Source organism: Pedobacter sp. MR2016-24 (assembly GCF_026239655.1).
Classification (GTDB): Bacteria; Bacteroidota; Bacteroidia; order Sphingobacteriales; family Sphingobacteriaceae; genus Pedobacter.
Genome location: NZ_JAPIVO010000005.1, coordinates 173,014 through 230,684, shown reverse-complemented (window position 1 = coordinate 230,684; position 57,671 = coordinate 173,014). Strand labels below are relative to the sequence as shown.

At 40.5% G+C, this 57,671-nt stretch carries 43 protein-coding genes and 1 riboswitch (2 of these 44 only partly in view); of the genes, 24 read left to right on the top strand and 19 right to left on the bottom strand.

All coding sequences use genetic code 11. The annotated features are described in order from the left end of the window. From OQX62_RS15010 to rpiA, 3 genes are all read right to left on the bottom strand, one after another. A protein-coding gene (locus OQX62_RS15010) for a DUF885 domain-containing protein (protein ID WP_265832387.1) crosses the window boundary here: on the bottom strand, positions 1–166 show its 5' portion. 1,622 nt of this gene lie to the left of the window's left edge; the window shows 166 of its 1,788 coding nt (coding positions 1–166); it begins with the start codon at positions 164–166; the stop codon falls past the left edge of the window. Between the two features lie 4 nt (positions 167–170). Then, positions 171–1,949 carry a DUF885 domain-containing protein gene (locus tag OQX62_RS15005; protein WP_265832385.1) on the bottom strand — a complete coding sequence of 593 codons (1,779 nt, stop codon included), beginning with the start codon at positions 1,947–1,949 and terminating at the stop codon, positions 171–173. Positions 1,950–2,023: 74 nt separating this feature from the next. Beyond that, positions 2,024–2,716 (bottom strand): ribose 5-phosphate isomerase A, encoded by a 693-nt coding sequence (rpiA, locus tag OQX62_RS15000; protein WP_265832384.1) that lies wholly within the window; start codon positions 2,714–2,716, stop codon positions 2,024–2,026. Positions 2,717–2,796: 80 nt separating this feature from the next. Between rpiA and OQX62_RS14995 the strand changes: the two genes are divergently transcribed. The 4 genes from OQX62_RS14995 (at position 2,797) to OQX62_RS14980 (ending at position 8,186) form a co-directional block, all read left to right on the top strand. Continuing rightward, on the top strand, positions 2,797–3,816 hold the full coding sequence (locus OQX62_RS14995; RefSeq protein WP_265832383.1) for a Gfo/Idh/MocA family oxidoreductase: 1,020 nt from the start codon (positions 2,797–2,799) through the stop codon (positions 3,814–3,816). 148 nt (positions 3,817–3,964) lie between these two features. Beyond that, a complete protein-coding gene (locus OQX62_RS14990; RefSeq protein ID WP_265832382.1) occupies positions 3,965–4,879 on the top strand; it encodes a hypothetical protein in 915 nt (304 codons plus the stop codon). Continuing rightward, on the top strand, positions 4,809–7,124 hold the full coding sequence (locus OQX62_RS14985) for a hypothetical protein (RefSeq protein ID WP_265832381.1): 2,316 nt from the start codon (positions 4,809–4,811) through the stop codon (positions 7,122–7,124). Before OQX62_RS14990 ends, OQX62_RS14985 begins: the two co-directional genes overlap by 71 nt. Positions 7,125–7,352: 228 nt before the next feature. Next, positions 7,353–8,186 carry a DUF4349 domain-containing protein gene (locus tag OQX62_RS14980; protein ID WP_265832380.1) on the top strand — a complete coding sequence of 278 codons (834 nt, stop codon included), beginning with the start codon at positions 7,353–7,355 and terminating at the stop codon, positions 8,184–8,186. Here the strand turns inward: OQX62_RS14980 and OQX62_RS14975 are convergent. Beyond that, positions 8,179–8,754 (bottom strand): pentapeptide repeat-containing protein, encoded by a 576-nt coding sequence (locus OQX62_RS14975; protein ID WP_265832379.1) that lies wholly within the window; start codon positions 8,752–8,754, stop codon positions 8,179–8,181. The two genes, OQX62_RS14980 and OQX62_RS14975, sit on opposite strands and share 8 nt — an antisense overlap. A gap of 170 nt (positions 8,755–8,924) precedes the next feature. Here OQX62_RS14975 and OQX62_RS14970 point away from each other — a divergent pair, with 170 nt between their 5' ends. Together OQX62_RS14970 and OQX62_RS14965 are read left to right on the top strand one after the other, a co-directional pair. After that, positions 8,925–9,362 (top strand): hypothetical protein, encoded by a 438-nt coding sequence (locus OQX62_RS14970; protein ID WP_265832378.1) that lies wholly within the window; start codon positions 8,925–8,927, stop codon positions 9,360–9,362. Between the two features lie 36 nt (positions 9,363–9,398). Continuing rightward, positions 9,399–10,079 carry a pseudouridine synthase gene (locus OQX62_RS14965; protein WP_265832377.1) on the top strand — a complete coding sequence of 227 codons (681 nt, stop codon included), beginning with the start codon at positions 9,399–9,401 and terminating at the stop codon, positions 10,077–10,079. 11 nt (positions 10,080–10,090) lie between these two features. On the opposite strand, the gene OQX62_RS14960 is transcribed toward OQX62_RS14965, so the two are convergent. From OQX62_RS14960 to OQX62_RS14945, 4 genes are all read right to left on the bottom strand, one after another. Then, a complete protein-coding gene (locus OQX62_RS14960; RefSeq protein ID WP_265832376.1) occupies positions 10,091–11,359 on the bottom strand; it encodes a hypothetical protein in 1,269 nt (422 codons plus the stop codon). Between the two features lie 5 nt (positions 11,360–11,364). Continuing rightward, complete coding sequence (locus tag OQX62_RS14955) at positions 11,365–13,416, bottom strand: hypothetical protein (protein WP_265832375.1); 2,052 nt, start codon at positions 13,414–13,416, stop codon at positions 11,365–11,367. Between the two features lie 57 nt (positions 13,417–13,473). Next, complete coding sequence (locus OQX62_RS14950; protein WP_265832373.1) at positions 13,474–14,151, bottom strand: hypothetical protein; 678 nt, start codon at positions 14,149–14,151, stop codon at positions 13,474–13,476. A 140-nt stretch (positions 14,152–14,291) separates the two neighbouring features. Then, positions 14,292–14,627 (bottom strand): hypothetical protein, encoded by a 336-nt coding sequence (locus OQX62_RS14945; protein WP_265832372.1) that lies wholly within the window; start codon positions 14,625–14,627, stop codon positions 14,292–14,294. 297 nt (positions 14,628–14,924) lie between these two features. Here OQX62_RS14945 and OQX62_RS14940 point away from each other — a divergent pair, with 297 nt between their 5' ends. Genes OQX62_RS14940 through OQX62_RS14925 form a run of 4 tightly spaced genes read left to right on the top strand, consistent with a single transcriptional unit; the run spans position 14,925 to position 21,649 of the window. Beyond that, complete coding sequence (locus tag OQX62_RS14940) at positions 14,925–17,621, top strand: TonB-dependent receptor (protein WP_265832371.1); 2,697 nt, start codon at positions 14,925–14,927, stop codon at positions 17,619–17,621. A 5-nt stretch (positions 17,622–17,626) separates the two neighbouring features. Then, positions 17,627–18,961 (top strand): DUF4876 domain-containing protein, encoded by a 1,335-nt coding sequence (locus OQX62_RS14935; RefSeq protein ID WP_265832370.1) that lies wholly within the window; start codon positions 17,627–17,629, stop codon positions 18,959–18,961. A 3-nt stretch (positions 18,962–18,964) separates the two neighbouring features. Continuing rightward, positions 18,965–20,503 carry a DUF6850 family outer membrane beta-barrel protein gene (locus OQX62_RS14930; RefSeq protein ID WP_265832369.1) on the top strand — a complete coding sequence of 513 codons (1,539 nt, stop codon included), beginning with the start codon at positions 18,965–18,967 and terminating at the stop codon, positions 20,501–20,503. Between the two features lie 6 nt (positions 20,504–20,509). Next, the gene (locus OQX62_RS14925; RefSeq protein WP_265832368.1) at positions 20,510–21,649 is read left to right on the top strand and encodes a cytochrome-c peroxidase; all 1,140 of its coding nucleotides are present in this window, start codon (positions 20,510–20,512) and stop codon (positions 21,647–21,649) included. Positions 21,650–21,656: 7 nt separating this feature from the next. Here OQX62_RS14925 and OQX62_RS14920 read toward each other — a convergent pair whose 3' ends face one another. The 4 genes from OQX62_RS14920 to OQX62_RS14905 form a co-directional block, all read right to left on the bottom strand. Further along, complete coding sequence (locus tag OQX62_RS14920) at positions 21,657–23,264, bottom strand: TPM domain-containing protein (protein ID WP_265832367.1); 1,608 nt, start codon at positions 23,262–23,264, stop codon at positions 21,657–21,659. Positions 23,265–23,393: 129 nt separating this feature from the next. Further along, positions 23,394–24,017: a gluconate 2-dehydrogenase subunit 3 family protein gene (locus OQX62_RS14915; protein ID WP_265832365.1), complete on the bottom strand. Its 624-nt coding sequence runs from the start codon at positions 24,015–24,017 to the stop codon at positions 23,394–23,396. A gap of 12 nt (positions 24,018–24,029) precedes the next feature. Next, positions 24,030–25,769 carry a GMC family oxidoreductase gene (locus OQX62_RS14910; RefSeq protein ID WP_265832364.1) on the bottom strand — a complete coding sequence of 580 codons (1,740 nt, stop codon included), beginning with the start codon at positions 25,767–25,769 and terminating at the stop codon, positions 24,030–24,032. An 88-nt stretch (positions 25,770–25,857) separates the two neighbouring features. Then, positions 25,858–26,709 carry a dienelactone hydrolase family protein gene (locus OQX62_RS14905; protein WP_265832363.1) on the bottom strand — a complete coding sequence of 284 codons (852 nt, stop codon included), beginning with the start codon at positions 26,707–26,709 and terminating at the stop codon, positions 25,858–25,860. 219 nt (positions 26,710–26,928) lie between these two features. Between OQX62_RS14905 and OQX62_RS14900 the strand changes: the two genes are divergently transcribed. Further along, positions 26,929–27,981: a histidine kinase dimerization/phospho-acceptor domain-containing protein gene (locus OQX62_RS14900; protein WP_265832362.1), complete on the top strand. Its 1,053-nt coding sequence runs from the start codon at positions 26,929–26,931 to the stop codon at positions 27,979–27,981. Positions 27,982–28,020: 39 nt separating this feature from the next. On the opposite strand, the gene OQX62_RS14895 is transcribed toward OQX62_RS14900, so the two are convergent. Then, the gene (locus tag OQX62_RS14895) at positions 28,021–28,806 is read right to left on the bottom strand and encodes a methyltransferase domain-containing protein (RefSeq protein ID WP_265832360.1); all 786 of its coding nucleotides are present in this window, start codon (positions 28,804–28,806) and stop codon (positions 28,021–28,023) included. 111 nt (positions 28,807–28,917) lie between these two features. Between OQX62_RS14895 and OQX62_RS14890 the strand changes: the two genes are divergently transcribed. The 3 genes from OQX62_RS14890 to dnaA all read left to right on the top strand — a co-directional run bounded on the left by OQX62_RS14890 (position 28,918) and on the right by dnaA (position 31,891). Continuing rightward, a complete protein-coding gene (locus OQX62_RS14890; protein WP_265832359.1) occupies positions 28,918–29,838 on the top strand; it encodes a hypothetical protein in 921 nt (306 codons plus the stop codon). A gap of 19 nt (positions 29,839–29,857) precedes the next feature. Next, positions 29,858–30,199 (top strand): hypothetical protein, encoded by a 342-nt coding sequence (locus tag OQX62_RS14885; protein ID WP_265832358.1) that lies wholly within the window; start codon positions 29,858–29,860, stop codon positions 30,197–30,199. A 261-nt stretch (positions 30,200–30,460) separates the two neighbouring features. Beyond that, positions 30,461–31,891: a chromosomal replication initiator protein DnaA gene (dnaA, locus tag OQX62_RS14880; protein ID WP_265832357.1), complete on the top strand. Its 1,431-nt coding sequence runs from the start codon at positions 30,461–30,463 to the stop codon at positions 31,889–31,891. 143 nt (positions 31,892–32,034) lie between these two features. Here the strand turns inward: dnaA and OQX62_RS14875 are convergent, their stop codons facing one another. Together OQX62_RS14875 and OQX62_RS14870 are read right to left on the bottom strand one after the other, a co-directional pair. Continuing rightward, a complete protein-coding gene (locus tag OQX62_RS14875) occupies positions 32,035–32,226 on the bottom strand; it encodes a cold-shock protein (RefSeq protein WP_265832356.1) in 192 nt (63 codons plus the stop codon). 119 nt (positions 32,227–32,345) lie between these two features. Continuing rightward, a complete protein-coding gene (locus OQX62_RS14870) occupies positions 32,346–33,650 on the bottom strand; it encodes a DUF6266 family protein (RefSeq protein WP_265832354.1) in 1,305 nt (434 codons plus the stop codon). A 431-nt stretch (positions 33,651–34,081) separates the two neighbouring features. On the opposite strand from OQX62_RS14870, the gene OQX62_RS14865 reads away from it, so the two are divergent. Continuing rightward, positions 34,082–34,957 (top strand): ROK family protein, encoded by an 876-nt coding sequence (locus OQX62_RS14865; protein ID WP_265832352.1) that lies wholly within the window; start codon positions 34,082–34,084, stop codon positions 34,955–34,957. A 65-nt stretch (positions 34,958–35,022) separates the two neighbouring features. Next, the gene (locus tag OQX62_RS14860) at positions 35,023–35,244 is read left to right on the top strand and encodes a hypothetical protein (RefSeq protein WP_265832351.1); all 222 of its coding nucleotides are present in this window, start codon (positions 35,023–35,025) and stop codon (positions 35,242–35,244) included. Between the two features lies 1 nt (position 35,245). On the opposite strand, the gene gpmA is transcribed toward OQX62_RS14860, so the two are convergent. Beyond that, positions 35,246–35,935 (bottom strand): 2,3-diphosphoglycerate-dependent phosphoglycerate mutase, encoded by a 690-nt coding sequence (gpmA, locus tag OQX62_RS14855; RefSeq protein WP_265832350.1) that lies wholly within the window; start codon positions 35,933–35,935, stop codon positions 35,246–35,248. Positions 35,936–36,001: 66 nt separating this feature from the next. Further along, positions 36,002–36,196, top strand: a riboswitch (cobalamin riboswitch). Positions 36,197–36,309: 113 nt separating this feature from the next. On the opposite strand from gpmA, the gene OQX62_RS14850 reads away from it, so the two are divergent. Beyond that, positions 36,310–37,431, top strand: a complete 1,122-nt coding sequence (locus tag OQX62_RS14850; protein WP_265832348.1) for a YncE family protein — start codon at positions 36,310–36,312, stop codon at positions 37,429–37,431. 74 nt (positions 37,432–37,505) lie between these two features. On the opposite strand, the gene OQX62_RS14845 is transcribed toward OQX62_RS14850, so the two are convergent. After that, complete coding sequence (locus OQX62_RS14845) at positions 37,506–38,192, bottom strand: SIR2 family NAD-dependent protein deacylase (protein ID WP_265832347.1); 687 nt, start codon at positions 38,190–38,192, stop codon at positions 37,506–37,508. A 663-nt stretch (positions 38,193–38,855) separates the two neighbouring features. Here OQX62_RS14845 and OQX62_RS14840 point away from each other — a divergent pair. Further along, the gene (locus OQX62_RS14840) at positions 38,856–40,355 is read left to right on the top strand and encodes an acyl-CoA dehydrogenase family protein (RefSeq protein WP_265832346.1); all 1,500 of its coding nucleotides are present in this window, start codon (positions 38,856–38,858) and stop codon (positions 40,353–40,355) included. Positions 40,356–40,437: 82 nt separating this feature from the next. Here OQX62_RS14840 and OQX62_RS14835 read toward each other — a convergent pair whose 3' ends face one another. Together OQX62_RS14835 and OQX62_RS14830 are read right to left on the bottom strand one after the other, a co-directional pair. Further along, on the bottom strand, positions 40,438–41,973 hold the full coding sequence (locus tag OQX62_RS14835; protein WP_265832345.1) for a RagB/SusD family nutrient uptake outer membrane protein: 1,536 nt from the start codon (positions 41,971–41,973) through the stop codon (positions 40,438–40,440). 22 nt (positions 41,974–41,995) lie between these two features. Continuing rightward, positions 41,996–45,199 carry a SusC/RagA family TonB-linked outer membrane protein gene (locus OQX62_RS14830; protein WP_265832344.1) on the bottom strand — a complete coding sequence of 1,068 codons (3,204 nt, stop codon included), beginning with the start codon at positions 45,197–45,199 and terminating at the stop codon, positions 41,996–41,998. A gap of 355 nt (positions 45,200–45,554) precedes the next feature. Here OQX62_RS14830 and OQX62_RS14825 point away from each other — a divergent pair, with 355 nt between their 5' ends. From OQX62_RS14825 to OQX62_RS14800, 6 genes are all read left to right on the top strand, one after another. Continuing rightward, the gene (locus tag OQX62_RS14825; RefSeq protein WP_265832343.1) at positions 45,555–46,682 is read left to right on the top strand and encodes an ROK family protein; all 1,128 of its coding nucleotides are present in this window, start codon (positions 45,555–45,557) and stop codon (positions 46,680–46,682) included. 67 nt (positions 46,683–46,749) lie between these two features. Further along, complete coding sequence (locus OQX62_RS14820; protein ID WP_265832342.1) at positions 46,750–50,010, top strand: SusC/RagA family TonB-linked outer membrane protein; 3,261 nt, start codon at positions 46,750–46,752, stop codon at positions 50,008–50,010. An 18-nt stretch (positions 50,011–50,028) separates the two neighbouring features. Continuing rightward, complete coding sequence (locus OQX62_RS14815; RefSeq protein WP_265832341.1) at positions 50,029–51,606, top strand: SusD/RagB family nutrient-binding outer membrane lipoprotein; 1,578 nt, start codon at positions 50,029–50,031, stop codon at positions 51,604–51,606. 316 nt (positions 51,607–51,922) lie between these two features. Next, on the top strand, positions 51,923–55,261 hold the full coding sequence (locus tag OQX62_RS14810; protein ID WP_265832340.1) for a SusC/RagA family TonB-linked outer membrane protein: 3,339 nt from the start codon (positions 51,923–51,925) through the stop codon (positions 55,259–55,261). 21 nt (positions 55,262–55,282) lie between these two features. After that, a complete protein-coding gene (locus OQX62_RS14805) occupies positions 55,283–56,752 on the top strand; it encodes a SusD/RagB family nutrient-binding outer membrane lipoprotein (RefSeq protein ID WP_265832338.1) in 1,470 nt (489 codons plus the stop codon). Between the two features lie 8 nt (positions 56,753–56,760). After that, positions 56,761–57,671 carry the start of a phosphocholine-specific phospholipase C gene (locus tag OQX62_RS14800; RefSeq protein ID WP_265832337.1) on the top strand. 1,573 nt of this gene lie beyond the right edge of the window, so 911 of the gene's 2,484 nt are visible here — the first part of the coding sequence; it begins with the start codon at positions 56,761–56,763; its stop codon lies off the right edge, out of view.

Genomic DNA, 57,671 nt, shown 5'->3' with positions numbered 1-57,671 from the left:
AATATTTAATATCCAGATCTATCAGCTGTTGTGTATACTTGTCAGACTTACTTACCCATGCCGGGGAATTTTCTGCTGTCTTTATCTGTGCTTTTATATTACCTGCCGATAAGAAGAATACAGCAATGGTGGCCAGGTTTAGTAGTGGGTGTTTGTTAGTTCTCATATTTCTATTTTATATGCTCAGCCCAGGTGTTCATTTTATTTTCGAAGACACCCAGTGGCAATGATCCGTCTTTCAGTACCTGTTCATGGAAGTCCGAAAGCTTAAATCTGGTACCCAATTCTTTTTCATACCGGGTTCTTAACTCGCGGATTTTCATTGCACCGGTTTTATAGCCCAGTGCCTGCGCAGGGATAGCCATATAACGTTCAATTTCTGCCGTTGCGCCTTCCTCTGTAATGGCTTCATTGTCCATCATATATTTGATAGCCTCTGCTCTGCTCATGTTTTTTGTATGGATTGCAACATCAACTACCAGCCTAACTGCCCTGTGCATTTCGTCACCCAGTGCCCCCATATGCTGATAAGGGTCTGCGTACAAGCCTAGTTCCTTACCTAAGGATTCGCAATAAAGCGCCCATCCTTCTACATAAGCGTTGTGTATGCCAAATCTGCGGAACTTCGGCAAGCTGGTGTTTTCCTGTGTTAGTGAGATCTGGTAATGGTGACCAGGGATTGCTTCATGCAGGAACAATGATTCCATGCCTGAGGTCGTGTTGAATTTTTTAGCATCAAGTATCGGCACATAAAATATACCCGGTCTTTTTCCGTCTGCCGAACCCTGATTGTACTCTGCACTGGCGGATGCGGCCCTGAAGGCTTCAGTCTGTCTGATTTCAAAAGGTGTTTTAGGAACATTTTTAAACATTGACTTTAACTGTGGTTCCATCCGTTGGTGTATATTTTCAAAAGCATCAAGTACCTCTTTGGCCGTTTGGTAAGGCATAAACTTCGGATCAGTTTTCATGTAGTCAAAAAAAGCTTTCAGGTCTCCTTTAAAGCCTGCCTGATTTTTAATACTGTCCATTTGTCCCTTGATACGGGCAACTTCCTGTAAACCTGTCTGGTAAATTTCTTCCGGTTTTTTCAGGGTAGTAGTTTGTTGTTTGACCAGATAAGCATAAATCTCCGTTCCACCTGGTAAGGAGGAAATGCCATCAGTTAGTCTCGCTTCAGGCAGGTAATCATTTTTAAGGAAGTCTCCCAATCTTTTGTAAGCAGGAACAAGCTGTGTAAGAATTGCTTTTTTGTAGGCTTCGGTAAACCTGCTTCTGTCAGCAGCAGTGAAATCTTTCGGCATACGCGTGATAGGGCCGTAGAAAATACTTTTTGCAGGATCGGTTACCACCATACTATACATCTGAGGGTAGGTTTTTACCACCAGGGATTTTGGAAATACCATGCCGGCCTGCATCCCTTTTTTGAAATTACCAATGGCAGTATCTGCCCATACAGTAAATGCAGAGATACGTTTTAACCAGTCTTCATAGTCTTTCACTGTCTTAAATGGCTGGGCACCAGTTCCGGAACCCAGCTGACCTATGGTTAGCGGCAGTGAGAACATCTGGTTAAATGGGAAATATTCTAAATGAAACTTAAGCCCTTCCAGGCTTATTTCTGCCTGGTCCTTTAAGACATCGTAAGAAAGCTGGTCATTTACGTCCAGGCCGCTACGGTCGTAGTGTTTAAGGCTATCCAGGTATTTGGTATAATAAGCTTTCACCTCATGCTGAAAAGCAGCAGAACCGTCATTAGGCAAAAGATCATTATATCTGGTATCGCCTGCATAAGTTGCACCTATAGGAAAGAGCTTCAGCCCCTCTTCGTAATAGGCGTCACATAACTTGTCGAAATGCTGATCCTTCTTTTGTCCGGTTTGATGATCTTTTTGTTTACAAGCGGTAACTGCACCTGTAAGTATTAAGGCGTAAATTAATTGTTTCATTAGTTGGGTTTAGGTAATTAAATCTAATGAAACCTGCTTAAGAATACAAATAACAATTGAAATTGTTATTCAATTCAGCTTCTTTGTGGCTCCATCATAGTAATACCTTGTTTACCTGCGATAACCGCTTTAGTCGCCAGTCCATAAAACAAAGAATGTTCTACAATACCGGGTATCATTTTAATGCTCACATTTAATTCTGCCAATGGGGGTAAAACAGGGAATTTTATATCCGCCAGCAAATTTCCATTATCCGAAATCAATGCCCCGTCTTTTTCACTGCTCATCCTCAGCGTAACATTACTCTCCGGATACAGAAAGGCAATTTTGCTGAGTACCAGCGGCAATGCTTCCGGAAGTATTTCTATCACCAATGGATAAGTATGGTCCAGTGCTGCTACTGATTTCCCATCATCACCAATCAGGATAAATTCTGTAGCCATACTGGCAAGAACCTTTTCACTGGTATGGATGCCGCCGCCACTTTTAAGCGCATTCAGCGCTTTGTCGAACTGGTCACAACCATCAAAATAGATATCCAGATTTTCCGTAAATGCTGAGGACTGTATTTTTAAGCCTTTTTTATACAGGTAATTACGTGTTTTAAATGAAGAAGAGACAAAGGTCAGCGTTTTCGCCCGTCCGGGATTACTGCAGAGCAGGTCTGTCAGGTGGAAGATGGTCGTTCCGGCTCCAAGACCAATCGTCTGATTTTCTTTTATAAATTCTACTGCAGCTAAAGCTGCTTCCATTTTATAATCACGCATCTGAATAAATTTAGGATAGTAAATTTCGTAAAAATAACGGGTATTGCTATAAAAGACAGCCGCATTTTATAGCTTTACATATGCAAAAACCTATAAATACTGGAATATTATCCTTCGGAATGTCCGGGAAACTTTTTCATTCACCGTTTTTAGACGCACATCCCGGATTCAATCTGATGGCAGTTGCAGAGCGGTCTGAAAAGAAAGCCCACCTTCGTTTTCCTGATATTATCAGTTACAACTCAGTAGAAGAATTAATGGAAAATTCTGATTTAGAACTGGTTGTTGTCAATACGCCTAACTATACACACTTCGAGTTTGCACTGAAAGCACTGCGTGCGGGTAAAAATGTATTGATAGAAAAACCTTTCGCGGTGACCAGCGAAGAGGCAGAAATTTTGTTCGCGGAAGCTGCAGCAGCAGGTCTTTATATTTTACCTTATCAAAACCGCCGTTATGATAGCGATTTTTTATCCGTAAAGGAAGTGCTGGCTTCGGGAAAACTAGGGAGGATGGTAGAAGCACATTTGCGTTATGACAGGTACCGTTATGGCATAGGACCCAAAGTAGCCAAAGAAACACCCATGCCTGGAAGCGGATTGTTATTTGATCTGGGACCGCATATGCTGGATATGGTTTTGGAGCTTTTCGGTAATCCACTGGAATGGACCAAAACGCTTGGACATTATCGCCCTGGTACACAAGTAGATGATTATGCACATATTCATTTAAAATACCCTGGTCACGTACAGGTATTTATCACCATCAGCATGCTGGTTGCCGATGTACAGCCTGCATTTATTCTTAACGGTACACGGGGATCATATGTTAAAGAGCGTTCAGATATACAGGAGCAGCAATTGCTTGCAGACATGCATCCGAACCATCCGTCATTTGGAATTGAAGCTCCGGGGAAGGAGGGGCTGTTGACACAGATCGCGGAAAATGGCGATAAAACGCAAGTATCGATTCCAACCGTAAAGTCGACTTATCTGAACTTATTTGAAGCCGTATACCAGACCATCAGGAATGGGGCACCCTATCCGGTAAGCCAGGATCAGATTCTTCAGCAGATCATTATTCTTACGCATGACAGTTGAGAATAATGGATTAATACATAATGGTAGTACGGTTAACAGGATTGATGTTGTATTGATTTTTTGCTGTGTCCTGATCTTTTTTTGCTCAGGTTGTAAAAAGAAACAGTCTTCTGCAAATACTGCATTTTATTATTGGAAAACGTCTTTTTTGTTAGATCAGAAAGCCGCAGACCTGCTGCAGCAAACCGCACAGAACAAAGTGTATCTTCGATTTTTCGATGTAGTATGGAATGAGGAAAAAAATGAAGTCATTCCCAATGCACAGGTTGATATCAGGCAGGACGCTGGCCGGTTAAATATCACTCCGGTGGTATATATCACCAATAAAACTTTCCAGCATATCAATGTAGCGGGAATTGATAGCTTAACTAAAAATGTGAATCAGCTGATCAACCGCATTGCGGCAAAAAACAATATCCGGTATACGCAGGTGCAAATCGATTGCGACTGGTCGGTGACTACCAGGGACAAATACTTTTCCTTTCTTAAATCTTTTAAATCATTGAATAAAAGGCAGCTGGAGGCAACTATCCGTCTGCATCAGGTTAAATATCCCGAGCGTACAGGGGTGCCGCCGGTGGACAAAGGGTTGCTGATGTTTTATAACATGGGTAAAATCTCTGCCAATAGTAAACAGCCGAATTCTATTTATAATTTTGCTGATGCAGAAAAATATATTTCTTCATTACCTTATTACAAATTACCTTTGGACGTTGCGCTGCCGTTTTTTTCATGGGCTATCCATATCCGTAACGGAAAAATATTAAGGGTGAATAACAGCATTGGAAAAGTACAGCTGCTCAACAAAAACTATTTTGTGAATACCAGCGAAGAGGTATACCGGGCTGTTAAGAGCTTTTATCTGTCTGGCGTTTATGTGAAGGAGAATGATGTTTTCAAGCTGGAGGAAATTACGACAGATAATTTGAATGAAGCAGCAGCGCAGGTAAGTAAACACCTGGCAAAATTAAAGACTAGAAATATTATTTATTATGAATTATCATCAATCAGTGCTTCAGCTATTGAAGCAAAAGATATCAGGGAAGTTTCTGCTCATTTTTAGTGCGTTAACCATCACCGTAGCCGGCATCGTATGGGCATGTGGCGGGGGCGACTATTATGATGATGAAAATTCCAGTTTCACACCCGAGGCATTTGTCGACCCGCAGTATTCTCCCTTTTTTTATGAGAGTTCTACCACTTATTATGGGAGTGAGTTTAATGATAATGGCAATACCAGGTTTAATAAACAAGTTGTGGATGACTGGTATGCCTATCTCGATAAAAAAGTAGGCAGACAGATATTGGATACTTTACTGATTAAATCCAGTCAGGGTTTTACAGATTCAGTATACCGTAATTTTAAAGGAAAATTAAAAGACCTGCCTGCGGGCATGCCTGACCTGAGCAAAAGCAATGCAGATGAGAAGCAGTTAGACTTATTTTTGTCCTATTTAACTTTGGCGAAAGCCTGTGAAAGTTATGCAGTAAATCAGGAATACAACTATTGGGATGAAAAGCCAAAACCAAAAGCTGTTGCTGCTGAATTGGGAAATATGCTGACTACAGCTTATGCACAAACCAAAGACGTATTCGTAAAGCAGCGTTTATGGTTCCAGCTGGTGCGTTATTATTACTATCAGCAGAAACAGGAATCCTCAGCCTACACTGCTCCCAAACTAACTCTACCTGACTTTTTTGCGCAGGAAGAAGCGCAGTTTCCGAAAAACATCATGTACTACCGTACGATGGGTTATCTTGCAGGATATTATTACCAGCACGGCGAATTTGCCAGGGCAAACTATTTATATAGCCTGTGTTATAACTATTCTTTTGAGATGAAGATTCCGAGTAAATGGAGCTTTAGACCGCAGAATGAGTCGGACTGGACTGGTACATTGAAACTGGCACAAAATGGCGAGGAGAAAATCACCCTATGGCATTTGCTGGGGATCAGTCAGGATCCTGTCAGGGCGATCAGAGAAATTTACGCAATCAATCCTAAATCTGATAAGCTTGATCTTTTGTTAAGCAGGCTCATTAACAGTAAAGAGCAAAGTATTTCTCCCGTTTACTCAAACGAAGAAAGTAAAAACAAAACAATAGATCTGAAAACAGAAATTTCGCTGGTGGCGAATATTGCTAAAGAAAATAAAACCCGCCAGCCTTTTTACTGGAATTTAGCTGCCGGTTATCTAAATGCTTTGTCGCACCAATATGTTACTGCAAAAACATTTTACAACGTGGCCAGAAAGCAACTGCCGAAAGACAATAAGCTCATTTTGGCGCAGTACAAAATTCTGGACTGGACATTGTATTTGCAGTATTTGAAGAAGATTGACGCCGCAGCCGAGGCAAAAATGGCTGAGCCCTTGACCTGGCTATACCGATTAAGTCAGGGTAAAGACGCTATACCCGATCTTCGTTTTCATCGTGCATTAGATCAGAGTCTGCAACTGATTGCTGCGCTGTACAAAAAACAGGGTGATCTGGTAAAATCCAACTGTTTTGAGCAGCATCCTGCATTTTATCTTAGCAATACCAGAATTGAAGCCATGAAAACCCTGTTGGCGAAACCTAAGAAGTCGCCTTTTGAGATAGCCATGCTGAATTACTGTAATGTGAAGATCGAAAACCTTTATTATTTGCAAGCTACACAACTGGTCTACCAGGAGAAACTTGATCAGGCACTAGTCATGATGAAAAAAGCAGAAGGTATCAATGCAACGCTATTATTAGGTAACCCCTTCAATATCCGCATTAATGACTGTCACGACTGTGATCATGCTGCTCCGGGTAAAACACGCTATACCGCTCAAAGTTTTCTGGAGACCATGATTAATATCAAAGCACAGCTCACTGCAGGGAAAGATGTATCCAGAAATGCGGCGCTGCTGGCAAATGCCTATTATAATATTACCCATTATGGAAATGCGCGTTACTTTTACCAATCAGATATTACTGGTAGTATTACTGATATGGTCCAGGGAATAGATGAGCCGTTCAGGCATGTTTACACAGATAACCATATCGCTGAGAAATATTATCTGCTGGCCCGCACGAATGCTAAAACCAAAGAGCTGAAAGCCAAATTTACCTTTATGGCCAGTAAGTGCGACCATAACAATGAGTACAACAGGATGATGGAATCGGAAGAGAACAGAAACTCCTGGTACTTTCAACTGGATAAGATTCCTACAGGGAAATACTTTGCCGAACTGATGAGCCAGTACAGTCAGACGAATTACTACAGGGAAGTTTTAAATGAATGCGGATATTTCAGTACTTATGTAAGTAAGAGACGTTAGTCAGCTAAATTTATATGCCCTGTAACCCTATTCAAGAGGGTTACAGGGCTTTTTTTTTGTAATATTTCTGTTAATTGAAAGTTGAAGGGTTACCAAAGTACCAAAATGGTATTAAGGTTAAAAGCGTTAATATTTATCCTGATGAAATGATGATCAGCTGGAAAATTAAAAATTTAACCAGGAAGTCCTTTTTTGGCTTCTGAACCTTTACGACTCAAATATAACCTTATGAAAAAGTATTTAATTTACTGCGTAATCGCAGTAGTGGCTTTGGGCTGCAGTAATGAAAAAAGATCACATGAGTCCATGGATGAAATGGAGACACTCAAAACAGCAGATACGACGCTGACAGAAAAAATCATTAAGACGGCAGACATGCGCTTCAGGGTAAAAAATGTGCAGTCAACCAAAGAACAGTTAAGTCAGGTAGTCACTGCAACGGGTGGTTTTGTAGCCGAATTCTCCATAGAAAGTGAAGTCCAGAATAATGAGAAGGTGAAATATTCAGCGGATTCCCTGCTGGAATTGACCTCTTACCGTACCGGTGGTTTTATGATCGCTAAAGTTCCTTCAGAAAAACTGGATGAGTTTACCAACAAGGTAGCAAAGATGGCCGTATTCATTGATACACAATCTTTAAAAATGGATGATGTGGGTAGTACCTACCTGTCTAATCAGCTAAAGAACAACAATAAAGCTGAGGCAGTGGAGCAGCTGGGTGACCTTCCTGCTAAAAAGAGCAGTACTGTACAGGCAAAGCTAGATTTGAAAAATCAGTATGTAGACAGTAAAATTGAAAACCTGAATATCATGGGAAGGGTAAAATACAGTACGATCACACTTAATTTTTACCAGGGAAATACGGTGACTAAAATGCTGGTATCAAACGATAACTTATCTGATTTCAGACCTGATTTTTTTAAGCGCTTCGGTCTCGGCTTTCAAAACGGGTGGGATATATTCAAAGAATTTATATTGATTCTGACCAATTTATGGATGCTGTTATTACTGATTGCTGCAGGTTATTTTGTCTACAGGCAATACAGAACCAAAGTTAGCTAACAATTTTAATCTGATACTTTGTCAATAAACCAGCTATACCCAGTGCTGAGAAGCTCGCTTTTTTGATGATGTTCAACTCCGGATCAATGGAATAATTATAAGCATTGATCAGGTTGGCTGAGCTGAGGTCTGTCTGACTGAATACGGCACCCAACAGATCCGTCTGATCAAATACCGAGCCTGCTAAATTGGCCTGGGTAAAGCTTACATCTTTAAGTGAGGTTTTGGCAAACTTAGTTTTCAGCATCTTTTTGCCCATAAAAGAAGCGTAATCTAAAATGCAGGAATCGAAATGGACCGTAAACAGAAAGTCATGGCACTCGCTAAAATTCACCCCCAGTATTTTGCAACTTTTGAATTCCGCATTACTTAAGGTAGTACCGTTGAATTTCATCATTGATAAATTACAGTCTTCAAAAATGCAGTCCACAAATTTATTATAAGAAAAATCGCTGTTGGAAAAGTCACACTTGATAAATGTACAGCCATGAAACTCTCTGCCTTTGATTGTTTTTTCTGCATAAACTACCTTTTCAAAAGTTTTGTTATCATGTACTGACAGTTCCATTTATTTGTGTTTTGTTTTTTGTAAAGATAGAATAAACAAAAGAACTATATCACCATACAGGTAAAAACACCTGCTTTTTACATTAGGTTTAAACCCTCTGTCATTCCTCACCCTTATCTTGTTTCTTTGAGTTATCAATCCTTTTTTCAAAGATTCAGATAAATAAAATAATGATGCACACTTCAAATCAGCCAAAAACCTTTTCAGAAGAGGAGATCATAGAACTCATGCGTTTACGCATGCATCCGCTGACCGGAACAGGGTGTGAAGAAAGCCATTATCCGCAACAGGATAACGCTTCCTTACCCATTAATCAGCGTACAGAATTCTTTAGTATACCCGAGAGAATATCCTTTAAACAGCACGTGCAACCTATCCTGGAAAGACTTTGTGAAATGGAATGCATCGATGAAAGGTATTTAAACCATAACATATTGAAAAAAATGGCTACTGTTCCACATCAGAAAGATGCCCACTCATACCCCCATACGATGTTGAGGAAAAATGTTTACAATACTGTTCTGCTATCTGGTTACCAATTGCCTCCCTTTTTTACCTACGTACTCTGCAACTGGGCTAAGGGTGATTTCATGAATGACTACTGTTAAATAATAGAATTAAGCTATCTTCGCGGAAAAAAGATAATGCTTGAAATTGTATACCAGGATGATCATCTAATAGCGATCAATAAACCACATGGTTTATTAGTGCACCGTTCTTCCATTGCCACCGATGCGAAAGAATTTGCACTGCAGCTCTTAAGAGATCAGATTGGCAAATATGTGAGTCCGGTGCACAGGCTGGATCGTAAAACGGGCGGTCTGCTTCTTTTTGCATTCAATAAAGACGCGGAAATAGCCATGCATCAGCAATTTCAAAATGCAGAAGTCAAAAAGAAATACCTTGCCATCCTAAGAGGTCATGCTCCTGATAGCCAGGAAATAGATTATCCGCTGGCAAAGGAAAATGGAAATATGCAGGAAGCCTTTACCGCATTTGTTACGCTCAAAAGAGCAGAGCTAAATATCCCGCTGGGACAACATCCAACATCAAGATATTCATTAGTTGAAGCTACACCTACAACAGGCAGGATGCATCAGCTACGGCGGCATTTCGCACATATATTTTATCCAATTATAGGCGATCGTAAACATGGCTGCAATAAACAGAACCGTTTTTTTAAAGAACAGTGGGAGATGACCACAATGTTATTACATGCTTCGGAACTGGAATTTACTCACCCGGTAACGAATGAACCCATTCATTTGAAAGCATCATTGAATGATGAATTTAACCGTGTAATGGAATTGATGAACTGGTTATAGCGCTTAGCTGATTAGTTTAATTTGAGTTCCAGGTCAAACTGCCCCGTTGAAGCGTCCTGTTTTTTTGCCCTGGCTTTCAGGTATTGAAATGGATTGATATAGCTATTCATTATAGGAAATTGATTGATTTTCCTGATCTGATTGAATGCTATATTTGCGGAGAAAAAATATGGTGTGTTAAGGATTGACGGGGATTTTCTTGCTGTTTTTGCGGTGCTAAACAGTAATGTCGATTCGTCATTTCCAGTATATACATTATATAGCGGGAATAACTCTTTGTTGAGTACGTTATGCTGCAGGATATCATTTTTATGCAGATAGTGAACCATGGGAGTCGCTTTTCCTTTAAAAAGAACGCTAACGTCCGGCACGTTTACCTTTTTGGTTTTGAGCACTTGAACCTTCTCAAAGTCTTCATTAAACTCATAAGTAACTTCCTGATTTTCCTGAGTTGTATAATTTCCTACTTCCAGTGCTGCGTAGCCGCCATAATTCTTTGCTATCGAATCAAGAGGTAATGTAAAGGTATTTAGCGCTAAGTTTTTCTGGTGAAAAAACTGTTTCAGATCAGCATTCAACCAGATCTTTAGAGCAGGTTTGCTGATCAGGTTCCTATTTTCCAAAGATTGATCAGGTACACCCAGACCGGCAATAGGAAAGAATCCTGTCATCACCAGAAGATTATCCTTAATACTACCTGCACCGTTGTACTTTTCATAACTATAAGAGAAGTGTGCTGTGGTGTTTTTTAGTTGCTGAATCTTTGGATCTGAATTTTTTAGCGTATTTCTACCTTCCAGGATATCATTTAAGATGACCGTCACATTCTCCTTCAGCACGCTATAAGAGAAAGCAATATTTTTTGCATTATACAGTACCGTCAATCTGCCATCTTTGCTTCGCCCCGATAGCTCTCCCTCAGGGTTCCGGCCTGTAAATGATACGTCCATTACTTTACTGAGGTAGTTTCTCAGTTCAGTGGTATCTTTTACCGGGAGGGAGCAGAAAAAAGTGAGTGGTGACTTTGTGCGCAAATTGTAGACAAACACATTGGCAGGAACAGCCAGTCCGCGGGGAGCATTACTTTTGTCCTGCTTATTGCTATAACCCATTTCGAAAAGTAAACCATCTACATTAACTTTCAGCAGGAGTGAGGCTTCTTTATGAATATGGACTTTAAAGGAATCATGTTTTCTGAATTGCAGGTAAACGTAACCCGCTATCAGCAGCAATACGATTATTGCTGCTGATATAAAAAGAGTTTTTTTCGTGCGGGTCATCTTGTTTATTGTTGGTCAGCTTTTTTTGTATCTAAATTTTCCAGCAATGACATAATGTATTTTAAGGCATTTTTCTGATTTGCAGGAATTTCCATGCTTACTTCTCCGGCAAAAGTATTCCCTTTCGCTGGTAAGGATTTTAGATATATGTCTCCCAATTCACTTAAAGTTTTATTGGTTTTATCCATCTTTTCCTTACTTGCCAGCGCATCAACGGGGATTTTTCCAGCCAGCTTTTTCGCGCTGAAATAACTTGCATAATTGTTTCCGCCAATGATCTTTTTATGTATGGAAGAAATTTTCGCAGTATAACGATTGTTGACGATCTGCTCCATTTCTGCTGCATCCGAACCAAAAAATATGATCCCATCTTTAATCGCAAAAAACACTGTCATCGGACTTTTAGGCATTTTCAGCTCAAAATATTTTTCATGACCGATGACTACATTTTTCTTAATTCCATAAGTAATCAGTTTATCAAATAACCGCGTATCTTCGCTAGAGGTCATGAACAGGAAGTCAGGTAAAGTTTCCTGTTTGGTCTTAGTTACTTCCTTTGTTTCAAAATTATCTTCATCATACTCATTAGCGGTATAAGTAACTTCTTTTTGCGATAAACCATTGAATACAAAGATTGCATCACCTTTCAGTACCTTACTAACCGCTTCTTCATCAAGTAACAATGAAAAGAGGTCAGTCGCCATGTTGATTTCATCATTTAATACGATACCATACATTTTCGAAACCAGCTTAGGATATTCCTCCAGGTAAGCCTTGCTATCCATCGCATAAGCCATGTATCCTATCATTTTATCCTCATTGATATAATTTAAAAACTTCTTGTTTAACTTTCTTTTATTCAGTTTATTAAACACGGTCGCCATTTCATTACTAACCGTTAATGCTGTGCTTAAACGGATAGATTTATCCTCCAGATATAACTTTGCATTGGCGCTACCATAACCTTTCAGAAAATTGACTCCTTTGAAAATGCTTTGAGGCACATAAGTATTCATTAAATCTTCTGCACCGGAAATCCATACGGTCATTTCAGCTTTGTTATCTACACTTTTCACAAAATCTTTGTTGTCGAGAATCGAACTGTCAGGCTGTTTGCTGAAAGAAGCAGTTGCCATGGCATAAGCCCATTTTCCGGCTAAAGCATTTTTGATTTTGTCATCATGTTTATATAAACTTGAATCGGGAGTATAGTTATCATACCCACTATCCGTAGCAACCATCGTACTGTCTACTGCGTAATCCTCTTCAGGAACCACAACTACGGCCTTTTTTTTAGGCTTTTTTCCACTGCGTTTTTTTATGGATTTCTTCTTTTTGTATTTAGTCTTGGATTTTACGGCACTTTTTTTTGGTTTTGGCTGGTCTATGACAATCTGTGGAGCAGAATCTGCCTCGACAACCACAATATCTGCTGCATCAGCTGGTGCTCCATAAGCAACGGTATCAACATCAGTAACCACAACACTACTATCTGCAACGGCATCAGCATAACTTGGAGCCGAAAAATCAGGTGCGAGTAGTCCCAGACGTTCCCTTACCTCAGGACGGGAGAAATATTTGCTATTCCCAGTTGCCAGTACAAACAGCACCATTTTCTCATTCCATAAGGTAATGCCCGTGCTATCCTTGCTGTAATGTGAGCGCAGTTCACCATTCTGTTCAAATTTTTTACCATGCAGCTTATACACTTCATCAATTTGTGCAGCACTTTTCACAGGTGCCAAAAGGCAGTTATAGGTAACACTGTCATTGCTTTGATTATAGTAATAATAGGTAGCATTCGGATCCAGGCCAAATTGATCCAATGAGTTCATTCCTCCCTTATTTTTATTAGAAAGTTTATCAATTAGCGCTACACCCATAAAAGTCCTGTTGAACTCTTCAACAGACATGAGCTGTGTAAGCTGCTCGCCTTTTACAGTTACGACGGCAAGTGCATTGGATGGAATTCTGCGCGCCAGGTCCTGCGCTTCTGTTTGGATCGTTGCAACTGACAATAAAATAGATGCTGCGGCACACTTAATAGTATAGTTCATTAGATATCAGATAAGATTGTTAAGTAGATTAGCTTTTTATTTATGATTGATATAGTCTTATTTTGAAAGTATTATTTTATTTGAAATATTGGTTTTACCATTGATCAGCCCTAAAATACCTGTATTGAGCATTACTGCACGTTTTGTCTTCGAGGTTTTAGCCAGCGGATTGCTCATGCTGACCACAGGGCGGTCAAACCGGTAAATACTAGTATACGTAGCCTCTTTAAAGACGTTTTTAACCTCCGGCTTTAACTTGTTATATTGTAATACAGCCTGTGTAGTATGTGCATAATTACGTTGAAATATATTGCTTGTCGTGTTATAGGTATAGGAGGAGTTGCTCACTGCATTCACCTTGAGCTTTTTTAAAACGCGTTGGTTGATATTGTTGATATTGGAGATATTCTGGAAGGAAAAACTGACCGTTGCAATGTAGTTAACAAAATCGACCCTCTTTGTGACGTTACCAATGCCTGGTGAATTCTTCAGATAGACTACAACTTCATCCATTTCCTGCTGGATTTTTTGCTTTGTAGGAACCTTATAACCATTAATACTATCCAGTAACATAATAGAAGCAACTTTCGCTTTGCTGGAACTGAGGTTGACTGTAAGCGTCACTGTTCCTGAACCATTACTGGTTACATTAATCTCCTCTATGACCTGGAAACATGAAGAGAAACAGCATAAAATGGCGGGCATCAGAATAAAGAGGAACTTTTTATAGTGCATGTAGTATATAAGATTAAAGATTATTTACCATGGTCAGATCAAATTGCAGAGCCTTAACAAAACAGTAACAGTGAGACCGATAACGATTGTCAGGTACAGTTTATTTAACGGGTTTAATGATTTAAAATTCATACAGATGATTAATGTGAGTACGCTTGTCCCATACCCGACAATAGTTCTAAACCAGCTAAAATGACAACACTTAAGCTAAACAGTACGTAGAATAAAAAGCGAGATGACCGGTATTCTTTCCCTTTATAAGTAAATGCATATCCACCAATAAATAATGTAATTACGGGACAAAAATACACAAGGTAAGCAATAATGAAGTTTTTGTCCTTCGCCATCAGCGATAATAGAAGAGTTAGCACCACAATTATTGTAATCAGAATGCCCGTTAACAAACTTTGTGAAAGCGTTAACTTAAAAAACCTGATTTCCTGCTGGCGATCGGTAACATCCTGATTTAGATCCATTAGTAAAAGCGTGAACTGTCTGTTGTTTAGTTGAATTCCTATGCCAACGGAAATGTTACATTCTCGAAAGGCGGAATTCTTTTATCAAATATATTACATAATAACGATTTAGCATTGAAAATGTTTTGAAACTTTAGTTCATTGTTAATTTTTTGATAAATAAATGGGGTCAGCGTATTGAGTATTGATAAAACATGAAATAAGTGGGAAAAAATTCATTAAATGGATTTAGTCTAAATAGTTTGGATACTTAGTGTATAATATACATCTTTGCGTTTTAACAAGAATCGTTCTAAATTGAGATTACCATTACTATTTGTATTGTTACTACCTGTGTGTCTATCCTCTTTCGCTCAAACTTCTGAAGTTAGAGGAAGGGTAGTAGATGCAAATCTTAAACCTGTGGAATTTGCCACAGTATTACTACAAAATCTAAACCGCTCTACATTTACAGATAGCGCCGGGTATTTTTTCTTTCGCTTAGCCCGTCAATATGCTTCACCTGAAATTAATCTGAAGATCGCGGTTATTGGAAAGAAAACTATCGAAAAAACCGTTCAGGTATCAGACGCTGTGTCAGTATTTATTTTAGAAGATGAAAGTCTCACACTCGCTGAGGTAGAGATTAATCAGGTCAGGAAAAAGCAGCAATCAAACTCATCTATCGTTTTTGACAGACCCGCGCTGGATCAGATTCAGGCATTCAGTCTGGCGGATGTACTGAATAACCTGCCGGGAAAAAAGACGCTGGCACCCAACCTGCAATCTCCACAAACCATTACATTAAGAACTGAGGCCACAGGTTTACAGGCAATGAATAACTCCTTTGGTACAGCAATTATTGTAGATGATATCCAGCTGTCGAACAATGCAAATATGCAGAACAGGAGTGTGGGTAAGTTTGGTGTTTCAGGATCAGAAATAGGTAGCCAGAAATACGGCACTTTTGATACTCCATTTTCCGGTCTGGATATCAGGGATATTCCAGTAGATAATATTGAGAGTATAGAAGTTATTACCGGTGTGGCCAGTGCTAAATATGGTGATCTTACTTCAGGTGCGGTAATCATTAATCGCCAGGCCGGAAAATCTCCTTATCAGTTTTCAACCAGGATCAATGGTGCATCTACCAATCTTTCTTTATCCAAAGGTTATATCCTGGGCAAAAAATGGGGAGCATTGAACATGAGTGTAAATTACCTGAGTAGTCTTGATGATCCGAGCGACCTGACTAAGAAATATACCAGAGTAAACAGTAATGCGATGTGGACAAGCTATTTATTCAAAAATTTTAAAAACACGCTATCTGTAGACTATTCATCCAGGTTTGATGACGTGCGGCTTGATCCGGATGATGATCTGCTACTCAAATCATTTGCTAAATCGAGGAGCTACAGTATTAGCAACCGGAGTTCGTTAAATCTGAAAGGAAATATCGCCAAAAGACTGGACATGAGCGTAGGTTACAGCAATGCCTACAGTGAAACCTATTCTCAGCGACGATTCAATAGTTCACCTCTCGCTATCGCAGATAAAGATACCACTAATGCTATTTATGAAGGTTATTTGATACCCGGTCAGTACACTTCAGTTGAGCACATTAAAGGCAATCCTGTCAATATCAATGGAAATATAAGTTTAGCCAATGAAGTATATACAGGAAAAGTATTGCATCAACTGAGCATAGGCGCAAACATATATTATGCTCGGAATCATGGTCAGGGTATCATTGTCGACCCTACGGTACCCCGATGGGCAAATCGTAACTACCAAAACGAGCGACCTTACTCTTATGAAAGTCTGCCCGACATCTTCAATTATGGTCTCTATCTGCAGGATAATTTCAAGCTCAAAATCTTGCATAAAGACTTAACCTTCAATCCAGGGTTGCGTTATGACGTTCAAAACGGACAGGCGAATTTACAGCCCCGCTTGAATATGTCTTACACGGTCAATAATAAAATAGAACTGAATGCAGCTTATGGTATATCCACTAAAGGGCCATCACTTGCTCACCGTTATCCCTCTCCTGTCTATGTAGATATTCCAATCAAAAGTGTTAGCAATGGCAGCGTGAATGAAAGTCTTGCTCTTTTCTATACAGACAGAATTTTGCCAGACAATGGCTATCTCAAATCCAGTCAGTCCAATCAATTGGAGCTGGGAATTCGTATCTCAGAGAAATACTTTAGCACCTCATTCTTCGGTTATTATAAAAAGGACAAAGATGGTTTTAGCACTAAAGAAAATTTTAAGGTTTACACTTTACCTGAATATACTATTACTACCTTGACAGGTGGTAAACCAATTGCCACACCGAATGGCAACTATTTTACCCGCATAGCCACAGTAAACACAGTGGGAAATAGTACCAATTCTGATAATTACGGACTGGAATGGTCAATTTCTTCTAAAAAAATCAAAGCGATTGAAACCAGCATCACGCTGAACAACTCCATCAATTATAGCTATTTCAAATTGAGTGAGGAATCTATGCGTCAGACTAATCAAGCGATGATCGATGCAGGAAAAAAAGCCTGGATTGCCATTTATGCACCAACGGAGTTGGTCAATTGGAACCTGATGTCTAAAGTCAGTACAGCCACACATATTCCTCAATTAGGTTTTGTGATTAATCTATTGGCAGATATCAGCTGGATGACCAGGCAGAAAACAAATCAGGCTACTAACAGGCCCATTGCCTGGATGGACAAAGATTTGAATCGCTATGAAATTCCCGTATTCGATCCGCAGAATGAAGATTATGGCCATCTGGAAGATAAAAGTAATTCAGATAGTGAGGTATCAATCCCATTTCCTGTAGCCAATCTTTCTATAAGGATAGCCAAAGAGATCAGGAAAAAGATCCGGCTTTCCATCAATGCCAATAATTTTCTGAATGTAAAAACAAGGTATTACAACACTGCAACCCAATCCGTTCAAACTCTTTCTGTACCTACAAGTGTAGGCGCAGAACTATCAATTAAATTTTAAATACAATGAACAAATCCTTACTCTTATTCAGCGCAATGCTGATGTTATGTTTTTCTTCCTGCAAAAAAGAGGCAGTCGAAGAAGCGCAACCTATTGCCCAATCATTTCAGTTAAGTTTTGCTAATGAAAATTCGGGACTTGGCCTTGCATTGACCAATACAGAAGTTACGCTAACTAATAAAACTACTGGAAACATCATCAAAGCAAAGGCCGACGCCAATGGGATGGTTAATTTTTCCAGCATACTACCAGGTAATTATGCAGTAGTGGCCAGCTTGCTTGTCAGTGCTGCAGATTACTCAACTGCTACAGGAGCCTATTCAGCTACTGATGTGTCATTCAATGGAAGTATTGAAACTAATATCAATAGTGCTACGGGATCTTTAGCTATAACGCTGACTGCTGGAAGGCTGGGCGATTGGGTGATCAAACAAATCTACTATGGTGGATCGAATGTGAGTACAGGAGCTATTTTCCGTGACCAGTTCATTGAGTTGTATAATAATTCAAATACGGTGTTGTATGCAGATAGCCTTTATCTTGCACAGGTGCATGGAAAAAATACCAGGGTATCTAGCATAGATATCAGCAAGCCTGCATTTTTACCGAATGGCCAGTTTAACTGGGCCAATGCTATTGGAATGGCAGAGAGTAGTCCAAATACTAATTATGTATATGCTAAAACCATGTATATGATAAAAGGAACAGGTAAGCAATATCCGGTTCAACCCGGTGCAAGTATAATTATTGCGCAAACTGCACAGAATCACAAAACACCATATATTGGTGCCGATGGTGTAGGTGTTTCTGTTAAAGATCCAAGTCTGACAGTAGATTTGAGTAAGGCAGACTTTGAAGCTTATTATGGTGATCTTCCTGGTGTTAATCCGCTTCCTTCTGATGCGGACAATCCTAATGTACCGAATTTGCAGGTTTTACGTTCTGATGGTCGCGATATGATTTTAAACAGTAACGGTTATGAAGCAATTGTAATTTTTAAAACATCAGCTAACATCAGTCAATGGAAAAGCTATCCTGATCCGGAAAAAACTGTACTCACCAATACTACGGACCTGTTCACACAAATTCCGGTAGCTGTACTGATTGATGGGGTTGATATCACACATTCAGTAGTGACCAGCAGAGCTGCAAAACGCCTGCCTGACGCCATTGATGCCGGCTTTACTTTTACCGCTGGTGGATCATACTCATCGCAATCTGTTATCCGTAAAACCAGCAAAACTGCCGGAACAAGAAGGATATTGAAAGACACCAATAATTCTTCACAGGATTTTGATTACCTCACTATGGCAGATGCAACAAAATCAGCCTTTAAATAAAAGATGAAGTATCTCACTACACTATTTTACTGCTTTATATTACCTGTAGCATCCCTCGCACAAAAAGGGGATGCTGCAGATAGTTTGGTTGTATACCGTCAGTCTGCCGCTTCAATTACGATGCTGCGGAAAGATGCCACACAGCTGAGAGCCAGTCACATCGATACCTATGGTTATGCTGGTCTTACTTATCGATATGGAACAGGAAGCTTCAGACTGCCTCAAGTGGCACAAACCAGTACTGCAGTGACATTTAATTCAGAAGGAATAGTTGCACTTGGCCGTTTCAAATTGTTGGGTTATTTTTCGTTTGAGCGTGCCCAGGACGATAGCTTAACTTATAACCTCAGAGGTATTCAGAATTCCGATCAGCCGAGTTATATTTTTGCATCTAAAGCTGGAAACTATGGCAGGCAAATCTATACCGGAGGTGGTATCATCTCTTATGAACTGCTCAAAGACAAGTTTTATTTATCGTCTGGTATGGACTATTTCTACAATTCTTCAGCTGGAACGGTGGATCCCCGGCTATCCAGCCAGACACATAAAATCATTTTTAATCCTGAAATCACTTATAAACTCCACCAGCATTATTTTGGTCTGGGAATTACAGCAGGTTATAGTGAGGAAAAAAACACGGTTTCTTTTAAAAATGATAATTATGTCGGTTCAACTTTATATCCTGACAGAATAGCCTATCTGAATTTCGGTTACGGTTACAGTCCTATTCGGATCGATAAAGCGATTTTCCTCAACAGTCGTTTCAGCGGCTTGAATATGAACTATGCCGGTAGGTTTGCTGACTGGAATTTTTCAGCAAAATTCAGTTATCAGTTAGCAAATGATAAGTTACGGAATGACTATGAAACAAGTATTGGTGCAGGTATGCTACAAGAGGTTCAAATTGTAACAAAAAAGCTCCACTTTTTAGCTGCACAATCCACAGCTAGACACGATCAGCAATTGACTTTGTCTTTCTCAAAGGATAATGGAGATGACAGAATTATTGAATCCAATAGCAGGAACTGGACCTTCAGGCGTCAGGATGCCCAAATGACTTACAGTTATTTACATAAAAGTAGCCGTCGTGCTCAAACGGAATGGATTGCAGAACTGTTTGAGCAGCATGTATACAAACGTGATGCATCAGACGATGTAGACTTTAGTTACAAATATATCTCTCCTCAGCTGGGATTAAACCAATACTGGCATAGCACCAATAAAGACCTGATTACTGCTGGCCTTTCACTATCCGGACAATTTCCCTTAAATACTGCATTGAACATCAGAGGAATTCAGACGGATTTATTTACGACAGGAGTGATCTACCCAAATGAGCAATACTGGTCTTCTACTTCTGGCCGGGCTGCCTTCCATTTCAATTATGTTACTTCATCCATCTTCAAAGATTTTCGGACGGGAGTCAATTTTAATACCAGTTATCAAAACAAACTCAGCAATAATAATGATCGGCTCGCTACCGGTTTTTATCCTGAAAAAGGTTATTTTACCTTGAGTATGGGTATAAATTTATATTTTTAATACATCATGAAATACGTTATCCCTGCTTTATTCTCTGTACTTGCATTTTTGCTTTTTGTATCCTTCCGTTCCTATGAATTTAAAAATGGAGATGATATTCCTGTAGATTCTTTGCGGAAGCTATATGCTCAAGCACCCGCCTTATGGCCTAAAGCAACAATAGATTCTGGAGTAGTATATACAGAGTTGGGTGTATTACCGGAATCACCGGTAAACCTGAAAGATTCGGTACAACGGAGTAAAGCCATTCTTGGAAGATTCCTTTTCTTCGATCCGAGGTTATCGGCGTCTAATCAGATCAGCTGTTCCAGCTGCCATGCACCAGATTTGAACTATACAGATGGGAGAGAAGTCTCTATCGGTCATGACCACGCAGCAAATTCAAGGAATGCACCAACCTTACAAAATGTCTGGTTCCTGAAGAAATTATTCTGGGACGGTCGCGCGGCAAGTTTAGAAGAACAGGCTGGTGGACCAATGAGTTCAAAAATAGAAATGCATCAGGATATAAAAGTATTACCGGAAAAACTACAAATAGTGAAAGGATATCATCCGCTATTTGCTGCAGCTTTTGGTGATGAGAAAGTAACCAATCAACGTATCTTCGAGAGCCTTGCTATTTTTCAGCGTACATTAGTGAGCAGAAAAGCGGCATTCGACCGTTTCCTGGAAGGTAATAAAAATGCATTATCAGATCTGCAGGTTCTGGGATTACATTTGTTTCGCACAAAGGCAAGATGTATGAACTGTCACAATGGTCCGTTACTAACCGATAATGAATTCCATAATCTGGGCCTCACTTATTATGGCAGGAAATATGAAGATTTAGGCAGGTACAACGTAACGCATCAGATAGAAGATATAGGTAAATTTAAAACTCCGGGTTTGAGGGACGTAATGCGTACGGCACCATGGTTTCATAATGGCCTGTTCGGTAGCATAGAAGGGGTTATGAATATGTACAATGCAGGCATGCCCACACCTAAACGCAGACCTGAGCAGATGGACGACCCTAAGTTTCCTGTTAAGGATAAACTACTGAAGGGACTTCAACTCACACCCGCTGAGAAAGCTGCGGTCATTGCCTTTATGGAATCAATCAGTACATTGCCCTGGAAAGACAGATCACCCGTTCTTCCGCAATAAGCTCAATTTACCAGCTGCTGCCTGAACCACCACCACCAGAACTTCCACCGCTGCTGCTGGAGGAAGAAGATGAACTACTGCTTGAAGATGAGGATGAACTACTGCCAGAAGAAGAACCTGACCCACCGGAACTTCTGGCTATTTTTGGGATCACAAAACTCCGCTTCTGTTCATAATTGCAGTTTTTACAGGAAGTAGTGTCAATCCCGGCACCTTCAGCACTTCGGGTTGCATTCTTAATGATCACAGTCTTCAGGACGCCATAAGTTAAAAAATGGCATTCCGGACATTCCCGATAGATAGAGGAATTATTTTTGTAATTGAGTGTAAGCTGATCATTGCAGGATCTGCATACCCAGACGTCATAATCCACGGACTTCACTTTTTCTTCAACAATCTGTCCTTTGCTAAGGTATTGATCTTCGCGGTTTTCCGCTAACCTGATCATCTTGTTCCCGCATCTGGCACATGTAATTGGAGCAGATCTGAGCCACTCGTTACGTTCTGTATAAGTTTGCCAGACAGATTTGAGTTGTGGCGATGGAAAAGTTTTCATGATCCATACCAATGGCGAAAATCTGGCCTGCAAAGACATGAACTGCTCATGCCTGTCTGCTGCAGATAAATCTGTTGTTTGATGAATTAAACGTTTACCCAAGCGCTTGAAGTGGATAATCAGATAAACATATAAAAAGATATATATCACCAGGATCATCCTGATATTATAATACGAAAAAGGAAGGAAATAATTAAGGAGTAAACTTATTGCAACAGGAACAATGAATATCACGTAAAATACCGGATGTTTATATATCCCGCGGCCAGACTTTCCTGTAACACCTCTGGAAATTAGTATAGCTCCTAACGCATAAAGAAATAGCAATACCAGCGTGAACAGACCGAAAATTTCAGGCGACCTGCCAACATTGCTTTGCGTTTGAGGGACTGAAGTTATTTCCGGGGCAGGTGGAGCAGAGACAATATCCATCGCCTCGGAAGCATCATTTTCTGTCCGCTGTGGCATGACTGTGTCATCAACCGCTTTTATGCCAGTTCCAACATTGCTTTCAACAGTATCTTTACTGGTATAAGCACTACTGCTTTCATTATTCAATTGCTCAATCACCGCATCAACACCGTTGATAATGGCGCCGTCATAGTCGTTCTCTCTGGCATAAGGAATCATCTTATTTTGCTGTATTTTATAACAAAGCAAATCAGGCAATACCCCTTCCAGACCATAGCCAGTTTCAAATTCTATCCTTTTCTGATCTTTCACCATCAGGATCAGTAGTCCATTGTTCGATTCCTTGCTGCCTATCTTCCATAAATTGAACAATTCGTGTGCAATCTCCTTGGGCACATTTTCACCGATGCTATTCACAAACACAACATCTATATGCGCTGTACCGGATTGATCCAGACTACTGAGTTTACTGTTCAATGCAGCAACGGTTCCTTCAGAAAGCAATTTGTCGGGATTGCTGACATAACTTTCATTCAGCGTTTTTGGATCAGGAATAGATTGCAGAACATCTTTTTTTGTGTTTGATGTATGACAGGCGCCTAAAAAAAGCAGACAAAAGGGGAGAACAGTTCGGAGCGTTTTTAACATAAAGAATAAACAATTAACAGTACTTAAGGTTTGCCCATAGCAGAGATATTTATTCAGGCAAATAAAAAAAAAGCCCCGTCCATTGTTTCGCAAAGGACAGGGCTGATTGCAGAACTTGACAGCACCTAACTAAGCTTTGTCAAATCCGTATTGTTTTAATACATCATCCGGTACACCTGTCCATTTATTTGGTGTGTTTCCCACATATCCCAGATCTTTCACACCCATTTCAGTCGTAAAAAATCCAGAGGCGGTTAAATCCCTCATTAAGTTGAAGAAGGATACACCTTGTTGCATACCTGGCTTAACCTTATTCGGGTAGGCGATGTCTTCCACCATTTCAATCCGCTGGCTATCCGAAGCGTCGATAAAACTTTTCTGAAACCTGTTGGTGCATTGTATATCCAGCCATTTGAGTCCCCCTCGCATAGGTATTTTATGTTTAGGGATATCCTTCACGATAAACTCAATAAATTCGGGAACTTTTGCTTCAGACGCGCTGCCCGATTTTCCATCTTTTGGAATGATGATATCCGCAAGCAGCGTAATCGTAGCCATTTCATGTGCATCAAAGAATTTGAATGAATTCAGGTCTTTGTCTCGCTGAATTTCAAAAGCTTCCCTGCCGGGCTGTATTTCATCTTTGGCAGCTACAACAGCATCTTCAGGTTTGCCTGGTTTACATGCTTCCAGCAGTAACGCGGAACTGATAGCGGTAAGGCCAATGGCCTTTAATGAATCTCTTCTGTTCATATCAATTTTTGATTAGCTGATATTTAATTTTTTCTTCTGTGCTAAAATATATTCTGCAGTTCGCATAGACATGGCCAGAATGGTCCAGGTCGCATTTTTATCGCCCTGTTGTACAAAAGGCGCGGCATCTACTACGAATAAGTTCGGGCAATCATGTGCCTGGCAGTATTTATTTAAGGCTGATGTCTTCGGATCATCGCCCATTCTTACTGTACCCACCTCATGAATTATTTTTCCCGGAACTTCCAGACCATAATCATCATCGGGACCGTGAATTTTCGAGGTCACTATTCCACCCATCGCATGGAACATTTCCTGAAAAGTATCCTGCATATGTTTAGCCTGTTTTACTTCTTCAGGTGCCCATTTATAATTAAAACGAAGCACAGGAATGCCGAATTTATCTACCACATCCGGATCTATCTCACAATAATTAGACGCTCTTGCAATAGCAGTACCGCGACCAGCCATACCAACACTCGCTCCATAAAAACGTCTGTAATCATCTTTCAGGGAAATACCATAACCTCCCGCTTCTTTCATCTTACCATCTTTGCCCGGCACCTTACCATTCAGGTTCTGTATACCGCCGCCAAATCCATAGCCTGGCATGCCCATTCCACCGCCGTATTCAATGTGATAACCACGGGGAAAATCTAAATTTTTATTGTCCAGCCACCAGGGCGAATAAATGTGCACACTGCCCACACCGTCTTCATTGTAACGTTTGCGATCCATCAATTGCGGCAGAAATCCACTCAGACTGGCACCGGTTGAATCATGCAGGTATTTACCCACTATATTACTACTATTTGCCAACCCGTTAGGATGTGCAGAGGATTTGGAATTTAAGAGTAGTCTGGCCGATTCACATGCACTTGCGCCCAGGATAATTACTTTCCCGCGAACCTGATATTCCTGCATATCCTTTTTATCTACATAGGAAACTCCTGTGGCAAGTCCGCTTTTATTGGTGAGTACTTCACGCACCATTGCATTGGTCACTACAGTCAGATTCCCGGTTTTTACCGCCGGGATTACCAGGCAGGAAGAAGAAGAAAAATCACCATAAACCTTACAACTTCTACCGCATTGACCGCAGAAAAAACAAGGTGCACGGTCTTTATTATCTGGTAAAGCTTCTGTCAGCACAGAGCCTCTGCCAGGAATAACTTTAACACCAATTTCTTTAGCCGCCTTTTTAATAAAAAGCTCATTTAGCCTGGGCTTTGGTGGTGCCATAAATATTCCATCCGGCTCGCTTTCAATGCCTTCAACTGTGCCATAAATACCAATCATTCGGTCTATTTTATCATAGAATGGCTTTAAATCGTCATAAGTAATTGGCCAGTCATCCGTCAAACCATCTTTCGGTTTAAAGTCGTCCGGACCCATTCTTAAAGAAATCCTGCCCCAGTGATTAGTTCTGCCGCCAAGCATTCTGGAACGAAACCAGGCAAATTCAGAATCATTTTTTTGTGTATAAGGTTCGCCGTCAAGTTCCCAGCCCCCATATGAGGCATCAAAATCACCAAAGGGACGAACCGTGCTTGCTCCACGTCGTGGTGATTCCCATGGCCATTTCAATTGCTGGGCGTCTAACCGCGGATCAAAATATGCACCGGCTTCCAGCATGAGAACTTTTTGTCCTGCATTAGCCAATACATATCCGGCCATTCCGCCACCGGCTCCAGAGCCTACAATAATGGCGTCATATTCAATATCCGAAGTTTTGATTTGAAATTCGTTCATACTATTAAATGGTTTTAGCTTACTGTTGTAGCACTAATCTAGCAATATTTTTATGGTATGTCCAAATTTACACAGACATATTACCTGATTAGTCCAGTTTGCTATGGAACAGATCAATTGTTCTTTTCCATGACAGTTGAGCAGCAGTTGCATTATATCTGGTAGCTGAGGTATCATTGTTGAAAGCGTGATTCACGCCTTCATAGATAAAGATTTTGTAATCAATATGATTGCTTTTCAGGGCTTCTTCATAGGCAGGTATACCTGCATTGATCCGCTCATCCAGTCCTCCATAATGAAGCATTACGCTGGCTTTTATTTTAGGTACATCTTCTGCGGCAGGTTGTGACCCATAATAGGCCACAGCGGCACCTAAATCCGGATAATTTACAGCAAGCTTATTAGCCATTGCGCCGCCCCAGCAAAAACCAATACAGCCTGTTTTACTATTTCCATCCTTGCGATTCTTTAGATAATTCAGACTAAGGATATAATTCTGCAGATTGTTGGCAGGATCCAGTTTTCCGATCAGCTCCCTGCCTTTATCCTCATCAGCAGGTGTTCCACCAAAAGGAGAAAGGGCATCTACACCCAGTGCGATAAAACCTTCAGCAGCAACTCTTTTTGTTACCTCAATGATATGCTGGTTTAAACCTCTGTTTTCATGGATGACCAAAACAGTGCCTAGAATTTTTTTATTTTTTGGTCTTGCCAAAATGGCCTTCATCTCAATCCCTGCCCCTGGGTAGGTCACATTTTCAATGATCAGCTGATCTTCATTAGTCGCCGCCGCCGAGACATAATTATTCTCGAGCAGTGGCAAAACTGTCATTGCCAAAGCACTGCTGCCGGTAATGATAGCCAGCTTTTTCATGAAGTCTTTTCTGCTGATCTGACTGTGGGTATACTCGTCGTATAAATTAATAATCTTCTGGTCCATAGTGATTTTTTTAGGTTTAACTCAATATAAGAATAACTTTATCGTTTACCGTAGGAATAGCTTAATGTAAACATCTTCCCATGCACGGAAAACGATAAATTGAGTATCAATTACATCTTTATTTCTACAATGTCAGGATGATTCCTTAACTTTCCAAACAATAGTAGAATTGACACGAGGCTGAACAATGCCGAGAACTATTAAATTAATTAGAATTGAATGTCGTCGAAACGCAGAGATGATAAACTTATTAAAAAAGTTACAAATACTGATTTTCTCTATGAAGAAGCGTCTTGTGGGTTCATTACCTTTCATCCTGATGGAACCATCCTTAAGTTAAATAAAACACTAAGCAACTGGATCGGTAAATCTGCTGATGAGATTTATGGATTGAAATTTGAATCCCTGTTAAGCAGATCTGCTACCTTGTATTTCCAGATGGTTATTTATCCGCTATTAAATTATCAGGATGCTGTGAACGATGTTAAAATAGGTTTTAATGCCGGTTATGGTAATTTTGAGGCCTTATTTAATGCCATCGCCTATAAGAATAAGGAAGGTAAGGTGGTCGCCGTTAATGCTGTAGTTCTAAATAACAGGGAAGGGCAAAAACATCAGACGGCGTTATTATCTTCAAAACAAAAAGCCGATGAAGAAAAATACAAGTTCGAGTTTTTGTCTGACGCTATTCCCGGATTTGTGTGGACGGCCTTACCCGATGGACAGATCAACTTCATTAATAAAAGAATAAGAAGATATTTTAATATAGGTGACGCATCAAGCTATTCCATTTTTTCCGGCGTAGCAGAAGAAGATAGAGAAACTGCATTGCGGGCCTGGGCCAGATCAATGGAAACGGGTAGAAACTTCGATAAAGAAGTCAGGCTCCAGACGGAGGGAAAAGATCCGGAATGGTTCCTGCTGCGTGCCGAACCTTATTACAATGAAAACGAGCAGATTAAACTATGGATAGGTTCCGCTATCAGTATCCATAAGAAGAAAATGCTCCAGCTGGCAAATTATTCTTCACTTGCAGAGAGTCTTACACATGCGCAACAGACCCTGGATCAGAACAAAAAAATGTTTTTAAACATTGCCATGGATCAGTCGCACATGATCAGAAAGCCCCTTGCAAACATATTAGGTTTGATTGAGTTACTGAATGATAATCCTACGCCCGAAGAAAATCCTGTTTTATTGAAGTTACTGCTTCAGTCTTCCGAAGAATTGGATACACTCATTAAAAAGGTAGTAAACTATACGCAGAATTAACCTGCTTATCTCCTTCACCAATACCTTGCCCGTCAAACGCTAAACCCTGCCCCGAACTTCTTTCAGTTTCATGGTCATCTGCTTAGCTTCCTTTTCAATCCATTTGTCATAATCTTCAATAGCAGACAGTCTTAAATCGTCGTTAATGTATCCTTCCTCCACCATCTGTTTTGAGGCTGCAACCTTCGACCATATCCCTATCCGCTGCAGGAAATTAGCATTGTCCCTGGTATACCTCTCGTTTGACTCATACACTTCGATAGATTGAAAACCGGTTTCGGCAAAATACTCTTCCAGATCATCTGCAATACGATTATTCATTCCTGCATCCGCTCTCCATTTAAGAAAAGTCTGATAAAATAACTGCATGCTTTTTGGGGGCTCGGGAATCCATTCCAGCTCTTCGTGATTATAATCAAGTATGGACAGTTGTCCCCCTGGTTTTAAGAACGACTTCAGTTTGATTAATGCTTCTTTCGGATTACTGAGCCATTGCAGCGTGCGTGCTGAGACAATCAAATCAAACTTTTGAGCAGGCTGATAGCTAAACAGGTCCGAAAAAATGAGTTCAAGATTGGCTGTCTCACCATAACTTTCCCTGCCGCTGACAATAAACTTTTCAGTATTATCGATGCCGGTCACACTACCATCGGGACCAACTAAATGTGCAATATCCCTGGAAATTGCGCCTGTTCCACAGCCTGCATCGAGCACGTGTAAACCCTTCTTCAGCAGTGGGATCACCGTAGGATAATCTGTTGCTAAACTCCTGTTATCGAAAATCTTGTTTGTCGTCTGGTGGTCCCGGTCAATATTCTTGTTCATATGCTGATTTTGGCTATGTACTGCTCATCGAATGCTAAAATGCTGCTGCAATATATGTTTATATTGCAAAGAAAAATCATTAAATTCATTGTGAAATAAAAAGGCTTTCCAATGAAATACAGATCTGTCAGTGCTATTGCATTCCTCTTTGTGATTTCCGGCTGTGCCAGCCTCAGCAGAGATCAGGTAAAGAGTGTAAATGTTTATTCACAACTTCTTAAAGAATATACCGCATATCCCGGTACGGCAATAACGGAGCTGGTGGATCTGGAATATGAAGCAACATTATTAAATAGCGGAACTTTTGCCGATCGATTGGCGAATCAGCAATTATGGTCGGCCTATGATTCCAAAAAAAGCCAGCTCGCAGCTGCTGCAGATGTCGACTTATCCATACAAATATTAGGGGATTATGCCGATGCATTGGTTAAGCTATCGTCGAAAGATTTAAGGGACAGCATCGGAACGTCGTCACTTCGACTGGGTACAAACATTGATTCATCTATCGCACAGTACAATTCCAGTCCGAAAACGGTCAAAAAGATACCAATAGGCATAGGTTCATTAGTTGGAGAAGGAATTACTTTTTTAGGTACACATTATACCAGAAATGAACAGGCCCGGAAGTTAAAACAATATGTTAAAGAAGGAAATGTTCTTATTCCCATAGTAACCGATGCCATTGCACTTGGTATGAAAGAACTTATTATGGGTAACGGGATAACCAACCTGAAAGAAAAGATCAGGATCAATCAAACCAATTTATTGCAAAACATACCTGCTGAAGCTTATAAAGCTTATTATGCAAACGAGTACAATAGGGGTGTAGCTGCGTTAATTGTAAGGACTGATAAACTGGAGGTACTGACGGGAGAGGTAATCGATGCTGTTAACAACATAAAAAAAGCACATCAGCAATTGACGGATAACCTGACTGAAAAAAAGAAATTAATGAATGTCCTTTCTGATACGCAGGCTTTATTTATATCAGTCAGGAATTTAAATCAGGCATATCGTCAAATAAAAAAATAGTAGACCTGCTCGGATAATTATGGAAAATCTAGGAAAAAATACCAGAGCTTATGTATTGGATGCACTGGATTCGGTCAATCAGTTGAGAACTTTTCAGACCGTTAACCATCCCGAACGGGAAGAACTTGACCTGATCGCTATCCGGCTCGAAGTTTTGTCTTCCGAATTACTGAAAGATGATATTAAGCGCGTTGCAGAAAATATACAATCTACACTACCGGATTTAATCGCTTTAAATGAACGTTTATTAAAGACCTACGCAAAGCTAAAATCCATCTCCGGGAAAATCGCCAGGGCTGCAGAAGTTGCCGGTGTTTTTGTGGAGATTGTTAGTAAGGCCGCAGCTGCGGGAATAATCTAGATCAGGGCACAAATACCGTTTGCCACATTCGTTAAAATCACCAAGTAACTAACTTTGAGCGTTGTACCGATTTAGTTAACAACACCTGTTAATAACCCGCATTTATCCACATTGAAAACTAAAATATTGAGTTAAGTTGTTGTATTTCATTACGTTTATGGATGGGTATAAGTTTATATTTTATTGTTGGTAATTTTCTTGATCTTCGCAATCCCAAAAAGGCAGAGCGTTTTTTTTAACACGAATAACATTAAAATATATATGCAGAATACTTGTACTACAGTGTGGAATAACTCACTTCAAACGATTAAAGCTAACATCCCGAATCAAAGTTACAAGACTTGGTTTGAACCGATCTCAGCATTAAAACTGGAAGGAAATGTTTTAACAGTACAGGTGCCCAGTCTATTTTTTTACGAATGGTTAGAAGAACATTATGTTGGACTTTTACGTAAAACTGTTAAGCAGGAATTAGGAGATGAAGGCCGTTTAGAATACAACATAGTTGTGGATAAATCTTCAAACAGCGGTTCGCCTTATACAACCAGCATGCCTTCAAACGGAAATGTTGCGGCTGCTAAAACACAGTCAATGCCTACGCCGGCAGCGATCAGTAAAGACCTTAGAAATCCTTTCGTAATTCCGGGATTAAAGAAATTAAATGTCGATCCGCAATTAAACTCTAATTATACTTTAGAGAATTACGTGGAGGGCGACTGTAACCGTCTGGCGCGCTCTGCGGGCTTTGCTGTTGCGGCTAAACCAGGAGCAACATCATTTAATCCATTAATGATTTATGGTGCGGTAGGATTGGGTAAAACGCATTTGGCACAGGCGATCGGTAATGAGATCAAACGTACACATCCTGATAAATTAGTGATCTTTGTTTCCTGCGAAAAATTCTGTCAGCAGTTTGTTGAATCACTGAAAAACAATACTATCAATGACTTTGTAAACTTCTACCAGGCAATGGATGTTATCATTATGGATGATGTGCACAATTTTGCAGGTAAAGAAAAAACACAAGATATTTTCTTCCATATTTTCAATCATCTGCACCAGTCGGGCAAACAGATTATCATCACTTCAGATAAAGCACCTAAAGACCTTTCTGGTTTGGAAGAACGTCTGTTGAGTCGTTTTAAATGGGGATTATCAGCAGATCTTCAGATTCCTGAATTAGAAACGAGAATTGCGATCCTGAAAAAGAAAATGTATGCTGACGGTATTGAATTACCTGCAGAAGTGGTTGAATACGTTGCGCATAATATTGATAATAATATCCGTGAGCTTGAAGGCGCAATGGTTTCCTTACTGGCACAATCTACATTGAATAAAAAAGATATCGATCTCGCTCTGGCGAAATCAATGCTTAAGAATTTTATCAAAAACACCACTAAAGAAATCTCTATGGAATATATTCAGAAGCTGGTTTGTGAGTATTTTGATGTTGCAGTTGACCTGGTTAAGTCGCCCACACGTAAACGTGAAGTAGTACAGGCCAGACAAATTTGCATGTACCTTTCAAAAAGTCTTACAAAGTCATCTTTAAAAAGTATCGGTGCTTTTTACGGAGGTCGTGACCATTCTACAGTAATCTATGCTTGCCAGACTGTAGAAGATCTGATTGATACCGATAAAAAGTTCAAAACTTACGTGACTGATATCCAGAAAAAATTAAAAATGAGCTAATCATTTTAAACCTTTTATTCAAAAGATGCATCCATACGGGTGCATTTTTTTTGTCCTTAAATTTGGTTGCGTCAGGAAAAAACGGACATAAAAAAACTCCTGCCGGATGAGGCAGGAGTTCTTGCAATTATAAAATGAGTTAATTAGCTTATCTTAACATTGATTGCGTTCAAGCCTTTTTTACCTTGCTCGACGTCGTAGCTTACTGAATCATTCTCACGAATGTTATCTAATAAACCTGAAGAATGAACAAAAATTTCGGCGTCACCATTAGCTGGTACGATAAATCCAAAACCTTTTGTCTCATTGAAAAATTTTACTGTTCCTTGTTGCATTATATTATATTTTAATAAAGCACGAATGTACAGTTAATTTTTTCTAATCCAAGAAAGTCAGATCAAAGTCAGGAAATATGACATTATCTTGTTTATCGCAAATAGACTGGCCCTTCTGCCTACAACATCTCTATACATCCTAAATAATCTGAATTCGATGCACTTTTTCTGTCAGGAGACAGAAAGAACATCCAGCAATAGAGTATATCGCCTGGATCGGCACTTACTGATATCTGAGCTGATAAGTCTTCCCTTCTTACATCACCATAATTTCCGGTGCGCAAATTTTGTGTACTGTTGTAAATCACAAAATGAACTTCATCATGACCAATAACTGTCATTTTTGTTGTTTTAGGCACGTCCCATTTTACATTCAGCGCTCTTTCAGGAGAGAGGGTCAGTTTTGTTGCCCATGCTGATTCCCTTTTCCCTGCACTGAATATCAGTGCCGGATAATAGAGATTATAGATGCCATCACCACCGATCGCTGTATTAATATTACGACTTACAGCCTTATTTCGGGCTGTGGTACGTTTATCCCCGCCTGCAAATCCGACCTCTATTATGTCTTTAAATTGCTTTAGGAGAGGAGACAGGATCCTCATTCTTTCAGTCTGCGGCTGATAACCGCTAGCAAAATGAAACAGGTCACTGTATCCCTGATCAAATTTCTCAGGTTTTGGTAATGGAATTTCTCCTTCCTCCAATACTTCCAAACGAGTAGGTTGATTTTCTATAGCCTTCAAATGTGCATTAAGCTTCATTTCTTTTATGTCTGTGGCAGACTTGATGATCACCTGTCCCAAATAAACGCTGTTTGACGCATTCATACGGTCATCAGCAACAAAGGCTATATAAGTTTCTATCACTGTATCCTGATCAAATGCTGGTATTTCCAGGGTCTCCTTTTCTGCAGTCCTGCGTGCGCCACTTGGAAGGATAATTGATTTTTTACTTTGCGGGAAGTAGGCCAGAAGCATCACCTGATCAGATTTATCTGCACCTTCCGCCTTCAGATCAGCTTTCCATTGGAATTCCAACTGGTTCTCTACTACCTTTACCACTGGGTCTTTAGGACCAGGAATTGGTCCCTGGGCTACAATCAGTTTGGTGAAATCTGTTTCCTGATTCGGATAGACACCTTTTACAGCCACTTCTTTATTAATAGATATAGAATGGTTGGTTGGTCCCTGTTTACCCGGGGCTGCGACTGATTGGAAACCAAACTTTAGAAACTCCTGTATTGCCGTTGATAGACTGGAAATAAGGCTCATCCGTTGGTGATTGGCCAACTGCAGGGGCGTTTTTTCTCCACGCACATCTCCAATAGAGCGTATGACGTTGACGCCGTTCAACATATAACCTATCGTATTTCCCACCCTTCCTATGAAAGGTCCCGTGATGCCGTATGGAACTTTTGCCATTGTTATATTGATTAAATGATCTGTATGAGGGACTTGCCCGGTTTGTTCCATACCAAGATACTAACAAACAAATACTTAAGCAATATATTGAACAAAATAAAAACAAATTTTTCACTTATATGTGTAGTTGTTATTTATGGCTTGGTAAACCTTTAACCTCTACAATCCTCTATCAACCTTCAGGCAAACCCTAAGCGAACCTCGAGATATATTGTTTTTAATTTGTTCCATATTTGTGCGTTTTTTGCCTTAAACCCCTATCGTCTACGTATCTGTTAGGGCGGCATATATGTTGCTGGTTATTTATTTATACCAGATTTTTATCAATAAAACCGTGTACATATCAAAAATTAGTAAATTTGCTCATTAGCTGCTTAAAATATTTAACGTCTCTGGCAGATAAACGCGGAAATGACGAACCGGATAAATAAATGGATTTACAACGAGATATAGTTTTAGGAATATATATAAGCGGTTCGCATATTACATCTGCTTTGGTTGATACAGTCAGCAATGAGATCTTAGACAAGACTTATTACCGTACCAAGATTAATTCCTGGGGGAGTCGTGATCATATCATTACTTCCTGGTGTGATGCCATAAAAAAAACAGCCGGAGCTGCGGATCTGGGTAAGATCAATATTGGTATCGCTATGCCCGGACAGTTTGATTATGAGAACGGGGTATGTTATATCCGTGGGAATAAAAAATATGACGCACTATATGGTATCAATATCAAAGAGCTGCTGGCTCAGGAATTAAAAACTTCTCCGGATCGTATTCGTATGTTAAATGATGCCGCTGCTTTTTTACAAGGGGAACTACGCGCAGGTGTTGTAAAAAACGCTGTTAAGGCTATTGCATTAACGCTGGGTACTGGTCTTGGTTCGGCAGTTTACAGTGGTGGAACGGTAAGAGACGCAGAACTTTGGGATTCACCCTTTCTGGACAGTAAAGCGGAAAATTACATTTCTACAAAATGGTTTATGGGGCGCTATTTTGAGTCCACCGGTATGAACGTCGTCAACATCAAAGCCTTAAATAACCTGTATTCACAGTCAGCCACAGTGAAATTAATTTTTAAAGATTTTACGACTAACCTTGGAATACTCATCAGGCAGTTTGTAGAGATGGAGCAGCCCGAATTAATTATTCTGGGTGGTGATATCACCATAGCATCGTCAAAATTCTTACCCGATTTAAAGAAAAACCTTCAGCTGGAAGGTATCGATATCCCTATTCATGTTTCTTCTATGGGCGATCGGGCGCTGATTTTCGGTGCCAGCAGTAGCTGGATTGTTAAATAGTTGTTTGTCTCAAAAAACATTGGCCTTTAAAATATGTTAATACATTGATTTATATATTTTAATTTATGACACCATTTAACGTTACAATAAGGAATAAGGAGTTTACAATCACTCCCATGGAAGACGGCAGTTATGTATTATTCTCCGGAGATCATAGATACGGGCGATTATACAAAGATAAGCAGAACAGTGAAAAAGGATGGGTGTCAGACGAGGAGGTTGATCAATACCTGCTTGAACTGATCATTGGTGTAATTGAACAGCGCAGGATGCTCGATATTTCCTGATCTAATGAAGATAATAATGCCTGATCTTGTTTAACTGGTCATCCAGCTCATATATAATTGGGATGCCTGTCGGTAACTCAAGGTCGGTCACTTCTTCATCTGACAGCTGATCAAGATATTTTATCAATGCCCTCAAACTGTTTCCATGCGCAGCAATGATTACCTTTTGATTGGCCAGTAAAGCCGGAACAATAGCTTTATTCCAGTAAGGCAGTACTCTCAATATGGTTTCCGACAAGTTTTCGGTTAAAGGTAATTCCGTCTGTGTAAGATCCTTATACCTTGGGTCGTGTCCCGGGTATCTTTCATCTGCTATAGTGATCGCTGGCGGATGTTCATCCGGATTTCTCCTCCATTTATGCACCTGCTCTGCACCAAATTTGGCAGTAGTTTCACTTTTCTTTAGCCCCTGAAGCGCACCGTAGAAGCGCTCATTCAGATGCCAGGATTTATATTCAGGAATCCATAGATGATCCAGTTCTTCTAATACAATATGTAACGTTTTGATAGCCCTTTGTAATACTGACGTAAATGCGATATCAAAATTGTATCCATTTTTCTTTAAAATTTTGCCGGCTTGTTTTGCTTGTAAGTGTCCTGTTTCAGAAAGATCTACATCCGTCCATCCTGTGAAACGATCTTCCTGGTTCCATATACTTTGTCCGTGGCGTATCAATACAAGTTTAATCATGTTTCGTGCTTTAATCAATTCAATATAGAGCTATTAAATTATAAGCTATTAATTTCTTTATTTTTTTACCTTTGCCAAGCTTTTGGTTTCCGGTTTTACATCCGGAATTAAAAGGGAATACAGTGTAAATCTGTAACTGTCCCGCAGCTGTAAGCTCCATAACGGTTTTTTATTCATTTGCCACTGTACTGTTTAATCAGTATGGGAAGGCCGGAAAACCGGGAGTAAGTCAGAAGACCTGCCCTTGGCATTATTTCATAGCTTTCGCGGACTGAAGCTAGGAGTGAGGTACTTTCTTGCGCGCTGTATTTTCATTTCCTGTCCTTATCTGTGGGCTGTGGTTTTTTAATCACATTCTAAAAAATAATAAAAAGATGAGAAAAATCTACTTAAAATGTAGTAAATCGCTGGTAGTGACTTTTACAGGTCTGTCTTTACTACTGGCTTCCTGTAAAAAAGACAATTCCTTTAGGGGTTCAACTGAGATTACCGGAACAAAAGGTATTTACGTGCTTTGTGAGGGCAGCTGGGGCGGCAATAATAGTGCAATCACTTATCATGATGTAGCTTCAAATACAACTATCAAAGATTACTTTCAGCAGGTTAACGGTAGGCCTCTTGGTGAAACCGCCAATGATCTGCAAGTTTATGGCAGTAAAATGTACTGTGTTGTTTCCGGCACACAAAATAAGGCGCAGTCATATGTGATTGTAATGGATCTTGCCACTGGAAAGTCTTTAAAATCTATCCCCTTCAATACTGCCAATGATGGTTATATCCCAAGATATATTACCTTTTATAAAAACAAGGCTTACGTTTCCAGATATGACGGTGTCATCAGCCGTATTGATACCGCAAGTTTAAGTGTGGATAAGGAACTGCAATTAATGAATGGAACAAAAAAGGCTGGTGGACTGGAAGGTCTGGCCGTTGCGAATGGAAAACTTTATGTAACCAATTCCAACCACTCCTTCTATCCGGATGGATTAAAGGATAAAGTAACGGTGATTGACCTGGAAACTTTCACTAAGAAAACGGATATTGCTGTCGGGTTTAACCCAGTTAAGGTTGCCGCGGCAGAAAATGGTGATTTGCTGGTGGTTTCCTGGGGAAATTATGACGATATCGATCCGCAGCTGACCAGAATCAATAGCAATACAGATGCCGTAAATGGTACATATCCTTACAATGCTGGTCCCTTAGCTATTGTGAACAATAAAGCATACCTGGTTCTCGACTGGAATGCTACGCTAAAAACATTTGATATGGTTACAGCGGCTTTAAGTAATAATTTCATCACTGATAATACTCCTTTCAATGCAATGTATGGAGTGAATGTTAATCATTACGACGGCACTGTGTTGATTACCGATGCAGATTACAGCAATCCTTCTAATGGTCAGGCACATGTATTTGGCACTGATGGCAAGAAGAAATATAGTTTTCCTACTGCAGGTTCGCCTAATCATGCGGTTTTTACGTACAGCTATAACTAATCAGCAGTTGAAATTATAGATAACAAATCCCCGGTAGAACTAAACACGGCTCTGATCTGCCGGGGATTAATTGACTACAACTGCATCAGTTGCTCCACCATTTTTAGTACTCCGGTAGTTGCCGGCTCCTGGATTTTAATGACGTTATTTCCACCTCTTATATAAGGTATATCCAGATCGATAATATACCTCGTCACATTTTCAGGAACAAAATCGGTTAAACCCGCCGCTGGATAAACCACCAGTTTAGTGCCAATAACCGCAAATATATCTGCTTCTGCGCAGCGTGCTGCAGCAGCTTCCAGCATAGGTACAGGTTCTCCAAACCAGACCACATGTGGTCTCAAAGGACTGCCATATGCACAAACTTCGTCCATTTTTATTTCCCAGCCATTAATAGGGTAGGTTAGGGTTGCGTCTAAACTGGATTGGGAACGGGTGATTATGCCATGTAAATGCATGACAGACTTGCTGCCAGCTCTTTCATGGAGGTCATCTATATTCTGAGTGATGATTTGCACATCATATTTTTCCTGCAGCTGTGCCAGCGCATAATGTGCAGCGTTGGGCTCGGCAGCAATAACTGATTTCCTGCGTTCATTATAAAATGTCTGAACTAAATCAGGATTTTTGATCCAGCCATCAATCGTGGCTACATCCTCGATACTGTAATTTTCCCATAAGCCATCTTCATCCCTGAATGTCTTTAATCCGCTTTCTGCACTAATGCCTGCGCCTGTTAATATTACGATCTTCTGCATAAGTTAAAATTAACAAGATATTCACCGTTAAAAAAAGCTTTATTTAATTTATTTTGCCATACTTCTAAATCGCCTGACTGGTCATATTATTGAATGAAATGAATGTTGTCTTCCACAAAATATAAATTGATATTTATAAAAAAAAATGGCTGATTGTTCATCATTAATACGTTCTATGAAACCGGCAATAAAAAAATATTTATCAAATAATCTGGCTTTATGTGGTCAGCTCCATCCTCTTGCTATGGATACATTTATTCTCAATGGCATGGTGATTAGTGAATTAAAATGTATTAACTATCACAATTATATGATGTATTTGCATGCCAAGAGGTTAGTCATACGCTGAAACCTTTTTATCTTTGAAATTCGTGCTGAATTAACTGATTTTGCGATTTAAATTCAATTCCTGTGAGAGGAGTTCAGGCGGAGATATTTCAGGATAACACGATTTTTATATAATTTAGTTTATAATTATTATAAATAAGCAGATTTTATAGCATAAATTTGTTTGCGCTTATATCAGGTAAAATACGATTTTTGCTAATTAAATGGACGTTCATAAACTATTTAACATTTAATATGTTTTAAAAATATGATTTGTATCATTTGATTTCGCAAATTACAATCGGAATTTCGAAGAATATTCGCCAAACTATTAATATGACAGCAACTAGTATATGTTTTTCAGAGTTTATTAAGGACTTTGAGAAAACTTTAAAACAACTATTCCACGAAACGGCAGACATTGATCAACTGAGTTTAGAACGGGGATTGCCGCCTGCAATGATGAAAGAAATTTTATCGAAAAAACCTTTATCCGTCGCCATTCCGGAAGAATATGGAGGAAGAGGAAGTATAGTAAAAGAATGCATGGCTATACTTGCTGCAGCATCTTACGAATCGCTTTCGCTTTCATTAACCTTCGGAATTAACATCGCCCTTTTTCTTGAACCAATCGCGAAATATGCAGATAATTCAATAAAAAAGGGAATTTTTGACCGCTTTCTGGAACATCAGAATATGGGCGGACTGATGATCACCGAACCGGATTATGGAAGTGATGCGTTGAATATGCGCACCATCAATAAAGCGCTGGAAAATGATTATCAGCTAAAAGGTACCAAGCATTGGCAGGGACTCACGGGTTTAGCCGATTATTGGATTATTGCTTCAAGGAAGGAAAACGATAATGGCGAATTAGGCAGGGATATCGATTTCTTTGTGGCCGACAATAGTATTCCCCAGCAGGAAGTGATCGTGGAAGAATTATTTGATAACCTCGGATTATATATGATTCCTTACGGTTTGAATAAACTTGATCTGATAGTTCCTGCAGAAAATAAGCTTCAGCCGGAAACTACCGGTATTAAAATGATGCTTGATATTTTGCACCGTAGCAGGATGCAGTTTCCCGGAATGGGAATGGGCTTTATCAAAAGGATGCTTGATGAGGCGCTGACTCACTGTAAAAACCGTACAGTAGGTACAGGAAATCTATTGGAGATTGATCAGGTACAGTACCAGATTTCACGCATACAATCTGCTTACACTATTTGTTCCGCGATGTGTGCCAGAAGTTCTAAGATAAGTGGTATTGAGCATAATCTTGCTGTAGAGGGGCTTGAAGCGAATGTGATCAAGGCAGTGGTGACGGATTTAATGCAGGAATCTGCTCAGTTACTCGTTCAGTTATCCGGGGCTAACGGATACCGGATCAGCCATATTGGTGGTCGCGGTATAGTAGATAGCAGGCCTTTCCAGATTTTTGAAGGGTCGAATGAGATGTTGTATGCACAGATCGCTGATATCATTACCAGAATGATGAAGAAGCAAAAGGAGGGGCACCTGTTTACCTTCCTCAAGGAATTCCCGCTAACAGCAGGGGTGAGCGAACTCTTCAAAAGTGAACTCAGTTTCACTATCAACGGCTCTTTGTCTCAGCGTAAAATGATAGATCTTGGGAAGATTATCGGCAGAATTACCTGTGTGGGTTATGTGCTTGATCTTCAAAATAAAGGATTCAGAAGTGATTTAGCTGAAAACTGTGTGGTTACTGTTAAACAAGAGGTTGCTGCGCTGCTAGCTTCTTTCAATGCAGATAACACTGTAAGAGCTATAGAAGAATATACAGCAAACAGTTCATGGCTGAACTTTGTATAATCTCAATTATTAAATAAGTAATATCAAAAAAAAGTCCTGCCCGTTTTTCTAACGGTGCAGGACTTTATGCGTATATACCGGTTTAGTAGCCCGGATTTTGTGGTGTGAGGTTTGGATTATTCCTCATCTCTGCTGTAGGCAACGGAAAGAGTAGGTTTTTATCCGCTAACACGATAGTAGGGTTATCAGGAAATTTATGACCTGTGAAATTCTCAAAGCTGTTGGTAGTTTCGTTATATGCTTTTCTCAGGCGCACCATGTCGAACCAGGTGATTCCTTCATAACATAGCTCATGCCAGCGTTCTCTCCATACTGCTTCTTCAAAGGCAGTCTGACTCAATCCGGATAGTGGCGCGATTTGAGCACGGCGTCTGATTGCGTTTAATGCGTCATATGCCTGGGTATTCGCCGCACCATCTGCCCGATTCTGCGCTTCTGCGTAAGTCAGCAAAACATCTGCATAACGTATCTGCGGATAGTTGATGTCCGGCTGCGTATTGCCCTTCACCCCAAGGGTACCGTTGGCAGCAACATCAAAAAATTTGAAGATATATGGTGCATTTAATTGTTTCAGGGCTCCATTGCCACCAGTATAATAGGAAGTATAAAAAAATCCTTCCCTGTCTTTCGCTCTTAAATCTCCAGGCTCGTAAGACTGATAAAACTGGTTTGTTGGTACTGTACTTCCAATTTCGTCACTGTAAGCAGAAACATCTTTGAAGTTAGGTAACAGAATCTGCTGCATCGGGTTTCCGGCAATAGTGGCTAAATATTGAATTTGAAAAATATGCTCACCCTTGTTTTCTGTACCCGGACTATGCAGCTCTCCATAGGTCTGGAATAAGGTGAAACCACCATCCCTGATTACTTCCAGTGCTTTGTCGCTCGCCAGTTTATAATATGCAGCACCTTTATTTAATGGCTGTCCTGCCATGGTCAGGTATACCTTTGCCAGTAATGCTTTGGCCGCACCTTTACTCGCACGTCCGCTGGCATCACTCCAGGGTAATCCTGCTTCTTCGGCAGCAGTCAGGTCGGCGACGATCAGATTATAGACCTCTTCGGCAGAAGATCTTTTAGGTCTGAAATCTTCCGAAGTAGCACTCTGCGGTTTTGTAATCAGCGGAACATCTCCGAACAATCTTACCAGGTAAAAATAAGCCCAGGCACGCAGGAATTTTGCTTCGCCGAGAATCTGTTTTTTTCTGGTTTCATCCATGGGATTAATTCCCGGTACTTTTTCCAGGACAAGGTTAGTGTTGGCAATTTCTTTATAAAGACCGTTCCACCAATTTCTGACCAGTAAATTATCCCCGTTGTAAGACAATCCAAGCAGGTTGTTCAAATCCGAGTTCTGACCCGTTTCGGTTTTTGCAGTGCCGGTAACCATCTCCAGCATGGAATAATTGATTGCGAAAATACCTGCGCCACCACCAATAAAACGAGTATCGCTGTAGGCTGCCGCAATAGCAGCTTCCGCGTGTTCAGGTAGCGTATAATAGGTATCAGGAGTTAAATTTGAAGGGTCCTGTTCGTCCAGGAATTTTTTACATCCTCCTGCCAGGATAATCAGTGCTGTAAAGACGATCCAGCTACTATGTTTTATATATTGATTCATGATGTTATAAATTAATTATACATTAGAGACTGATGTTCAGGCCAAGCATATAAGTTGTTGGCTTGGGATAATCAAAAAATGTCTGACCCTGAGCAAATGCATTTGAATAGGTGCTTACTTCAGGATCATTTCCCCTGTATTTGGTCGCTAAAAAGAAATTTTGCACGCTGGTATAAATTCTAAGCCTGCTCAATTTCATTTTTTCTGCAACGGCAGTAGGGAAGGTATAACCCAGTAATAAGTTTTTACCACGGATAAATGAACCATCCTGAATCCACCTGGTGTCTACATTCGTTACATAACCCGCTCTTGTATCACGAATTGCCGCAATATCAGTGTTTTGATTTTGTGGTGTCCACGCGTTCAGCACTGTAGCATAACTATTGGCTATTCCCTGACGGTCTTCACCAGAGTGTGTACTCATGTCCAGTACATCATTTCCGTAAGAATACTGTAGCTCCAGCAATAACTCAAAGTTTTTATATTTAAAGTTATTTGTAAATGCTCCCCAGCCTTTTGGACTGCCGTTACCAATAATTGAGCGGTCAGTATCATTGATCTGATAATCACCGTTCATATCAAGATACTTTACATCACCCGGCAGGAGTGGTTTGCCACCACGGTAGGTATATTTTGCCGCTTCCGCGCGTTCGCTTTCACTCCATGTGCCTAATCTGGTTAATCCCCAGAATGACCCTACCGGTTCGCCTACCCGGATGATACCGGTCTCATTTGTGAAACCAGGATTTCCCACACCAAAAATATCAGCTCCGCCTTCATTTAAGGAAAGAATTTTGTTTTTGTTCATGGAAATATTGAAAGTGGTAGTCCAGCTGAAATCCTTACCTGCGAAATTGTTGGTAGTGATGGCAAACTCCAGACCCTTGTTTTCCAAACTACCGATGTTCTTGGTAATGAATTCGTAACCGCTGGATCTCGGTACAGCAGAGTCCAGCAACAGGTCTGTAGTTTTACGATAATACAGGTCTGCTTCAATATTCACTCTGTTTTTAAATAAACCCAGTTCAATACCGATATCAGATTGTGCTGTTCGTTCCCATTTCAGATCTGGATTGGCCAAACGATTTATTCCTACACCGATCACCCTGGTATCGCCAATAATCGCATTATAGGGTGTAGTGCCAAATGATGTGCCTATCAATCCCAAGGATTTATAAGGGTCAATTTCTGAGTTACCTGTAACACCATAACTGGCACGCACTTTTAAATTAGAGATAGTTTCACTTTCTTTCAGGAAATCTTCTTCTGAAGCTTTCCAGGCCAGCGCTGCAGAAGGAAAGAAGGAGAACTTATGGTTGTCACCAAATTTCGATGAACCGTCCGCACGACCTGTAGCAGTAAATAGATATTTTTCTTTGAAAGTATAATTTATACGGCCAAAATAGGAATTCAGGGCATAATCAGATCCTCGCGACGTTCCCGGATTGGGTTTGCCAGCCGCACCCAAATTATTGTTCTGGAAATAGTCTGTTGAGAAATTTTCTCCACTAGCGGTAAATCCAAAGATATTGGTTTTTTGCCATGATAATCCTAAAACAGCATTGATGGTATGATCTTCAGCTAGTTTTTTATCATAGGTAAAGTAGTTCTCGAACAGCCAGTAGGTCTCCCTATTGTTATCTATAGTTGCCGTACCTTTCTGGTCAAAGGCAATTCCATACAAGCTACGACCATTGTACTCATTACGGCCACGGGTCACGATGTTTGCACCCAATACACTGCGCATATCCAGTCCCGGTGCTAGTTTTATATTTGAGTATACGTTTCCTAATACATTTTGTGTTTGTAAGATATATTTACGATCAGTAAGAATATGAACAGGATTTGATCCGCCTTCTGCGCCAGGATAGTTTTGATTATCTGCCCAGGTGCCGTCACCGTATTTTACAGGCAGGAACGGAAAACTTTCCGTGATCATACGGACAGCATTTAATCCGCCGGTACCGATATCTACCAGATTTTCCTCCTGATTGGTATAACTCAGACTTCCTCCAACTTTAATCCATTTTTTAATCTGGCTATCCATTACAAATCTGCCGGAGTAACGTTTCAAATAAGAATTCTTTAATAAACCATTATCATCCCTGTAGTTCAGGAATATCCCATAGGTGCTTTCGGAATTCCCACCTGTAAATCCGAGTTGATGATTTTGAGAAAGTTTGTTCTGCGTGGATTCTTTAAACCAGTCTGTATCGTAAAGCGGGTTACCACTAGAGTCAAACAGGTTGGGTAAAGTAAGTCTTTTAATTCTTGGGTCTACGTATTTTCCCTCGCCCCATCCTACGGGATCATAAGTCTGTGCATTTGCATAAGCAAGGTTTTCTGTATTGATGTATTCCTGGGCATTCAGCATTTTAACCCTGTTCGGGCCTATAGTTGGTACGCTGAAATCTGCATCGTAGGTAATTCTGCCGCCTTGTGATGTTCCTTTTTTGGTAGTGACCAGAATTACGCCGTTAGCACCTCTGGCTCCGTAAATAGCAATAGAAGAAGCGTCTTTTAATACTTCAACAGAGGCAATATCTCCCGGGTTAAGGTAATCAATGGGATTGCTATTCTGCACCTGTGATCCTACAGGGAGGATTACTCCATCTACTACATAAAGTGGATTGTTCGAACTGTTGATGGAACTGAAACCACGGATACGTATATTCGTTTGTCCCCCTGGTCGCCCTGAATTGGTATTTACCTGCACACCAGCTATCCTGCCAGAGAGTGCCTGGTTTAATGAAGCTGCGGGCCTTTCCTGCAATTGTTCCTGTTTTACTGAACCAACCGATCCCGTCAGGTCAGATTTTCTCCGGGTACCATAACCGATTACTACTACATCTTCCAGATCCACACCTGATGCCAGGGCTAACCTGATTGTTAAAGGTGCGTTACCAGATCCCGCTGCGCGGGTGAGGGTAGTGTAACCGATATAAGTGAAGGTGAGTTGTTCTGTGGCATTGTCAACTTCGATTGTAAATCGGCCACTGGCGTCGGTCACTGCTGATTTTCCGGTTTTCAGGGATTTAACTCCGGCACCTGGTATGGGCTGTGATTTCTCGTCGACCACTATACCTGTGATTCTTAATTGTTGTTGCTGTTGAATAATGATGCCAGGCGACGTTTCGCTGATCATTAAATTATTCATTCCTGTGGCATGGGTCTGAATACTCCATAAAAAGAGCATGGGAAGCCCAGCTGAGACAAAATGTTTCATTTTCATAAGTTTTAAATTTGGTTTGTGATTGTTTTTAGGGTGGGAGGGCGACGAGCCTCAGGAATTCCTGTCAGATAATAGATGTTTAGCCTCTTTTAGTTAATAAAACGTTTTAGTATTAATAAAAATAATCAATCTTCCTTGCCTTCAAAGAAAATAATGCTATTTTTTTCAATACTTAACCAAATTTAATATAATAATTGGCATAACATAAAAAATAATTTAGAAAGTTCGCTTTTTTGTAAAAATTATAATTTAAGTTTGATTAATAATGAAGCACGTCTCCCTGAACACCACAATTAAGAATTATAGTAAAATAAGGACTGAGATTATCAGACAGCTCTACTACAGTGAAATGTTGACTATAACCGAGTTGAGTGCATTGAGCCATAAGAGTATTCCGCTGGTGACTACTATCGTAAATGATCTTATTACTGATGGTTATGTTGTGGAATATGGTTTAGCTCCATCAACGGGCGGTCGCAGGGCACTAACGTATTTACTAAATAAGGAGAAGCCCAACTATATCGTTGCTGTGGCGATGGATCAGCTGGTGACAAAATTTGTGATCTATGATTTATTAAATGACAAGCAGGATCTGGTGAAAATGATGCCACTCGATCTGGCCAATGATGAGGATGCTTTACATAAACTCATACGATTTATAGAGGAAAACATTGCCTTATCAGGAATTCCTGAAGGTCAGTTTTTGGGGATAGGTATCGGAATGCCGGGTTTCATGAATGCAGAACAGGGGATTAACCATAGTTTCTTCAAAAATGCAGATGGTGGAAATGTGAGAGATCACCTTACTGCGGCCATAGGCTTACCTGTATATATAGACAACGACTCCAGTTTAATTGCCATGGCCGAATTAAAGTTTGGTATGGCTAAAGGCTATAAGGATGTCATGGTAGTCAATATAGGCTGGGGTATAGGTCTCGGCATGATCATTAACGGTATTCAGTTCAGAGGTCATAGTGGTTATGCGGGCGAGTTTAGTCATATCCCCGTTTCACAGAGCAATAAACTGTGTTCCTGCGGCAAAAGAGGATGCCTGGAAGTAGATACTTCCTTGTGGGCATTAGTAGAGCGCGCAGAAGCAGAAATGGCTGGTGGTGCGGAATCCAGTTTAAAGCGGTTATTCACAGATGAAACAAAGTTGAGAGGTGATCATTTTCTGGATGCTGCGAAAGCTGGAGATCCTTTAGCGGTATCTGTCTTATCTGATGCCGCATTTTTGATCGGAAAGGGTCTTTCTACTTTAATCCATATAATGAATCCAAACCTGATTGTGCTGAGCGGGAGAGGAGCTATAGCCGGAAAAATAATTACAGCACCGATACAACAGGCAATTAATGAATTCTGCATTGCAAGACTGGCAGATCAGACAGAAATTAAAGTGTCTAAACTAGCGCATGATTCCGAATTACTGGGTGCAGCAGCACTGGTCATAGAAAATTGCGAATTCGAACATCCTTAGCCTATCCATTATCACGTATATAAACAACAACAAATCAAATTTTCCCTAAACAAACTAATCAAAAGCTATGAAACAATTCTATCAAAGGTGTTTCGCTGTTTTACTGTTATCTCTCCTGACAGTAGCGGCATATGCACAAAAGCCAGTCACTGGAACGGTGACTGATGAAACCCGCAATCCTGTGCCGGGTGTAAACGTAAAGGTAAAAGGCACCGCAACTGGTACCGTTACCAATGGCGAGGGAAAGTACTCCATCACTGTAAGTGAAGGTGCTGTCCTTGTATTTTCTATGATTGGCTATACGCCAAAAGAGTTAACTGTAGGTGCTTCATCTACTTTGAATGTGTCAATTGCTGAAAATGCAAATGCGCTGAATGAGGTTGTGGTAACTTCATTAGGTATTAAAAAAGAAACTAAAGCTTTAGGTTATGCCGTAAGTACGGTAACTGCTAAAGAGATTACTCAGTCTGGAAATACCAACTTCGGCTCTGCCTTATATGGTAAAGCAGCGGGTGTAAAGATCACTACAGCACCCGGCGGATCAAGCAGTGCGGTAAACGTACAGATCAGGGGTATCAACTCTTTATCTTACAACCGTCAGCCATTGTATGTTGTGGATGGGGTAATGATCCGTAACGATCAGCAAAACGGACCCGATGGTGCCAACAATAATGGTGGATTAGGCAATGCAGGTGGCAATGGTATCTGGTCAAATGACCGTATCAAAGGAAACGGTATGCTGGATATCAATCCTGCAGATATTGAAAGTCTGACTATTCTGAAAGGTGCAAGTGCAAGTGCCTTATATGGTTCTGATGCGGCAAGTGGCGTAATTGTAATTACAACCAAAAAAGGATCGAAAAATCGCGGTTTAGGTATAGACTTCAATTACACTGCGTCTGTAGAAAATGCTGCATTTTTACCAAAGTTTCAAAATGAATTTGGTCCGGGTTACGATGCGGTGAATAACCAGGCCATCAACGGCAATGCTGAAGGATGGATACCAGACGCTAAAGCGGTTGGTGGATTAAGACCATTCTTCAGAGCTTATGCACAATTTGGTCCCAGATTTGACGGTCGTGATGTGACATGGTGGGATGGCTCTGTTCGTCCATATTCAGCTCAGCCGGATAACTTTAAAGATATTTTTGATACAGGTTACAATTCAAATGCTAACGTAAGTATCTCTAATCAGACGGATAAGCTGAACTATCGTTTCTCTGCTACCCGTATGGACTATAAAGGTATAACACCAGGAAGTACGCAACAACGTAATACTTTTGGTATTAACAGTACGATAAAATTAAATGATAAGTTATCAGCTGACGTGATTGTAAATTACATCAATACAAAAACACATAACCGTTCAGGTTTGCTTGGGAATGTATTAAATGCCTATAATGGATTTTTCAGTCGCGCTGAAGACATGGATTTGATGAAATCGATTTATCAGACTTCGGCCGGATACAAATATTCAACTTTCAACTCTGGCAGACCTGAAGCATTCGCTTACCCGATGAGAGCGACAGGTTTATTGGATTTCTTCTGGAATCAATACAAAAACAGCTATGACGAAAACGAAAACCGTTTATTGTCAAGTGCTACCTTGAATTACAACATTATCAATAAGTTGAAACTGAGAGGAAGGATTGGATCAGATGTTACTACTGCAACTACCGAAGATAAAAGATACAATGAATATGCATTGGCTTATAACGGTTCTGAAAGTACAGGATCGTATGCGCTATCTACAGGGGCATATAATATTGTGTATGGGGATGCATTGTTGACCTATACTGATAAAATTGCATCTGATTTTGACTTCTCATTAACAGGTGGTTTTCAATCCAGATCTGAACATTATAAAGATCAGTATGCTTCAACAGCATCTGGTTTAATTTCAGAGAATTTTTTCGCCCTGAGTAACTCTCTAGGTGTGATCAATAATGGTTTATCAGATGGTAAAACCAGGAGACAGGAACTATTAAAGTACGCTTATGTGGGTATTGCTAACTTTTCTTATAAAAATTACGCATTCCTTGAAGCGACAGGGCGTTCAGAATATTCTTCTACACTACCTGCACAAAATAACAATTATAATTATTACTCCTTTAACTCAGGTTTTGTTTTCAGTGAAGCATTTAAACTGGCAGAGCCTTTCAGTTATGGTAAACTTAGAGCATCTTACGGTGTTGTAGGAAATGATGCACCTATTTATAAAGCAAATATCGCTTATAACCAAACGCCATTACAGACAGTAAATGGTCCTGTGCCTTCATTAACCTTGCCAGGTGCCTATGGTAATTTAGATTTAAAACCTGAACGTAAATATGAAAACGAGTTCGGTACAGAGTTAAGATTTTTCAAAAGCAGAGTTGGTGTTGATGTGAGTTATTACAGCAATAACATTAAAAATCAGATTCTGAGTTTGACTGCTGCGCCTTCTGCAGGTGCTACCAGTCAACTGGTAAACGTAGGTGAGATTTCAAACAAAGGTTTAGAGGTTTCCCTGACAGGTACAGCAATTTCTACTCCTGATTTTACATGGACTACACGCTTGAACTATTCATCCAATACTTCAAAACTTGTCTCTTTAGATGCTAATGTTCCTGAACTGATTTTTTATGAATCACAAGGTTCTGCGGTTAGGGTAAGTGCAAAACCAGGACAGAAATTAGGTGATATTATGGTTTATCCACGTGCAACAAATGCAGCTGGTCAGTTCCTGATCAACGACGATGGTTTGTATGTAATTGATAAATCAAGATATGTTATTGGTGGCAACATTCTTCCTAAAGCAATTGGTGGTTTGACGAATACTTTCAGATACAAAAGCTGGACCTTCGATTTTACAGCTGATTACCGTTTTGGAGGTCAGATGGTATCTGCTCCGCTTAAGTATGCGATGGGTACTGGTCAGTACGAAAACACTTTGGCGCTGCGTGAAACAGGCATCACTTTAGAAGGTGTAAATGAAACTACTGGAGCAGTAAATACAAAACATTTAACAGGTGCTGAGTTCTACATGAACGAATATGATGATGGAAATAATGCATGGAATGAAAAAGCAATGATTTTTGATAACAGCTTTATCAAAATGCGTGAAGCGATTATCGGATATACTGTAAATGATAGGTTTGCTAAGAAGATAGGCATGACCAATCTGCGTTTTTCGCTGATCGGCCGTAACCTGTTCTATTTCTGGAAAACTATCGATAATCTTGATCCTGAAGCTCCGGTTGGTAACCAATGGTATTCACAAGGTATAGATATGGGTTCTACTGCTGCTACACGTAGTTTCGGAATTTCATTAAATGCTAAATTCTAATTGCTAAAAATTAAAGAGATGAAACATTCAATTATAAAAACGGTCTTATTTTCTTCCCTGGTTGTCATGACCTTCAGCGGATGTAAAAAAAGCCTTGAAGAGAAGTTTAATAACCCTGAATCCTCTACGACAGCTAGTTTGCCAGGATTTTTAACAGATTTGATTAATAATGACCGTGTAAGACCATCTTACTGGAATCTGCGTACATTTTTACTGATGCACGCATCTGTATATGCACAAACTGCATTTACTTATCCTGATAACAGTATGTATGAGCAGCAGGATGGTTATATCAATGGTTTCTGGACAGACTATTATGCCCCGGGCGTTTTAGGTATATACCGTGCGATGGAGAAAACCTATGCTGCATTGCCAGAAGGAGAGAAAGCATCGAAACAAATTTACATGGAAGCAGCGAAGGTAATTTTATATGACCAGACAGCACAAATGGTAGATGATTTTGGTGATATCCCTTTCAGCGAAGCAGGAAGTCTGCCGAGCTCTAATATCATCAAATTGCCTAAATTTGATGATCAGGTACAATTGTATAACCTGATTCTGGATGGCTTGAAAACTTCAGGTGCTTTTTTTGGTACTGCCACTACAAATGCAGATTTCAATAAGGCTGATATTTTAAATAGCGGAAGCATTGATAAATGGAAACGCTACGCGAATTCTGTTCGCCTGAGATTGCTGATGCGCATATCAACGGTTAACGAAAGTGTTGCACGTCCGGCTGTGCTGGAAATGTTAAATAATCCTACAACTTATCCATTGTTGGATGGTAATAATGCTGTCGATTATAACCCATTGACTACTGATATTTTATTAAGACCGCTATTGACCAATAACAGTTCATTAATCGATGCACTTAGAGAATTACCAAGTCATTATGCACCAGATTTTATGTTGAATAAGGTGATGAATCCTTCAAACGATCCAAGGATCCCTGTATTGTTTGATAAGTATGGTCGTACATCAGCATCAGGTGTATTTACACCTAATGCAACCTATAGAGCTATGCCTATTACATTTAATGCAGCCGAGGTAGATGCGAATTTTCAGGATTATGCAGTAATTGATTCGGCTACTATCTGGATGAATAAAATGTTGCCAGGGGTAGTAATCACTGCATCAGAAGTGAACTTTTTAAAAGCAGAAGCCCAGGAACGTTGGGGTAACACTGCGACTGCGAAAACCAATTATGAAACGGCAGTTGCGCAATCGGTTACTTTTTACTACTATCTGAACTCTATTGGTGATCTTAAAAAAGTAGATAAACCAAGCCCGGCTGATGTGACTACATTTGTGACTACCTCTACTATCGCTTATACAGGAACTACTGCGAATAAGTTAACTATGATTGGTACACAGAAGTGGTTGCACTTTGGCTTTCTACAGGCGCAGCATGCCTGGGCTGAGTATCGCAGAACAGGTATTCCTGCTTTAACTTTTCCAACTGCTAACTTATCTGGTTTCAATCTTCCACCTGCACGCTTGCTTTACCCTTCTGTAGAGAAGTCAAATAACAGTGTGAATTACCAGGCTGTACAAGCTAAAGATACCCGTACAAACAAGATCTTCTGGATGCCATAATTCAGAAAATAATTCGGATAGAAGGGGAGGTTATGCTAGTCATAATCTCCCCTTTTTTTTGTGTATTAACCATCTTCCGGGAGCATTTACAAGATCTCATACAGGTTTCGTTTTATTTTTTTTGAAATTTTATACCAGTAATAATTATTGTAAATCAACTAATTGTGAGTTCTATATAAAGTTTCAGTTTTTCTTGATGGTTCATGACAAGTTAATGGTGTTTACGAGATTAAAATCTTCATAATAAGTTAATATACCCTGTCTTTGGTAGTCATACAGGAGCATTATAATTGTGGGAATCTTAACCAATTCCCATATGAAAATTTTTACTATAGAAAGTTATGCCTCGTTATTATGCAGAAGGATAGTCCCTCTGTTCTTACTTATGGGTGCAACGATCAATGTTGCACAGGCTGCCATTCCTGCATCAGCAGAAATTCATGAATTGAAACAATTCCTTAGGATAACCGGGACGGTGACTGATAAACAAGGTTTAGCATTACCGGGTGTTTCCATTAAGGTTAAAGGCGGAACAGGAAGTGCGACTACAGATGCTAATGGTAAATTTACCATACAGGTTCCGGATGATAAAGCTATACTCCTGATCTCTTATGTTGGATTTAAAACAGAAGAAGTTGCTGTGAACGGAAGAGAAAACATTAGGGTTACCCTTGGTGAAGACAGTAATGAGCTGACGGAAGTCGTGGTCACCGCATTAGGTATTTCCCGCGAAAAGAAATCCCTGGGATATGCTGCCCAGGAGATTAAAGGAGATGAACTGGATAAGGCCCGGGAGACCAACTTTTCTGCTGGTCTTGCAGGAAAGGTTGCAGGCTTAACGGTAATGAGTAGTCCCTCTGGTGTAGGTGGCTCGGCAAGGGTTACCATCAGGGGTGATAAATCCTTAAATATCAATAACAATCAACCCCTGTATATCATCGATGGAGTACCTATCAGTAATGAGACTTATGGTTCATCCGGTGAAAGTTTTCAGGAGGTGGATTATGGCAATGGTGCCTCATTAATCAATCCTGACGACATCGCTACGATCAATGTGTTGAAAGGAGCCAATGCTGCGGCATTGTATGGTTCCAGGGCTGCAAATGGAGTAATATTGATTACTACAAAGACAGGCAAGCGTGGAAAGGGTGTGGGGATCAGTGTAAATTCAGGAGTAACTTTTGAGAGCCCGCTTGTTTTACCAAAATTCCAAAAACAATATGGTCAGGGTAATGAAGGGCTATTCTCTTTTACTGATGGATTGAATAACGGTCTGAACGATGGCGTGGATGAGAGCTGGGGACCAGCATTTAACGGACAGCTGATTCCGCAATTTGATTCACCTACTTCAAACGGTTACCGTGGTGGAGACATTTATCTGCTGAATGATGGTACACCGGGGGCTGCCGCTAATCTGGCTGCCAGGGGAACTATTAATGCTACTCCATGGCTAAACCGTTTTAATTTAAATGATTTTTATGAAACCGGCGTTACCACGAATAATAATATCGCGTTATCGGCTGCAAATGATAAGGGCGACTTTCGTTTTTCTTATACCAACTTGTATCAGAAAGGGATTGTGCCCAATACAGACCTGAAAAGGAATACGCTGGCGTTTAACGCTGGTTATAACTTAACGCCAAAACTGAATGTGAAGGCTGGTGTAAACTATACCTTGAGTAACAGCGGGAACAGGCCGAGTATCAGTTATGGTACTGAGAATATTATCTACCTTTTGAACAACTGGATGGGGCAGCAGGTAGATCTGAATTCATTGAAGGACTATTGGATGCCGGGTAAGGAAAATATTCAGCAATACAATTTCAATTACAATTACCACGATAATCCATACTTCAATTTATATGAAAATACCAATGCGCAGAATGCTCATAGGCTGATTGGTAATGTGGCGCTAAAGTATGACGTGACGGATTGGTTGAATATCATGTTGAGAGGAGCAACAGATTACGGAAATGAATTGAGACAGCGTAAAAGAGCTTTTAGCACGCAACGTTTTCCGCAAGGCTCATACAGAGAGGAAAGGATCGAAAATACGGAGACCAACTTTGATTTCCTGATCAGTGCTAATCGTAGTTTAAATCAAGACTTTAAAGTTTCATTAAACGCAGGAGGAAATGCCAGGATCAATAATACGGATCAGGTCAGCAATTCTACGAGACAATTGTTAACGCCGGGTATCTATAGTTTGAATAACACCGCTATTCCCTTGATTACGGACGTATTTAGTCCAGGAAAAAGAGTAAATAGTTTGTATGGATTTGGTCAGCTTGCTTATAAGGATTATCTGTTTTTGGATCTAACAGCCAGAAATGACTGGTCGAGCGCACTCACTATTCCGACTCCTTATGCGATGCTGGGTATCACGGACAATTCCTATTTCTATCCTTCAGCATCATTAAGTATGCTGATCAGCGAAATGTATAAGCTGCCTGAATGGATCAGTTACGGTAAACTCAGGTTGAGTGCAGCAGCAGGGGGTAATGATACAAGTCCTTATACCTTTTCTCAGGCTTTCCTGCGACAGGATCCTGTAGGGGGTAATCCGGTATTCAGCACGCCTTCGGTATTGCGTAATTACAATGTGAAGCCAGAGAAAAGTACATCCCTGGAGGGTGGTCTGGAATGGAAATTCCTGAACAACCGACTGGGCTTTGATCTGAGTTATTACCATGTCATCACGAAGAACCAGATTCTGAATAATGTGCCGGTTTCTGTGACCAGTGGATATGAGACCATGATTCTGAATGCCGGTGAGATCCAGAATTCAGGTCTGGAACTGTCATTGAATATTGTGCCGGTTAAAACTAACTTCCGCTGGGATATTGACCTGAACTTCTCCGCAAACAGGAGTAAGGTAATTAAACTGGATGATCAGGTAACGAATTATGTAATGGCCAGCAAAGAGGCGATAGCTATCGAAGCGAGAGTAGGCGAGCGCATGGGAGATATGTACGGCCTGGTGTATGCCAGGGTTACAGATCCTTCTAGCCCTTACTTTGGTCAGGTGATCAATAATGAAAGCGGCCGGCCATTATCGGGCGGTACACGGGAACGTTTAGGAAATTATAATCCTGACTGGCTGGCTGGTGTACGCAATAGTTTTTCTTATAAAGGGGTTAACCTGAGCGTATTATTTGATATCCGCCATGGTGGTAAAGTTTACTCACTAACACAGGTAGTAGGCAGGGAAGCCGGACAGCTGATAGAAACATTGGAAGGCCGTGCAGATGGTTATGATAAATCGCTGCCGGGAAATGGTGTGTTTAGTCCCGGCGTAATTCAAAATGCCGATGGTACTTACCGCCCTAATGATAAGGAGCTCTCTGCAAGAGAATGGGGCTCTGCATTTAGTGGGGGGAGATCTATTGCTGAACCGGCGACTTTCGACGCTTCTTTTATCAAACTCAGAGAGCTGAGATTAGGATACAGTATTCCGTCTGCTTTCCTGCAAAAATATAAGATCACGAATATGGCTATTTCAGTAGTGGGTAGGAATTTATGGATGCATGCAAAAGCGCCGCATATTGATCCGGAACAGATTGCGCTTGATGGCGGAACGTATGTTCCTGGTGTTGAATCTTCTTCTATACCAACTACACGCTCATGGGGACTTAACCTTAATTTCAATTTCTAATCTTGTTTAAAAATTATCGATATGAAACATATTAAAATACTGATGTTATTTATCTTCAGCCAGCTTATTCTGGCTGGCTGCACCAAAGATTTTGCAGAAAAAAATGATGATCCCAATGCCATCACAACCATTACACCAAACTTGTTATTACCTCACATTATTCGTTCTTCCGTTACGGCAGTACTAAATGAATCATGGGGAACAGGCTCATTACTGGTACAGCAAACGGCCAAATATCAGTTTGTGGATGAAGACAGGTATATCTGGGGAAATAAGGACGGGATCTGGAATAACTATTATAATACCATGAGAGATGTAAAAAAACTTTCTGACTTAGCTGCTTCTTCTAATCAGCCTGCCTACAAGGCGATGGCGCTGATTTTAAAATCGTGGATGTTTTCCATTGTCACGGATACTTACGGAGATATCCCTTATAGTGAGGCTACTTCAGGATTAACTGATAATGTGCTGAAACCAAAATATGATACACAGGAATCCATTTATAATGGGATTTTGGCTGACCTTACCACCGCCAATACCATTCTGACAGGAGTCAATGCCTCTGTTTCGGGTGATCTGATCTACCAGGGAGACCTGGCTAAATGGAGAAAGATGGCCAATAGTCTCCGTGTGCGTTACCTGATGCGGATCTCTGCCAAAACGGATGTCAGCGCAAAACTGCAGGAGATTGTCGCCAATCCTGCTGTCTATCCGTTATTCGAAAATAATACTGACGATGGGGATTACAATTATTATGTAGAGGCGCCTAATCAATTTCCTAATTTCACGAACCGCATCGGAGGATTTGATGAGGTGAGACTAAGTAAAACACTGGGCGATATTCTGCAGCAATACCAGGATCCGAGACTGAGTATTTTTGCGAGACCAACGTCGAGTTCTGTTACTGCTGGTAATCCGCAATATGTGGGGATGCCGAATAGTTTAAACCCGACCAGTGCACTTAATTACAACGGAGGATCTAATCATATCAGTCGTGTGGGAAGTTTTTATTATGAAAACTCAATTACGGCTGCAGGGTTATTAGTAGCCAAAGGATATATCATGGCATTTCCTGAATTACAGTTTCTGCTCGCGGAAGCCCGGTTTAAAAATCTGATTACTACTTCTACTACTGCCCAGGGATATTATGAGAAAGGAATTGAAACTGCTTTTATATATTTGAATACGCAGATGCCGGCAGGTTACCTGCAGCGGACAGGTGTACAGTTTAGCCAGGCTACAGGTTTACAGCAGATTGGCACGCAAAAATGGATCTCCTTGTTCTACACTGGCATGGAGAGCTGGTTTGAATGGCGCCGTACTGGTTTTCCGGTATTACAGGCGGGAGCTGATAGTCAGAATGGCGGGAAAATTCCGGTACGTTACCGCTATCCTTTAAATGAGCAGTCTCAGAATGCGGATAACCTGCGTGCTGCGGTGGCCAGACAGGGAGCTGACGATATCAATACAAAAGTGTGGTGGGCTAAATAAGAATTGAAATGGGCGATATAGATAATTCAAGAAGAGAATTTGTAAAGAAAGCAGCTCTGTTAAGCAGTGCCGCGGGTTTGTTCAATGTATTGCCGATGTCCATACAGCAGGCACTGGCCATCGATGCTGCACCCGGCAGTACCTTCATGGATGCTGAACATGTGGTTTTCCTGATGCAGGAAAACCGCTCTTTTGACCATTGTTTTGGTAGCTTAAAGGGCGTGCGGGGATTTAACGATCCGAGGGCGATACGGCTGGCTGACGAGAGACCGGTATGGTTGCAGCGTAATGCTGCAGGGAAAACCTATGCGCCTTTTCGCCTCAACCTGAAGGATACCAAATCTACCTGGATGAGTTCCCTGCCGCATTCCTGGGAGAATCAGGTAGATGCCCTGAATGGGGGTAAGAACGATAACTGGCTGGAAAGTAAGAAATCCGGGCATAAGGAATTCGCCGATATGCCGCTGACTATGGGTTATTATAACCGGCAGGATATCCCATTTTATTATGCGCTGGCGGACGCGTTTACGGTGTGTGATCAGCATTTCTGCTCTGCACTGACGGGAACAAGTCCAAACCGCTTATTCTTCTGGACGGGAACAATACGTGCAGAGCAGGATGAAAAATCAAAAGCGCATGTGTATAATGGAGAGATTGATCATAAAGACATTCATTGGCCCACTTTCCCTGAACGGCTGGAGGATGCTGGTGTTTCCTGGAAAGTTTATCAGAATGAACTCAGTATTCCCGTCGGCCTCGAGGGAGAGGCGGAAGACTGGCTGTCAAATTTTACAGATAATGATCTGGAGTTCTTCTCACAGTACCATGTACGTTTGCATCCGGAGCATCTGGCTTTTATGGAACGGAATGTTACTCAGCTGGAACAGGAAATCTCTCTGTTGAAGGCTAAAAGCAATCC

Bases quoted from the DNA above. Each gene is read 5' to 3' on its own strand.
- OQX62_RS15005 (WP_265832385.1), bottom strand. From the start codon at position 1,949: ATGAAACAATTAATTTACGCCTTAATACTTACAGGTGCAGTTACCGCT.
- rpiA (WP_265832384.1), bottom strand. From the start codon at position 2,716: ATGCGTGATTATAAAATGGAAGCAGCTTTAGCTGCAGTAGAATTTATA.
- OQX62_RS14995 (WP_265832383.1), top strand. From the start codon at position 2,797: ATGCAAAAACCTATAAATACTGGAATATTATCCTTCGGAATGTCCGGG.
- OQX62_RS14985 (WP_265832381.1), top strand. From the start codon at position 4,809: ATGAATTATCATCAATCAGTGCTTCAGCTATTGAAGCAAAAGATATCA.
- OQX62_RS14980 (WP_265832380.1), top strand. From the start codon at position 7,353: ATGAAAAAGTATTTAATTTACTGCGTAATCGCAGTAGTGGCTTTGGGC.
- OQX62_RS14975 (WP_265832379.1), bottom strand. From the start codon at position 8,754: ATGGAACTGTCAGTACATGATAACAAAACTTTTGAAAAGGTAGTTTAT.
- OQX62_RS14970 (WP_265832378.1), top strand. From the start codon at position 8,925: ATGATGCACACTTCAAATCAGCCAAAAACCTTTTCAGAAGAGGAGATC.
- OQX62_RS14965 (WP_265832377.1), top strand. From the start codon at position 9,399: ATGCTTGAAATTGTATACCAGGATGATCATCTAATAGCGATCAATAAA.
- OQX62_RS14960 (WP_265832376.1), bottom strand. From the start codon at position 11,359: ATGACCCGCACGAAAAAAACTCTTTTTATATCAGCAGCAATAATCGTA.
- OQX62_RS14955 (WP_265832375.1), bottom strand. From the start codon at position 13,416: ATGAACTATACTATTAAGTGTGCCGCAGCATCTATTTTATTGTCAGTT.
- OQX62_RS14950 (WP_265832373.1), bottom strand. From the start codon at position 14,151: ATGCACTATAAAAAGTTCCTCTTTATTCTGATGCCCGCCATTTTATGC.
- OQX62_RS14945 (WP_265832372.1), bottom strand. From the start codon at position 14,627: ATGGATCTAAATCAGGATGTTACCGATCGCCAGCAGGAAATCAGGTTT.
- OQX62_RS14935 (WP_265832370.1), top strand. From the start codon at position 17,627: ATGAACAAATCCTTACTCTTATTCAGCGCAATGCTGATGTTATGTTTT.
- OQX62_RS14930 (WP_265832369.1), top strand. From the start codon at position 18,965: ATGAAGTATCTCACTACACTATTTTACTGCTTTATATTACCTGTAGCA.
- OQX62_RS14925 (WP_265832368.1), top strand. From the start codon at position 20,510: ATGAAATACGTTATCCCTGCTTTATTCTCTGTACTTGCATTTTTGCTT.
- OQX62_RS14920 (WP_265832367.1), bottom strand. From the start codon at position 23,264: ATGTTAAAAACGCTCCGAACTGTTCTCCCCTTTTGTCTGCTTTTTTTA.
- OQX62_RS14915 (WP_265832365.1), bottom strand. From the start codon at position 24,017: ATGAACAGAAGAGATTCATTAAAGGCCATTGGCCTTACCGCTATCAGT.
- OQX62_RS14910 (WP_265832364.1), bottom strand. From the start codon at position 25,769: ATGAACGAATTTCAAATCAAAACTTCGGATATTGAATATGACGCCATT.
- OQX62_RS14905 (WP_265832363.1), bottom strand. From the start codon at position 26,709: ATGGACCAGAAGATTATTAATTTATACGACGAGTATACCCACAGTCAG.
- OQX62_RS14900 (WP_265832362.1), top strand. From the start codon at position 26,929: ATGTCGTCGAAACGCAGAGATGATAAACTTATTAAAAAAGTTACAAAT.
- OQX62_RS14895 (WP_265832360.1), bottom strand. From the start codon at position 28,806: ATGAACAAGAATATTGACCGGGACCACCAGACGACAAACAAGATTTTC.
- OQX62_RS14890 (WP_265832359.1), top strand. From the start codon at position 28,918: ATGAAATACAGATCTGTCAGTGCTATTGCATTCCTCTTTGTGATTTCC.
- OQX62_RS14885 (WP_265832358.1), top strand. From the start codon at position 29,858: ATGGAAAATCTAGGAAAAAATACCAGAGCTTATGTATTGGATGCACTG.
- dnaA (WP_265832357.1), top strand. From the start codon at position 30,461: ATGCAGAATACTTGTACTACAGTGTGGAATAACTCACTTCAAACGATT.
- OQX62_RS14875 (WP_265832356.1), bottom strand. From the start codon at position 32,226: ATGCAACAAGGAACAGTAAAATTTTTCAATGAGACAAAAGGTTTTGGA.
- OQX62_RS14870 (WP_265832354.1), bottom strand. From the start codon at position 33,650: ATGGCAAAAGTTCCATACGGCATCACGGGACCTTTCATAGGAAGGGTG.
- OQX62_RS14865 (WP_265832352.1), top strand. From the start codon at position 34,082: ATGGATTTACAACGAGATATAGTTTTAGGAATATATATAAGCGGTTCG.
- OQX62_RS14860 (WP_265832351.1), top strand. From the start codon at position 35,023: ATGACACCATTTAACGTTACAATAAGGAATAAGGAGTTTACAATCACT.
- gpmA (WP_265832350.1), bottom strand. From the start codon at position 35,935: ATGATTAAACTTGTATTGATACGCCACGGACAAAGTATATGGAACCAG.
- OQX62_RS14850 (WP_265832348.1), top strand. From the start codon at position 36,310: ATGAGAAAAATCTACTTAAAATGTAGTAAATCGCTGGTAGTGACTTTT.
- OQX62_RS14845 (WP_265832347.1), bottom strand. From the start codon at position 38,192: ATGCAGAAGATCGTAATATTAACAGGCGCAGGCATTAGTGCAGAAAGC.
- OQX62_RS14840 (WP_265832346.1), top strand. From the start codon at position 38,856: ATGACAGCAACTAGTATATGTTTTTCAGAGTTTATTAAGGACTTTGAG.
- OQX62_RS14835 (WP_265832345.1), bottom strand. From the start codon at position 41,973: ATGAATCAATATATAAAACATAGTAGCTGGATCGTCTTTACAGCACTG.
- OQX62_RS14830 (WP_265832344.1), bottom strand. From the start codon at position 45,199: ATGAAACATTTTGTCTCAGCTGGGCTTCCCATGCTCTTTTTATGGAGT.
- OQX62_RS14825 (WP_265832343.1), top strand. From the start codon at position 45,555: ATGTTGACTATAACCGAGTTGAGTGCATTGAGCCATAAGAGTATTCCG.
- OQX62_RS14820 (WP_265832342.1), top strand. From the start codon at position 46,750: ATGAAACAATTCTATCAAAGGTGTTTCGCTGTTTTACTGTTATCTCTC.
- OQX62_RS14815 (WP_265832341.1), top strand. From the start codon at position 50,029: ATGAAACATTCAATTATAAAAACGGTCTTATTTTCTTCCCTGGTTGTC.
- OQX62_RS14810 (WP_265832340.1), top strand. From the start codon at position 51,923: ATGAAAATTTTTACTATAGAAAGTTATGCCTCGTTATTATGCAGAAGG.
- OQX62_RS14805 (WP_265832338.1), top strand. From the start codon at position 55,283: ATGAAACATATTAAAATACTGATGTTATTTATCTTCAGCCAGCTTATT.